This is a genomic window from Almyronema sp. (genome assembly GCF_052168255.1).
Lineage (GTDB): Bacteria > Cyanobacteriota > Cyanobacteriia > Phormidesmidales > Phormidesmidaceae > Sphaerothrix > Sphaerothrix epifaneia.
Map to the genome: position 1 here is coordinate 57,377 of NZ_JBQLZL010000100.1, position 57,671 is coordinate 115,047.

The window sequence follows — 57,671 nt, forward strand, 5'->3', positions numbered from 1 at the left end:
TAAATAGGTTGGCTAGGCTCTGAAGGGTTGATAAGCAGACAATGGTAGATCCAGAAAATCGGCTCCTATATGGCATAGGGCTGTTTGTCTTACTATTGTTGATCTATCTGATTGTTAAAACGCTACTGCCTTGGTTGATAGTAGCCGGATTGAGCGTGGGAGTTTTTTGGACATGGCGACAGTGGCGATCGCAGATGCGGACGGAAGAAAGTCAGCTTAACCAAATTTTTTACGACCTGCTGCGCCAACATCAGGGGCGCATTAGCGCGTTGGACTTTGCCATGTCTGCTAACTTAAGTCCCCAAAAAGCTAAAGCCTATCTCAACATTCGCGCTAGAGAATTTTCGGCGCTATTTGAGCCGACAGACTATGGGGACGTCCTTTACCGCTTTTACAGCCTGACGATGCCACCACCCACCGTTTCCCAACCATCTACCCCGATTCAGGCAACGCCTATGTTTCTCGCCCCTGATCTGGAGTCGGCACTGTCGCCAGCCGCTTTGGCTGATCGCTTTAACCTTTCCGTTGAAGTCATTCAGCGGCGTAAGCAGGCTCCCGACTTTCTCGATTGGTCTAAGCTGCAAGATCCAGAAAGTATTGCTTGGCGCTACTCTAGCAGCGATCGCTGTTTTTACCCCGTTAAGGCTTTAGAGTAGGCTGTCTATGAGCAATTTAAAAAAGCCAACGATGGCAGATTCACCTCCAAGCGCTGGTGTAGCTGACCTTGATCAAATGCTAGAGCGCTTTGCCCGTTTCGGGGTTCACTTGGGCTTAGAGCGCATTCATCAGTTGCTCAGGCATTTAGGCCATCCTCAGAAGCAAGTGCCGATCATTCATGTGGCAGGCACTAACGGTAAAGGTTCGGTGTGTGCTTATCTCTCAGCCATCCTAACGCAGGCGGGCTACCGAGTTGGACGCTACACTTCGCCGCATTTGGTGAGCTGGTGTGAGCGTATTTGTATCAATGACCAGCCCATTGCAGCCGCAACCCTGCGATCGCGTTTAGAAACCGTCATTGCTGCTATTGATCCGAATGAATCTAGTCCAACCCAGTTTGAAGTATTTACAGCAGCAGCGTGGCTGCATTTTGCGGCAGAAGCGGTAGACATTGCTGTAATTGAAGTGGGTTTGGGAGGCCGCTTGGATGCAACTAATGTGTGCGATCGCCCGCTGGTTAGCGTTATTACACCCATCAGCAAAGAGCATTGGCAACGGCTAGGGCCAACCGTTGCTGACATTGCCAAAGAAAAAGCAGGCATTTTGAAAGCTAACTGTCCGGCTGTCATCGCCCCGCAGCCCGCAGCCGTTAAAGCCGTCATTCAACAGCGGCTAGAAAGCTTAAACTCTACCGCCCTCTGGCCCCAACCTTCTCAAAATCTAGGGGATGGTTTAGCCCGATACACAGCGGCTCAATACTCAATTGAGTATCCTTTAGTTTTGCTAGGACAGCATCAACTGATCAATTCAGCTTTGGCGATCGCAGCTTTAACCCTTCTTCAAGAACAAGGCTGGCAAATTTCCCCTGCTGCTATTCGCCAGGGAATGGCTCAAGTTCGCTGGCCCGGACGGCTCCAGTGGATCAACTGGATAGATCAAACAGGCAAAGGGCACAAATTACTCATCGATGGTGCTCACAATCCGGCAGCAGCTACTGCACTGCGGCAATATGTTGATCAAACTTTAGCCAAACAAAAGGCTGGCCAGGTTACTTGGGTAATGGGGATGCTGGCGACAAAGGATCATGCCGATATTTTTGCGGCGCTGCTGCGTTCGGGTGATCGCCTTTACTTGGTACCTGTTCCAGGTCACCTAACAGCAGATCCCCTAGAACTGGCCGAACTCGCTCAGTCTATCTGTCCCGGCTTATCGCTTTGCCAAACCTGTTTGGATGTGACTACCGCGCTTCAAGCTGCCACCGCTGTCTCAGGTTTCAACGTACTCTGTGGTTCTCTCTATCTGATTGGTGATTTTTTTGAGAAACAGAATGACGTACGCTTTTAGCCTGACTTGTGCTTGCCGAAGCCTTGCTAAGCAAGTTCGTCCTCAGCCTATTGTCTAGACCGCTGACTGTAAGCTGCCGAAATGAAAAGTCTCACCGTAGCCCGTTAATGAGCTTGAAGAGGCGATCGCTTTTGGTCAGAGTTTAGCTAGGCTAGCCGGAGACAGCGGAGGCAGGGCGTCAGCCCACAGAAGGATTTCAGCGCTTTCTGATAGGGTAATAAACAACCTTTCTTTGAATTCCTAACGATCATGCTTGAGTTTCTTACGCTTTCAGATCAGCTTCCTCCAGTTGCTCCCTACTCTCATGCCGTCAAAGCAGGTGACTTTTTGTTTGTTACTGGGCAGCTAGCCGAAGACCCGGAAACCGGAGAAGTGATCAAAAGTTCTATTGAAGAACAAACCCGACGTGTCATGGAAAATCTCAAGCTGGTTTTGGCCAAAGCAGAAACAGACTTTACCCAAGTGGTGATGGCTCGGATTTTTATTACTGATTTTCGTTACTACGAGGCTGTCAATCAAATTTATGCTGCTTACTTCACACCAGGTAGCTTTCCGGGACGTACAACGGTAGGCGTTTTGGGTTTAGCTGGCTTCGGGGATGTAGAAATTGATTTGATTGCTTACTGCGGCAAAGGGTAGTTGAGGCAAGTTTGAACCCCCTTGGGAAACGACCCCAAACCAGCTAGTGCCTAATCTTCTAAAGCGATTTCCTCTAAATCTTCTAAATTGTTGGTTGTGTCCGTTAGCTCTAGACACAGATCTTGAAGGGTCTGATTTTGGCTGCGGCGAGATTGACGACGGTACTTTTTAGCTTGTAGTTTAGGCTCTTCCTGAATCCCTGACTCTGTGGTTTTGAACTTAGTGGTGGATTCACTGTCAGATTGTTGTTCCAGGTAGGCTTGCTGGGCGATCGCCTCTTCAAGCATTGAGAGGTAATAGGGGTAGCGCTCCCAATCTCCTCGAACGATACAACCAGGTTCATCCCGATGTAGGCAATTGCTAAATTGACATTTTTTTTGCTGCAAGTACTGCTGAATTTCAGGAAAAAACTGGGATAGCTGTTCAGGATGACAGGTAATATCGGGTTGGTTAAACCCAGGGGTGTCTGCCACTAACCCGCCAGTCGGCAACTCAAAAAGTTCTACATGCCGGGTGGTGTGCCGACCTCGCCCTAACTTTCCAGAAACTTGACTAGTCCGTAGATCGAGCTGAGGCACAAGCTGATTAATCAAACTCGACTTACCCACCCCTGAAGGCCCAGAAATAATCGTGACTTTGTCTTGTAGCGGCACTTGCAGATCAGACAAAACCGTCCTAGCCTGAGCGCTGGTTAGAATTGGCCGATAGCCCCACGTTTGCAAACGATCGCTCCAGTTTTGTTGAATCTCAGTAGATACAAGGTCACATTTGTTTAAGCAAACACAAACCGCCATTCCAGTTGACTCAGCTTTTACCAAAAAGCGGCTGAGCTGGTAAGGCTCAGGTTCAGGTTCGGCTAAAGCAAAAACCAACAAAATCTGATTGGCATTAGCAACGGGAGGACGATCTAAAAACGTCTGTCGGGTTGCAATTGCTGCGATCGCCCCACGTCCCCCTTCCCAATCAGGCTCTTCAATACGAACGCGATCGCCGACAATTACCCGTTGCCCCATCTTCTTTAGGCGTGCTCGTCGAGTGCATAAGAGCTGAGTAATGCCCGCAACTGGGGAACCGTCAGTAACAACAGCAGAATCAAGCTTGACAAAATAAAAATTAGCTTGAACAGCTAACACAGTCCCCCAAAGCTGGTCTTTAGCTTGGTGAAAAGCAGTTAATTCCAAGCTCTGCTTGCATGGTTCCACAGATTTAAGGCTTGCGCACTTGGACGACAAAATAGTCATCCTGTGGATGCAACTGTTCAACCTGATAGCCTTCCATAATCAGGCTGTCGGGGACTTGTTCAATTGGTTCGCCTGCATCTAGCCAAACTTCTAGTAGCGAACCTGAGGCCATACGCTCTAGCTTTAGCTTCGTTCGCACAAAGTTCAGGGGGCAAGGGGTACCTCGCAAATCAAGCTGAGCTTCAGGCTGCTGAGCAGGCTGTTGAGTTGCTGATCTGGGCTGATTCATCCGCGAAATAAGCCCCCCAAAAAGCCTTCAATGCCGCCTTTGCCAATGCGATCGCCTCTTACCTCTACTAGCTTTTCTAAGAGTTCGCGTTCTTCCGTCTTGAGCTTTGTCGGAATTTCTATCAGCACCGTTAGAAGATGATCGCCTCGGCTCACGGGATTCCCCAATCGAGGAACGCCATGCTTCTCTAAGGTCAAAACTGTATTGGGCTGAGTACCAGCCGGAATCTGCACCTCTACCGGGCCATCAACCGTATCAACATCTAACCGACAACCTAAAATAGCTTGCAAATAGCTAATCTTTAGATCTGAGAGTATGTTAATACCGTCTCGCTTAAATTCAGCATGCTCGTTAACGAACAAGTAAACGTAGAGATCACCGGGCGGGCCATTACGACGTCCGGCATCCCCTTCCCCCGAAACCCGTAGGCGCGTACCATTATCAACCCCAGCAGGTACAGTAATCTTAAGCTTCTTAGCTTCCTGCTTTTGGCCACTACCGCCACAGACTTCGCATTTCTCTTCAACCATCTCACCCGTGCCATTGCAAGTTGGGCAAGTAGACACTTGGGTAAAACTGCCAAATGGCGTGCGAGTAGCTCGTCTGACTTGGCCTGCACCGTTACAGGTAGAACAGGTGCGTGGACGAGTACCGGGTCTAGCTCCAGACCCACTACAGTTTGAGCAGGTTTCAAGGTGGCTAATCTTGATTTCTTTTTCACCACCAAAAATGGCTTCTTCAAAGTCAAGCTTGAGATCTAAGCGAAGATCGTCACCACGCACTGGCCCGCGCCGCCGTGTACCCTGTCCCGCTCCTCCCGCAAAACCGCTAAAAAAGCTTTCAAAGATATCGGCAAAGCCGCCCATATCGGAAAAATCTTGAAAGCCAGCAGCACCCGCACCGCTAACGCCTGCTTCACCAAAGCGATCGTAACGGGCCCGCGTTTCAGGCTCAGAAAGCACTTCATAGGCGCGGTTGATTTCCTTGAAGCGCTCTTCAGCCCCTTCCTCTTTATTAACGTCAGGGTGATACTTGCGAGCTAAACGCCGATAGGCGCGCTTCAGCTCATCTTGATCCGCACTCCTTGAGACACCGAGGATTTCATAGTAATCACGAGCCATAAAGCGCTGCTGGAGATGTTAAACTTGGACACTTTAAACATTCTAAAGACAGATGATAGTCTATGACTACTGCGTCTGATCATCAGAATTACTCAATCGGCTCATAATCGGCGGCTACCGTTGGCTGATCGTCAAACTCAAGGTTATCCATATCGGCGATCGCGGTGTCCTGTTCAAACTCAGGCGAACCTACAGTTTCGTCAATATTCCCGTGGCTGACTTCTGGGTAAGTTCCTTCCTCGAAATCGTCAGTTTGCTGATATAGGGTGGCTCCGATCGTAAATAGAGTTTGCTGCAAAGCGTCTAATCTTAGCTTAAACTCATCGGGCGTAATGGAGCGATCGCTCATCGCAGCCCTCAATTCAGCCGCTTTTTCGACCGCTTCCGCTTTTACCTCTTCAGCAATAATGTCAGCATTATCGCGCAGCGTTGCCTCATAGCTATAAAACAGATTGTCAGCTCGGTTCTTCAGCTCAGCCAGCAGCTTCCTTTGAGTATCTTCGTCTGCAAATAACTCTGCCTCTCGCCGCATCCGTTCGACTTCGTCAGAATTCAACCCCCCTGTGCTAGTAATGCGGATACTTTGTTCTCGCCCGGTGCCTTTATCTCTAGCAGATACTTGCAGAATTCCATCAGCATCAATTTCGAAAGAAACTTCGATTTGAGGGACACCTCTAGGCGCGGGCGGAATGCCAGTTAACTGAAACTTACCTAAACTCTTATTGTCCTTGGCCATAGCCCGTTCCCCTTGGAGAACGTGAACTTCTACCGAAGTTTGGCCATCAGTTGCTGTAGAGAAAACTTGGGTCTTGCTAGTCGGAATGGTGGTATTTCTTTCAATAACTTTTGTGAAAACCTCACCCAGGGTTTCAATCCCCAATGACAGTGGCGTCACATCCAGCAAGAGCAGATCTTTAACCTCACCCCCCAAAACGCCAGCCTGAATCGCTGCACCCAAAGCTACCGCTTCGTCTGGGTTAACAGAGCGATCAGGAGCCTTACCATTGAAGTAACGACCGATGGCCTCCTGGACAGCCGGAATACGGGTAGAACCTCCAACCAAAATAATGCGATCAATTTCGTCTGGTGATAGCCCTGAATCCTTAATGGCTTGTGTAACAGGTTCTAACGTAGCTTCTACCAAAGAACGGGCAAGTTCTTCAAATTGAGAACGTGACAACTCCATTTCAAGGTGTTTTGGCCCAGAATCATCCGCCGTGATAAAGGGTAAGTTTATCGGGGTTGTCATCATGTTAGATAACTCAATTTTGGCCTTTTCAGCAGCTTCCCGTAGTCGCTGCAAAGCCATCCGATCGGCAGATAGATCGATCCCCTCTTGCTCCCGAAAATTCTTGATCATCCAAGTAACGATGCAGTCATCGAAATCGTCGCCGCCTAGGTGGTTGTTTCCCGAAGTGGCTTTAACTTCAAATACACCGTCCCCTAGCTGCAGAATAGAAACATCAAACGTGCCGCCGCCTAAATCAAAGACGAGAACTGTCTGATCTTGATCCTGTTTGTCTAAACCATAGGAGAGAGAGGCCGCCGTGGGTTCATTAATGATCCTCAAAACTTCTAAACCCGAAATCGTACCAGCATCCTTAGTTGCCTGACGTTGCGCATCAGTAAAATAAGCAGGTACGGTAATAACGGCCTGTGTTACTTCTTCACCCAAGTAAGCTTCTGCATCTTGCTTGAGCTTTTGCAAAATCATTGCTGAAACTTCTTGAGGGGTGTAGTTCTTGCCTCGGATGGTGACATCAACAGTACTATCGCGCCCCTTAGCACAAACATAGGGGACACGGGAGCGCTCTTCTTCTGTATCATCCCAACGACGGCCAATAAAGCGTTTAATACTGTAGACCGTATTTTCTGCGTTTGTGACGGCTTGACGCTTTGCCAACTGACCAACTAACCGCTCTCCGGCCTTACCGAAACCAACAATACTAGGCGTTGTCCGCCCCCCTTCCGTGTTGGTGATCACAGTCGGCTTGCCGCCTTCTAACACGGCAACGCAGCTGTTAGTTGTACCTAGGTCGATGCCAATTACTTTTCCCATAGCTTGTGGCTAATTTGCTGTGAAAGACAGGTGGAGGTGCTGCTAATCAAACTTAGCTCATACACCAGGGAAAGGAAGAATAGTTTGCGAAAAACAAGTCCATCTATACAATTGCCTTTTAAATCTAAAGTCTTGATTACGCTAGACGTCAGAAACTGACAGCGCTGAGATTGAGCTTTATCTTAATCAGACGGTAAGATCGACCCTTTTTCTGCAACAGACTCGCACCCACAAATGATTGCCAATATTAATCAGCTTCTTCACTTGAATTTTCTCCCGAGGGTATCACGCCCTCAGCGGGTGCAGCAACTTTCACCATGGCATGGCGTAAAACGCGATCGCCTAAAAGATACCCTCTAACGAGTTCTTCCATAACAGTATCTTCAGGATATTCTGCACTGGGTTCTCGCATGACTGCCTCATGCAGGTTGGGATCAAACGCTTGACCCTCTGCCCGCATAGGCGAAACCCCCACTCGCTTTAAGCAGTCAACCAGTTGTTTATAAACACTTTGGTAGCTTTTGTGAATAGACATTTCCTGATCGGTTTGAGGCTTGATCTGAGATCTCGCCCGCTCAAAGTTATCTACGACAGGTAGCAACTCACTGATAGCTGAGCATTTTATTTGAACTTCGGCTTCTTCCCGCTGTTTGCTGGTGCGCTTACGAAAATTTTCGAAATCGGCAGCAATCCGCATATATTGGCTCGTTCTGTCTTCCACTTGTGCTTTGAGAGCTACAATTTGGCGCTCTAAATCGGCAACCCGTTCAGGTGTCTCATTTTGTGACTCAGGCTCTGTTACTGCCTGCTCACTACCCGGTGCTGCTGCTGTCTCGCCTTCAGCAGCGGTCTGAAAATTCTCTTCAAAGTCAATTTCCACAGCAGCATCCGCTTCAGTTAGCTCTTCAAAATCAGAAGTGCCTGAAGTAGCCTCTGGTGAGTTGTCCATTTGATTAGCTTCGTCAACCATTACACTTGCGACCCGATTTCAACAAAAACCTAGATTATTGACCTACTAAGGTTCACTGTAGAGGATTCAACCCGATCAAAATCTATCATGGGGTTGGGTTTAGACCTTATCCCCTGACAGCCTAATAATTTAATATTACGTCCTGAAGCTAGATACGGGAGGGTTTGAGTGTACTTAGTAGCACTTGAGTCAGCCAAATATGACAGCTCACTACTGGCCAATGCCACCTTAGCGCTTTATCAAGGAAGAGACACAAATTTTGTTGAAGCTTCTAGGGAGAGGCTATCATCTTTGAAATGGGAGATGTCGATGTCCCTTGAACTGCCTGCATTCGCATTCACTGACTGCTTGTTCGCGTCCTGTAATTCTGTCTCACCTTACGGGCATACTGTGTTAACGATCTTTCTCCATCAGCTATGACTAACTCTTCTTCACAGCGGCGTGCGCTCGTTCTGCAACGAAGTTTTTCTCCCTTCAGCAACAAGCTGGTTCAAGCAGGTTATGTAGACGGTGAGCAAATGCAGCAGGCTCTGGCAGAAAGTCGTAAGTCAGGGCGAGCGCTTACCGACATTCTCGAGTCTATGACCGGGCAGCAGCTTTCCCCAGAGCTACTGCGCCAGTACAAGAAGCAACAACTGTTTGAGCTAAAGATTCTATATGGGGTCGAGTCGTTAGACCCTGAGCTTAGCAGCGTTTCTAGCACGCAAGTAAGTCAGCTTATCCATGAGTTGATTCCGGTAGATATCTGTCGGCGGCATCGCTTAATTCCTCTATCAACCGAAGAAGATGAACCACCAACTGTTTTGGTGGCAATGGTTGATCCGGAAAATTTAGAGGCTCAAGACGATCTCAATCGTATCCTGCGCCCCAAAGGCTTTCGTCTACGCCGCCGAGTGATCACAGTCGATGACTTTCAGCGACTACTGAATTCTTTTTTGGATGAGCAAGTCGCCTTAGAGAAGAAGAAAGACTTCGAAAAGTCAGTTGATGTTAGATCTGATTTAGAAGATCTTGACTTGGGCGATTTGCAAGATGCGCCCGATGAAGAAGCTGATTTGAGTGTTGCTCTAGAAGATGCAGGGGCAGCGCCTGTTATTGCTTTGGTCAACAAAATTTTGGTCAAAGCTTTGCAAGAAGAGGTTTCAGACATCCATATTGAACCTCAAGAAGATTTTCTAAGGATTCGCTTTCGTAAGGATGGCGTTCTGCGGCCCGCTTTTCCGCAAAACTTTCCCAAAAAGATCGTTCCAGCGGTTACAGCTCGCTTCAAAATTATTGCTGAGCTAGATATTGCAGAACGGCGCGTACCTCAAGATGGACGTATCCGGCGTATTTTCCAGAACCGTAAGGTAGATTTTCGCGTTAGTACGTTACCGAGTCGCTATGGCGAAAAAGTAGTTCTGCGGATCTTAGATAATGCTTCGACTCAGCTTGGCTTAGATAAGCTGATTACCGATGCAGATACGCTGAAGACCGTTCAGGAAATGGCAGCTCGTCCCTATGGTCTGATTTTAGTTACGGGGCCTACAGGTTCGGGTAAGACCACAACGCTCTATTCTATGTTGTCAGAGCGCAATGATCCGGGCGTCAATATTAGTACGGCTGAAGACCCGATTGAGTATACGCTGCCTGGGATTACGCAGGTACAAGTATTACGCGAGAAAGGCATGGTTTTTGCCTCTATCCTCCGAGCTTTTCTGCGGCAAGATCCAGACGTTATTCTGGTAGGAGAAACTCGCGATCCAGAAACAGCTAAGACTGCTATTGAAGCAGCTTTGACAGGTCACCTGGTACTAACAACGCTACATACCAATGACGCTGCAGGTGCGATCGCCCGTTTAGATGAAATGGGCGTTGAACCTTTTCAGATATCCAGTTCCTTAATTGGGGTTTTGGCTCAACGATTGATGCGCCGGGTGTGTTCCGAATGTCGCATCGCCTACAATCCTGGGCAAGAAGAACTTGCTCGGTTTGGTTTGACCTCCTCTGGAGATATGGATATCACTTTTTACAAGGCTAAGACCCTAACTCCTGAAAGTTTAGAAGCGGAGCGATCAGCTGGTACGCTTTGCTCTATCTGTCAAGGAAGTGGATACAAGGGCCGAGTCGGGGTCTACGAAGTGATGCGCATTACCGAAAATCTACAGGCACTTATTTCTGAAGGTGCTCCTACCGAGCGCATTAAAGAAAGTGCGGTTGAAGAAGGTATGCAAACGCTGTTAGCCTATAGTCTTAATCTTGTGCGGGAAGGGCATACCACCTTAGAGGAAGTCGAGCGGGTGACCTTCACTGATACGGGATTAGAAGCAGAACTCAAGGCAAGGCGTAAGACTTCACTAACCTGTAGTAGCTGTGGTGCGGGTCTAAAACAAGAGTGGTTAGACTGTCCCTATTGCTTAACACCCCGTTTCCATAGCTGATGTGTGGCAGCCTTGAAGCATCGCTCCGGCTTAAATCTTACATTTTCGTTGTCCAGTCAATAGTTTGATAGCAGCATAACGGTTACTATCGCAACCAATAGGCCCAGTCAATTCGTTACTGAAAGAATATTTGAGGTAGACCTATGGAACTGATGATCGAAGACTTAATGGAAGAAGTAGTTGAGAGAGGCGGATCTGACCTACACCTCTCGGCAGGTCTACCTCCTTACATCCGCATCAGTGGTCATCTAACGCCCACCGAGCATCCGCCGATGTCGTCAGAGCAATGTCAGCGGCTCATTTTCAGCATGCTCAACAATACGCAGCGTAAACAGCTAGAGCAAACCTGGGAATTAGATTGTTCGTATGGTGTCAAGGGATTGGCTCGATTTCGAGTCAATGTTTACAAAGATCGTGGCACTTATGCAGCCTGTTTACGAGCTTTGAGTTCCAAAATTCCCAGCATGGATCTTTTGGGTTTGCCTAATATTGTGCGAGAACTCTCGGAAAAGCCAAGAGGATTGATCTTGGTGACGGGGCCAACTGGATCAGGCAAATCAACCACCCTGGCGTCAATGATTAACAACATTAATTTGACGCGGGCAGAACATATTCTGACCATTGAAGATCCGATTGAGTTTGTGTATGAACCGATTAAAAGTCTCATCCACCAGCGGCAAATTGGAGAAGACACCAAAAGTTTTGCCAATGCGTTGAGAGCTGCTTTACGAGAAGATCCCGACGTGATTCTAGTCGGTGAAATGCGAGACTTAGAAACGATTTCTCTGGCTATCTCTGCCGCTGAAACTGGACACTTAGTTTTTGGTACGCTGCATACCAGTTCCGCTGCTCAAACCGTAGACCGTATGGTAGACGTTTTCCCCCCTGAACAACAGCAGCAAGTTCGTGTGCAGCTTTCTAACTCGTTGGTAGCTGTATTAAGTCAAACGCTGGTAGCCAAACAAAACCCTAAGCCCGGAGAGTTTGGTCGGATGATGGCTCAGGAAATTATGATCGCAACACCCGCGATCGCCAACTTAATTCGTGAAGGCAAAACAGCTCAAATTTATAGCGCCATCCAAACAGGCGGTAAGGTAGGCATGCAAACCCTGGAAAAGGTTTTGGCTGATCTTTACAAAGCAGGTTCTATATCCTTCGAATCTGCAATGGCCAAGTCTTCACGAACTGATGAGCTACAACGACTAATTGGCAGTGCCCCTACAACAACAGCAAGTACAACAGCGAAACAAGGCGCGTATGCGCGTCGCTAGTTAAACGAAGGGGATTAGCAGGTTTGAGTAAAATTGTTGAATAAACATTAGAGTGACAGAGTAGACACTAGCAGCTAGCAGACTTTTAGTTCACAGCGTTACGTTTCAACTCTGTCTCTTTTATTTTGCTCAAACAGACTAGCAAGGGTCGTTGTCACAGATTATGTACGCCATAGAAGTTTAAAAAAAATTGTGATAGGTTGACAGAACAAATTCGCTGTCAATTGACAGGGTGCTAATCTAGAGTCGCTTCGGGCCATGCTGCCTTTGGAGCAAAAGTTGTCCACAACAGCTTACGGAATTTTCAATTGCTATGCCTACCTACGTTGCTACGGGTCGTGATGCTGCTGGACGCGATCGGCGCGAAAAAGTAGCTGCAGGAACGCCAAACGAAGCTCGGAATTTACTCAAAGAACGGGGTCTCTTCATCCAAGAAATTCGAGAAGAGCGAGGCATTAATATAGATTTTGAGAGTTTAAAGACTTCACTCACTAGCGTTAGCGTTAAGGACAAAGCTATTTTTTCGCGACAGTTTGCAGCCTTGGTTAATGCTGGGGTTGCCCTAGTCAGAGGACTCGGCGTACTCGCAGAAGAATGCCCCAACCCCAAACTCAAAAAGTCACTGCAGGAAATTAACGCTGATGTGCAACAAGGGACAAGTTTGTCCGATGCCATGCGAAAGCATCCCCAGTGTTTTGATGACCTGTATGTTGCGCTAGTACAAGCTGGGGAAGTAGGTGGGGTACTCGATGAAGTACTCAATCGTTTAGCCAAACTGCTAGAAGACCTGAATCGATTGCAGAACCAGATTAAGTCTGCAATGGCTTATCCAGTAACAGTGGGTATTTTGGCAGTTGTGATTTTCGTCGCAATGACGGTTTTTTTGCTGCCCACATTTGCTGACATTTTTGCGCAGTTTGATGCCGAGCTGCCAATGTTTACGCAGGTTATGTTAGGCATCAGTGGTTTCTTGAGAACGCCTCTTTACGATTTCCTGTTAATTGCTGGCATTGTAGCTGCTGTTTTTATCTATCGGCAGTATTACAAAACGCCTGTGGGCCGAGAGACAATGGATCGTTTCTTCCTGAAAATGCCGTTGTTTGGTGACTTAGTTCAAAAAACTGCAACAGCTCGGTTTTGCCGAACTTTTGGTTCTCTCTCTCGCTCAGGTGTGCCAATTCTAACGGCGCTAGAAATTGTTCGAGACACGGCTGGAAATCGCGTTATTTCTAATGCAATTGACGAAGCGCGGCAAGAGATTCAAACTGGTGGCATGATCAGTTTGGCGCTGCAAAAACATCAAGTCTTTCCGGTTATGGCAATCCAAATGATCTCTATTGGAGAAGAAACAGGAGAGCTGGATCAAATGTTGATGAAGGTAGCTGACTTTTACGAAGATGAAGTTGAGCAAGCCGTTAAAGCCCTGACCAGCGTGATGGAACCGATCATGATTATTGTGTTAGGAGGCATGGTTGGCTCGATTTTGATTTCTATGTATTTGCCTATGTTCAAGATTATGGAAGTGGTGCAGTAGTTGCAAGGGGTGAAGTCAAGCAGACTAACTGGCTCCAAAAATCTTTAGAGAGCAGGTTAGCTTTGAAGTCTGGCGATCATCGCGCTTATGCCCTTGCCAGCCCCCAGTGGCGAAAGCAGTTAGCCCAAGCGGGAGTTACAGCCCTTGCCTGCTCAGCCAAAAGACGTTTGGAAAAGACGACAAAAGTAGTAGGCTCCTAGTCCGTAGCTATTAATTGGCTACGGACTCTTGGTAAAAGTTGCTAAATGTTTTTGAGACAACTTATTGTAGAACTTCTTCTAGCTGGTGCTGATTCCATAGAGATTGATAAAGTCCTGGCCGAGCAATCAAATCATCGTGGCTACCGCTTTGGACAATGCGGCCTTGATCCATCACCAGGATACGATTAGCCGTCGCAGCCGCAGACATTTGATGGGAGATAAAGATAACTGTTTTGCGTTGAGTTCCCTGCGCCAGGTTTTTTAGAATGGCAGTCGCTGTCTGATTGTCTACACTCGAGAGGGCATCGTCTAGTACTAAGATGGGTGCATCTGTCAGTAAAGCCCGAGCCAAAGCTGTTCGTTGGCGCTGCCCACCCGATAGGGTAATACCGCGTTCTCCGACAATTGTGTCGTACTGCTGAGGAAAGTTGACGATTTCGTCGTCCATTTGAGCTTGTTTGGCAGTATGCTGCACTTCGATCGCTTCTGCCAAAGGCTCACCGTAGCGAATATTATTTTTGATGGTGGTACTAAAGAGAAAGCTATCTTGAGGAACAAAGGCGATCGCTTTTCTTAAGTCAGCCAAAGCAATTTGAGTAATATCGTAGCCGTCTAGAAAGAGCTGCCCCGGCTGAATATCCAATAACCGAGGAATTGCGTTGGCTAAGGTTGATTTGCCCGAACCAATTGAGCCAACGATGGCAACCGTTTCTCCCGGCTGAATGTGGAAGTTTACAGCCTGTAAAGCGGCTTGCGTACTTCCTGGAAAGCTATAGGTAAGATTGTGGGCAACGATTTCGCCTGTGAGCGTGGGCAGATCCAAAGCAACAGACTGAGCCGCATTTTTGATTTTTGGCTTGGCATTCAGGATAGCTTCAACTCGGTCGATGCTAACCTCTCCCCTTTGATAGGCGGTAATGGTAAAACCGAGCAAAGCGGTGGGAAAAACTAAACGCTCAACATAAAGAATTAAGGCGACAAAATCACCAACGGTCAAAGCTCCACTGGCGATCGCTCCCGCTCCTGCAGCCAAAATCACCAATAGACTAATACTGGCTAAGCCCCCTAACAAGGGAAACAGGGTGTTGCGAGTTCTAGCTAGCGTTAAGTTGGCTTCTAACAGGCGTTGATTGAATTGGGCAAAAGCCTGACGTTCATTATTTTCCTGAGCATAAATTTTGATCAGGGCGATACCACTCATATCCTCTTGAATCATTTCACTCAGGTTAGAGATTTCTTGCTGAACCTGAAGTTGTTGATTGCGTAGCCGATCGCTAAAAAGCTGCACGAGTATCAGCATAATCGGGTAAACGATTAAGGCCATAACCGTCAGCCGTCCGTTGATAGTGAGCATCACCGGTAAGGTTAGCACGTAGGCAAAGAGTGTGTTGGCCAAGCTTAAAACAGCAAAGCCGACAAGACGCCGAATATTATCTACATCGCTAGTCGCTCGGCTGATCAGGTCACCAGCCGTATTGATAGAAAAATAAGCTGGCTCTAGCGTTAAGAGATGCTCAAAAATCTGCTGTTTGAGGTCAAACTCAACTTGCCGACCTACGCCGAAAATGAGGATGCGAGAACCCATGCGGATGAACCACATGACGGAGGCAAGCAGTAAAATCAGCAAGACGTAATAGAGGACTCGGTCATAGCTGAAAGTAACCTGTAGTTCGTCAATACCATCCCGAATCAGCAGAGGTATCCAGACGCCGACTACGTTAACAATCAGCAAAGCTCCGATGCCAACCGCAGTTCTTTGCCAATGAGGACGGAGGTATGTCCCAAGTTTTTGTAGTTGCGATCGCGCCATTGAACTAAACATAGAAGGAAAGCAGAGCGATCGCTCTGCCTCCTCATCCTAGACGAATTTAGCTTCAAGCGACCCTGATGGCATACTTCTAAATCTCTACCAGTTCTCCCCAACTGACATCAAAAGGCGGTAACCAATTGCGCAAGAAATAGTAAATTGAAGACAAAAATTCTTCCCAATAACGCGTTGTCAGCCTCAGGGCTTCTACACTAGGGATAATATCCTGCAACCGAGCCGCTAAGTCACCATTGCGCCCTTCACTAGAAATGTAAAAGTCCGTAGGACGCGCAACCACCTGTAAGCCTATTTTTTCAAAAGTTAAGCCTACCCGCCGCATCGTCAATGCAGGTGAGACGACCATAACGCGATTGTCTTGTGGCCTAGGGTCGTTGTCGGCATTAAATAGCTCTTGATCTTGCAAAAAGTCTCTAACGGCTTCTGCGCTGGCACGAACATTGCTGCCAGTATCTTCAATGCGAATCAGATCGGGTGGAATTCCGTTATTGGTGAGCAATTGCCGAATGGCCTGGTCTTTTTCTGCCCTTTCGTCACCATTACCGGAACGCGAACCAGCCGTCACAATAAAGAACGGCAGGTTACCTCGGTTGCGCAGGTCGCGATATAGCTCAGTTCCATAAATCAATCGAGGTACTAAGCCGACGTTAAAAGACCGTTCATTGTCCAGTTGACTAGGAAAGTCACCCGCTTGGTTAACCGTATCGGCGCTGTCTCCCAAAACGACGATGGCAATAACATCGCTGAGATTAGCGACTTCAGGAATATCAGCCGGACAAACATCTTCACAAAGCGTACGGCGATCTCGGAAAGCTTCTTGCACCGACTGTTCGGCTTGCCCTACCAGGAACCGAGCAACCAAGGGCATGCTCGCAATCAGTAAAATGGTTAGCGCTAAGGCAACTTGGTTACCATTGACTTTTTTGACGCCTTGGCTGACCGCAACGGCTAATAGGGTGATAGCTGCTCCCAAAGGCTTAAGTGGAAACGAAATAATATTCCAGATGACGGAAACGGTAGGGTCATCTGTTTCTACAAAAGATAAAACTAAGAGTGCTAAGAAAATTAGTCCCCCAAACCAGGTGAGATAGTTTCTAGGGATAAATTTCAGTAGAACGTACCAGATGATCAGGCCGACGGCTGCCCACAGCAAAATTCGAGTTAGCAGTACTAGCAACATTCCCTGTCTTCCTCTATCAGCCTTCGGTTTAGGAGGTCTGCGGTTTGTTGTAGCATGAGACTGCCCCAAAATGATCAAAAATTGCTAAGTATTTTGTGGGTTTCGGTAAAAACGCGAAGAAGCCGACGAATTCGTCGGCTTCTTCGCGTTTTCAAAGAGCTGCTTTTCAGACTAGATCAGTTTTAGGTTTGGATACTCAGCTACCAATTCATCGGTGGTTAAAGTTTCACCTGAGGCTTGGGGCGTCCACAAAACTTCAACAGCTAAGAGTTGTTCACGAGAGACAGCCCCTAATTGATTCAGCGCTTGGCGTAAATCCTGAGTGCTGCTGACCTTGGGTAAAGCAAGACTGCCTTGTACACCCACTAGTAGGGTCGCTACGATATATTCACCAGGTGCCTCAGGCAGCTTATTCGGGTCTTCTTGCCCCGGCAAGGCTGAACGAGGGGTAGCTTGTTTGAGTTGGTTGTTGACGTTTGAGAGCGTTTCTTCGGTGAATTTACTGCGTTCTGCTAAAGCAAAGCGATTGAACTCTTGTTCAGCAGAGAGCAAACGGGTTTGCTTATTGTCAGTAGCTGCATAAACCCAGTACTCAGGATGCCGTAAGAGGGAAAGCGTAGCCTCCTGTAAAACCTGAGTGAGTCCTGCGCTTGATCCGGTGTCAGCGGTTTCAGCCATTCGGTTGAGGTCAGCCTGTAGTTCACGAGCATCAGCGAGTAACCCTACTTGAATGCGGGCTACCGAAACAGCCGGATTGCTGGCTTCTTCATAGCTAGACGATTCGCTGGCGTTACGGAAACTGCGAACTAGAAAGTTAGCGATCGCGACAAATAGCAAAATGGTAAAGAGACCTCCGAAGCCCCCACCAATGCCAAAAATAGGAAACAGAAAAGGGAAGCCAAAGCCTCCTCCTGGATAGTACCCCCCGCCTGAAGGCCCACGATAGGTACGACTTGGTGGAGCATAGGGACGGCTCGGTGCTCTAAAACTGCCGCCGCCAATACGGCCACCGCCTCTAGCGGCCAGAGCGCCGCCAGCCTGACCCAACACCAAGGTGGCAATTAGGCTCAGAACCAGCAGAGACTTCAAAAATGGCTTTACAAACTTCATCAGTTTGGGCATAACGGACTACCTTTAATCAGACTTGCAAACAAGTAGCTTTTTTAAACTCAGGATGGAGCTAATTTCAACAGGCGATTGATTACTTACAATGTATCGTTTCTTGAAGCCTTGCTCGCCTTAGCTGCTGCACAATTTTAGGCGGATTCCCGCCCACAAGAGCCAGTGAAACCGGCTAACCTCCTCCAACGATGGTAACAATTTCCAGGCGATCGCCGTTTTGCATTTCAGTGGTTGACCAAAACTGGCGGTGCAAAATTTCACCATTGTATTCAACCGCTACTAATTTTGGATTTAACCCTAGCTGCGCTAACAAGGTAGGAAGACAAGTTTCAGGCGGACAGTATTTCTCTTCGCCGTTCACTTGCAGTTGAACAGGCTGGTTTTGAGCAGAATCGATCATGAGCTACACGGTTGCTTGCGGTAGGGTTTTAAGCGTTTGGCGATGATGCAACTGGGCCACAAAATATTGGGTCATCAAAGTTGGTTGCTCAGCGACCATAATTGCTCTAACGACGGCGACTCGTTCGGCTCCAGCGTCAAGGACTTCGTTGAGGTTATCGGCATTGATACCGCCAATGGCAAACCAAGGTACGCTAGCATGGGCAGCCGCATGTCTGACGTAGTCTAGGCCAGTAGCGGCTTTGTCTGGTTTCGTTGGGGTGGCATACACTGGGCCGACGCCAATGTAATCGGCTCCCTCTGCGATCGCCCGTTGCATTTCGTCGGGGTTAGTGGTTGAGCAACCAATGATACGATGAGTGCCCAAGATCTGTCTTGCAAAGGCGATAGGGAGATCTTTTTGGCCTAGATGCACACCATCCGCCTCTGCCGCTAGTGCCAAATCGACCCGATCGTTGATGATAAACAAAGCACCATATCGGTGGCAAAGATTTTTGAGTTGCTTAGCTATCTGTAGGCGATCGCTATCTCCCAGCGTTTTTTCGCGGTATTGCACGATAGCCATTCCCCCTTGCAAAGAGGCTTCTACGGTTTCTAAAAGTCGTTCATCAGGGGAGGTTACCAAATAAGATTGCGCCTGCTGTAGCCGTTGCCAGCGCTGATAACCAGCCAGGTGACTTTCCAGCGTATAAACCTGATAGCGCATTTCTTTACAGTCCTGCCCCATCTGAGAATTAATTAATTTGCCATATTCTTCTAACACTCTGAGGGCTTCTTGCGTGCGTCCAAAGTTGACCTGTAAGACTTGCTGTATGCTGGTGCGAGTCTCTTCTTGAGGGTGGCTCAGACGCGTCCCCGGATCGGCTGGCGTGTTGCGAGCCGCACGAATTTCGTCAGTATGCCAGGTGGCTAGGCGCTGACGCAGGTCTTTAATTTGCTGGGTAGCATCCGCCTGATTCAGGCCAAAACGACACCACTCCTCAATAATTCTGAGTCCTTCGCGCGCCCGATCGAGGTTGGCATCTAGAATGCGATAAATGGCTGCTTGGTTTTTAGCAATCTTGCTGTTTGTCTCGCTTTTGTCCGAAGAAGGATCCATCGTTTGGTTTGCTCCCAGCCTCAAGCGGCTGCTCTTATCCTATCAGTCAGGATAGGGTACACAATCCCTCAACGGTGCGGTTTTCTCCTCTTTTGAACCCAGGCTTCAAAACGGGGATAACATCGCCAGCATAGACATTTTTAGTTAACTTCTTTAACGTTTAGTGCATAGTTGGAGAGATCTGAGATATTAATTTGTCGAAATCCCGACGCGACTAGACAACCGCTAGCATGATGGCTATACCGCAAAGACTTTTGACTCGACTGCTTCTGTTGGGCCTCACGTGGGGACTTCTCCAGCCGCAAACCGCTGCGCAAACCGTTGGCTTAACCGCTCAGGCAAGCCCTCTTCCTGGGCAAGCCAATTTTCAGCCCGCCTCAGCCCAGGTGTCTCGCTATCAGGTGCTGCACGTGAATCCAACGGCTGGAAGCGATCGCCAGGGAACAGGGGCCCAGAGGCAACCCCTGCAAACAATCACTTATGCGCTACAGGTGGCTCAGCCCAATACGATCATTTTGCTAGCGCCAGGGCTATACAGTCAGGCGTCAGGGGAGACGTTTCCGCTGCGACTTAAGCCTGGGGTCACTATTCAAGGCGCGCCCGCTTCGGCTGGTCACACAGCAGTCATTCAAGGCGGGGGGGAATTTGTCAGTCCGGTTTTATCGCTACAAAACGTGGCCATTGTAGCTGCCGATCGCGCGGGGCTAGCCCATGTCACCGTGACCAATCCTAATGCTCAAGGCCACGGGCTTTGGATTGAAAGCGGCAGTCCAGTGATTTTAGAAAATGTTTTCGCGGGTAGTGGTCATTCGGGCATTTTTCTCGCAGGTACTGGCGCGCCTGTCATTCGCGGTAATTATTTTTATCGCAACGCGATCGCAGGCTTGGTAATCTACGGCGAAAGTCAGGCTGAAATCCATAACAATCGCTTCGAGCAGACAGGCGCGGGCATTACAGTTTCACAAAACGCTACACCGCGCATTATCGGTAACCAAATTATCCGCAACCGAGAAGGAATGGTTTTGCTGGCAGGTGCCCGACCCATTTTGCAAAATAACGATATTTCGCAGAATCGTCGCAATGGTTTGGTAGAGTTCGGAGACTCAGCCACCCTAGCAACCGCTCGCTATGCTGGCCCGGTTGAGCCAGTTGCGGCTGTCTCATCTGCCGTTAGCCCTAGTACAGCGGCAGCAAACCCTGATACTGCGACCAGGGCGATCGCAGCGACTACACCCACCAGTCCACCGACTACCTCAGCAGCGCGATCGCCCTCTCGCTTGGAGGCTAGCGCCAACCTGGAGGCTAGACCTTATCAAAACGTTATCTCTATTACCGCTAATCGCCCTCAGCCAGACAACTCGGCTGCTGCCAACGCTGCCAGCGCTGTTGATTCACCTAGCCCCACCACCGTAGACGCAACCGCTGCTCTGTCGGCTGACAGCCCCAATTCAGCCGACCCGGTAGCTACACCAAACGCAGACTCTAGCACGCCTACAGCGATCGCCCCAGCCGCAAGTTTACCCGCGCTACCGACAGTAGCCCTAGCTGCCGCTACTACCGCTCGTACCCCTCCTGAGCAATTGCCAGCGTCAGTAGCGGCAGACCCTTCGCCCGCTACGGTGTCTGCATCAACGCTAGACCTGGCAGTGGCGCCTCCTTTACCTTCGCCTCCCGCGATCGCGAACTTGTCGGCAGAGGCACCTGCCAATGCACCAGAGCCAGCCGCTAGCAATCCCGCCAGCGAGATTCTAGCCACACCCAGCCCTGCCACAGATCCGGCTGCAGAAAGCATTGAAATTAGGGTAACACCCGCTCAACTGCCAGCAGCGGCTAGCCTTACAGAAGAATTAGCCGCACCTCTCCCAGAAGCCGCGATCGCTGCAACGGGTGCGGTTGAACCAGGCATTGAAATTGCTGTTATTCCAGCGTCTAACGAACTGACAGAAATTCCAGTCACTGCTGAGTCGCAGCCAGATTGGGAACGGATTTTTGCCCGCCTTGATCACAAAGATGCTGATACGCAGTCGGCTGAAATAGCATCTCCAACGCCCGCCGATTCTGCGAACTTGCTGGTGCCTCCAGCCGCTACTCAGCCTGATGTGGTTGAATTAACGGTGATTCCCGCTGCCGCAGAACCCGAACCGCTGCCAGCTAGCCCGCCAACGCTGCCAACCGATTTGGCTCGTTTACCCGCCGTGCCTAATAGCGATTTGTTGCTGGTTCCTGGCCCTGATATTCCAATTGGCAGCGGCGGCGGTGTACCTTATGTTTTTGTATCCGCAGATCCGGGCAGCAATGCTGCTGGGCCACCGCCGCCGCCTTCTAGAGCGACAGCACTAGGCTTGTACTATCGGGTAATTGTTGAAGCGGCTGATGAAGCGACCCAAGCCCAAGTGCGATCGCTGGTACCTGACGCTTTTCGGATTCGTTATCGCGACCAAGTCATGATGCAAGCAGGCGCATTCGAAGACCAGGCAATGGCTGATGATATTGTGCAGATGCTAGCTAACAGCGGCCTGAGGGCTTGGGTAGAAAATTTGCAGTAAGCTCAAAAAATTAACGCTAAGTCTAGCTGGCGCAGATCGAGATAGTGTAGCCATGCTTTCTGCCCATCCCAGGTGGCTAAACTCACCTCGTGGGCAGAAAGTGACAGTAGAGCGGTAGGCGGGTTAGGGCATTGAACAGCCCCAATCAGCTCGACTTCTCGATCCCAAAACAGCAGTTGCCCCTGTTGATCAGCAATGAGATAACCCCAGTCAGTGGCGATCGCTACCTTCGGCGCGATCGCCACTCGTTTCCGCAAAACTCGAAATGGTTTAAGTTCAATAATCAGAAAAGTCGGCGGATCTGAATATTCAAAAGCAATCAACCGATAGGGAACCAACGTTCGTTTCACCTGCTGTAGCCGGGTTCGCAATCGAAGCTGGCCCAAATAGGTACCCTTGCGAGTGTACAGGTGAAAATAAGTCGAGGCTTGAGCTGCACTATCCGCAATCAGCGCAAAGTGATGGTTATCTAAGGGAACAAGCGCGATAATGCGCTCAATCTCATGGGTTAGCTCTCGTTGCGCCGGGACAGCTTTAGGCGCTACTGACACAGTTTGAGCAATGAGCAGTCTACCTCGCCCCTGTTGGGCTGTAGCAGGAGTAGCTGCGGCAAACCATCTTCCTGACTGGGCGAAGGCACCATAGCAAGGTTGAGCAAAGCTAGCGATCGCCCGTGGCTGCAAAGACTGATCGAACCCTTGAAACTGATCTAACCAGTAGATTTGCTGCCGAGTCACAATGCCAAGTCCTCGACTTGTCGGCTCAATTGCCTGGACTTCATCTGGTAACGTCATCATTTCGCTGGCCAGATGCGTTGGCTCAGCCGCTGCTGGCAATCGATGGGGCTGTAGCCCTAAAGTTCCACCGCTAAGTATCCAGCCTTTAGGATCTCGGTGCGGCGTAGGCTCAGGCCAAAACGCTAGGCTAGTAGAGCGTTGCGGCAAAGCAGCCGTATTGGTAGCTGCAAAAGGCGCAGGCAATAGCCCATTAAGTCGATACTGCTGAGAACCTGCCGCGATCGCGCTCAAAATAGCTTCTTGCATATCAGCAGCCCCTTGAAACCGCCGCATGGGGAGCTTTTGTAAAGCCTTAGCCAAAATCTGCTGCAAAGCCAGCGGTAAATCAGTTGGGATATGAGGCGGCTGGTTGAGATGGGCTTTCATCAACTCCACAGGCGTTCCAGAAAACGGACGGCAGCCTACCAGCAGCTCGTATAAGATAATGCCCACTGAATAGAGATCTGAAGCTTTAGAGTATTGGTTATAGAATCGCTCAGGAGCCATATAGGCAGGCGAACCCGTATTACTCCATCCAACCACTAGCTCCTGATTGAGACGGGCAATGCCAAAATCAGAAATGAGCGCTTGCCAACTACCAGGCGTGATGCGCAACAGAATATTTTCTGGTTTGATATCGCAGTGAATAATCCCTTGCTGGTGAGCCTGCTCTAGCCCCGACAAAATATCTAGCATGAGCTGCAAGGCTTCTACTTGAGATAGCTGCTTGGCTGATTCAACCAGCGTTCTGAGGGTTCCCCCTTCGCAATAGTCTAGGACTAACTGTCGTCCGGTGCGCGTATGCACTAAGGCATGGCAGGCAGCGATATTGGGGTGCTTGAGGCTCAGTAAAAACCTGAGTTCGCGTAAAAACTTATGGGTCGGCAAGCGATCGCGATTCAGGTTTTTGAGGGCTACTAAGTGCCCAGTGCGGCGATGGACAGCGCAATATACCTGCCCGAACTGGCCTTGGCCGACCAACCCTAGCAGACGATACTGAGAGCGTTTGGGCAAGCTGTCCACTAGCAGCTTCAGGACTGTTGACTCAGCGCAGACATAATTTCAGTGTAAGACTTTCCGGCAGCTACCATGGCAGCGGCTGGCTTGAGACGATGTTCTAGCCCCAAGACGAAGTAGTTGCAATCAGCCCCCAAAGATTCACAGGTCAGTTGCATGCAGGCCAGTTCTCGACCCGTCAATTGGCTAAAAAAGGCTTGTAGAATACCCGCTTCTAAATAACAAACAGGTTCCTGGGTGGACGGAGCCAGCTTGACATAAGGTGAGCCTAAAATCTGAATACCCAAAAACCCCTGAGTTCGATAAGCCGGGTCAAGATTGATGCCGCCCCAACCATGAGTGCGCCAGCACTGCTGTAGCGCTTGCAAAAATTCTGCCATCGTCAAATTAGCGAGCGGCTTTTTATAAAAGTCACTCAGCTCACCACCAAATCGAGCATAAAAGTTCTTACCCCACCAGCGACCACAGTTAAAAAGCACCAGCTTGGCAGCTTGTCCAGTTTCCTGCTCTAGCCCTGCGTAAATGCCTTTGATCAAGGTTTCCGGAAGCGCCAGCAAGCGATCGCCTCGGCGATTTTCTAGCAGACCAAATTCGAGTGTGCCTCGCACATAAACGTCACTAGCAAAATAATTACCGGACAACTGATTGTCAGCTATCAAATCAGCGACAGAAATCATGATAATAGGCGGAACTTGCTCCGCTTAAAAACAGTATTTAAAAAAGGAAAAAGACTAGACTTTAGCCGTTTTAGCGATCGCTTGAGGTAGATTAGAAGACTGGCTCAAAAGCATTTGACTGGCTTTCAAGGCTGGCTCTAGCAGACTGAGTTGTTGAGCGGTAAACTGACGCCCAAGCTGCTGTTTGAGTACCTGATAAAGATCTTGATCAATTTTTGTTGTTTCATGGGCAAGCTGTACTGCTGACAGCCAATCTTGCAGCCGCTGCCTAATAAAACTGGCATCGCTCAGCAACATTGCCATCGCGCAGTAGCGTAAAATCAATAGCCCATGTAGCGTACTTTGCTCTAGCTGCTCTGCCGAAATCTGAGGCTGCTGAGCCTGAAAATTATTGATCGCCTGCTGCATGAGTTTGGTTTCATTATCTCGCAACAAACGATAGACTTTAATCCGCTCTGGCAGTGACCCTACATACTGGCTAAGGCTGCTCAGTTCTTTAGCATTGAGGTAGCGTCTTTCGGGTTCATCAAATAGAGCTGCAAGCTGCTGGTTCATACTGCACTCCGTAACAAGTGATAAAAGGAAAGGGGCAAATCCTGAATCAAAGACCTAGGCTGCTAGGTCAGCCAACCTAATCCTGAAAGCTTTAAAACAAATCAGAAAAAGCATCTAACGTTAATTCTTCAGCCTCTGAAACTTCTGGCTGAACGGCTGTTGCAACAGCAGCGGGAGCTGCCACTTCTGAAATGCCTTCCCAAGGAAAAGTACCCCAAAAATGACTCACTGAATGACTCCAAAAATGGGTCGCCTGATGTACTTGAGTGACCGCAGAACTGGGCGGCGCGAACGGCTCTCCCTCCCAGGCGCAGGCTTCAAAAAAGTGGCGCACCGATTGCTGCAGCCAGTTCGATTTGATGGCTTGCGCTTGATCTTGGTGAGCGAATCCGTTTAGGCTCATGCCCGTTCTTCTCCTGAACGCAAGCGTTTCTCAATATCGCGCGCGCTTGCACCTTCTGTCATCCAAAAAGCGGCGGCATCAATACGTTCTTTGCCCCCCAGCAAAAACTTGCAGTAAGTTTCGCCCATTGAGTAGCACTGAATTTCGATACAGTTAAGCTGTTTACGCACCATTTCGGTAAAAAAGCCTGCAAACAGCCCTGCATACAGATGGCAAACGGGTTTGCCCACATCGCCCAAGGTGCGAGCTACCGCTGAGTCAAATAGATTAATAAACATAAATCCCTGTTGACGGTCAGCCATGTCAACTTCCCAGCGACCCCAACCTTGTGCTGTAAAGGGCCACCACCAGGTTTCTAGCAAAAACATAAGGTTAGCTTGGCGGGTACTCATGCCAAATTCGCGCTCAAACCACTTATTAAAAAAGAGCGAATCTTGCTTACCCCATTCCAAACCTATCGCGTACATGATGGCGGAAGAGGCTTCACCAACTTCTTCTTCTAACCCTTCTTGTAGGCCGATGATAAAGTCTTCGCTGGTTAAAACATTGCGGCTACCGTTCCAATCAGTGACAGTTCCTGCTCCAGCGTCAAATTGAAAGAAGTCTGCAAGGCTATAGTGATTGTGTTTTTTGGGACTTCTTTGGGCCAGCGGTTGCACTCTATTGTCAGCTGCAATAACCATAGTTTTTAAGCTACCAGGTTTACGAAAAGCGGTGAGGGTTGTAGAAAGCCGAAGATCAAAGCTGAGCTTGTAGGAGCGATCGCAGACTATCAATGAGCGATCGCACTCTTCCTTAAATTCTAAGGTTAGACTCCCCAAAAATTGGAGATCACTAACTCCGTTGTCGGGAATCCAAACAGCATAGTGACGAACCAGCACCGACGAACTAATGCCTGACCTTTGACCTTTCAACGCTTTAGTTTAAGCCTTGACCACCAGGGTCTAACCTATAAAATTTTGTCAGCATTGGCGATGTTGAGTTTAGCGGCTGCTATTCCATTCATTAGCCGCATCGGTCACGGCTTGATCAACGCTTTTTTGCTCTAGCATAGCTGCCTGCAAGTTGTTGTAAATGATCTTTTGCAGGGTTTTAATATCTGCCATTGCAGGAATAAGAACTTCGGCACGCTCCATTTGGCTAGCGCTGACCACTTTGGCTTGATCGACTGCTGTAGCCTCGGTCGGTAACTCAGTAAAGTAGCTATCTTTTAAGGCAGCTACGGTTGAGGGCAAAACATTAGCGGCTTTCGCAAACGCAAGTTGATTAGCATCGTTGGTAACGTATAGCGCAAACGCTAAGGCGGCTTCTGGCTGGTCTGTAGCGCGCGGAATGACTAAATTCATCACAGCCACATTTTGCTTGCCAGATGCGCCCGTAATCTGGGGAGCGCTGGCTGTCACTTCAGCAATATCTGGAGCATTTGTGGCAATAGACGTTAAAAATTCGCCACCAGCAGCGAGAATAGCCGTTTCTCCAGCCTGATAAAGCTCAATACCGCGACGATGCCCCTGAGTTAAGACTTCTCTAGGGAGCAGCCCTTGCTGGTAGAGATCGCTCCAGTACTGGAAAACGGCTCGGCCTTCGGGCGTATCAAAAGCGGCTTGGCCTTGTTCATCGACTAAGGGCACGCCCATCTGAATAAAAGATTGCAGCACATCAGCCGCATCTTCTGGAACAAACGTCACGAAAAAGGCGTATTTACCCGTGGATTCTTTGATTGCGCGGGCAACCTCTGCTAATTCTGTGTAGGTGCTGGGGGGCTGGCGGATGCCTGCTTGCTCAAATAGCGCTTGGTTGTAGAGAGTGATACGAGTTGTTAAGTACCAGGGAATGCCGAAGCTGGCGTCTTCCAGCGTGCTGGCTTGCCAAATTTTGGGCAAATATTTTTGTCTATCCGCTGCCGCAATGCGATCATCTAGCGGTAGCCAAGCGTTTTTACTCGCTAGTTGAGAGGCAAAGTCGGGATTAAGGTTGACGACATCGGGGGCAGTCCCTGCTGAAACAGCCGTCAAGATTTTACGCTGCATATCCGCCCAAGGCACATCTACCCAGCGAATGCTGATTTCAGGATTTTCAGCTTCGAAGTCAGCAATCAGTTCGTTGAAATAATCAGTAAACTCAGGTTGAAGCTGCATTGTCCAGAATTCAACTTCAGCTCTGTTGCTGGGGTTTGAGCTAGTCGTTTGCTCAGAAGGACTAGAACTACAGCTGATTAGCCAGCCAAGTAATAGCCCCAAAACTGCCAGGAGGCCAAAGCGAGTCCAACGTTTTAGTCGAGTAGTAACCATTTGGGGGAATCAGCAGTGTTCTCAATAGATTACCGACGATCGCCGCTTTAAACACATCAATCTCTAAAAATTAGTCTCAGCGCTTAATTTAGCCCAATACATAGGGGCAGAAGCAGCCAATATTAGCCTCCCTATCTAGAGCAAGATTTGTACCTGTTGGGCACAAGCAGTCGCTCGCTCTCTAGCTTGAGCAACCGTTTTACCTAGGGCTAAAGCTACGCCCATTCGTCGATTTTGATGGCAGCGCGGTTTGCCAAAAAGCCGGAGCCGACTGGTAGGAATTTCTAGCGCTTGAGCGACACCAGCGAATTGAGGATTTTCGCTGCTGCCAGGAGCCAGGATGACAGCAGAGGCTCCTGGCTGTAGGAGCTGAATCTCACCAATAGGTAAGCCAGCGATCGCCCGCACATGCAGTTCAAATTCAGACATATTTTGACTCACCATTGTCACCATGCCAGTATCGTGGGGTCGGGGGCTAACTTCGCTAAAATAAACCGTCTGCGGCTGTTGCGGCTCACCAGCAATAAATAGTTCAACCCCAAAGAGACCCCAACCACCTAGAGCGTTGGTGATTTTTTCAGCGATCGCCTGAGATTGCGCCAAAGTCTCAGGATGCAGCGGGCAGGGTTGCCAAGATTCTTGATAGTCTCCGCCGACCTGACGATGGCCAATCGGCGGGCAGAAGTAAGTACCCTCTTTGGCTTGAACAGTCAGTAAAGTAATTTCAGTTTCAAACTCAATAAAGCCTTCAACGATCACCCGCTGGGCTTTGCCGCGTCCGCCACTGCAAGCATAGTCCCAAGCCGCTGCCATATCAGCTTCGCTATAGAGCGTGCTTTGCCCTTTGCCCGACGAACTCATTACTGGCTTAACTACACAGGGGAAGCCAAGCGCCGCGATCGCCTGCTGGTATTCGTCAAAGGTCGCAGCAAATCGATAAGGCGAAGTTTTTAGCCCCAATTCTTCGGCAGCAAGACGACGAATACCTTCTCGGTTCATGGTCAGGCGAGTGGCCTGAGCCGTAGGAATCACTCGCCAACCTTCTAGCTCTAAGGCTAGTAACGTATCGGTGGCGATCGCTTCAATTTCCGGCACGATTAGATTTGGCTTGACTGTCTCAACCAGCCAGCGTACTTTTGAGCCATCGAGCATATCAATGACATAAGCCTGGTGCGCCACCTGCATAGCAGGTGCGTTGGCATAGGCATCTGCGGCAATAACTTGCAAACCTAAGCGCGTAGCTTCAATCGCCACTTCTCGGCCTAATTCACCCGCTCCTAGCAGCAACAGCCGCTGGGCAGCATCTGAAAACGGCGCTCCCCATTTTTCCAGCAGTTTAGGAGAGAAATCTTTACTCATCTAGCCTCTGATACCCCAAAAATGAACTTTTTTGCAAAAAACCATGCTCAATTCTCTCAATTGTGTGTACCATCGCTGGTAAAAATTCATCGACTTTTCGTCAGGGTGTCAGTGGGTGGCTGAAGGGGAACTTGCCGATAAGGTGTCGTTAGGGTTGAGGCCGTACCAATAGCGTTACGTAACTGTTGATTTTTCTTAAGCTTTGTTTCTTCTGAGTAGGAGTAGCCAATCTGACCTAAATTGTGTACCATGCGTTAGCACAATTTCCGAAAACTCACAATTCACCTTGGGTAATTCGCTATTTTTCTTCACTTTCAAGCCGCTTTAGACTTTCACTCATTGCGATAGCAGAACAGCCGTGGACACTCTCAAATCTCTATTCTCGAGAAAATCGCGGGGCGTTGGTGTCGAACTAACACCAGAGCGCGTTAACATTGCGCGTTTGCGTAAGCAGGGGCAAAAAATCCGATTAGAAACGTTGGCTTCAGTAGAGGTTCCCGAAGGTGCCTTTGAAGAAGGCGAAATTCGAGACGCTGCCTCTGTGGCTGAAGCCATTCAGGCCGCTCTCTTGGAAAGTAAGTTAAAAGTCAAACGAGCAACCTCTGCAATTCCAGGGCGGGCGGTGACTCGAGTGATTCCTGTGCCAGCCGAATTAGACGATCAAGAACTCCGGGAAATGGTGCTAAACCAAGAGGCTAGCCTTTATCTGCCTTTCCCGCGCGAAGAAGCCGATGTGGACTACCAAAAGCTAGGCTTTTTCGTCGATGAAGATGGGATTGAGAAAGTTAGAGTTTTGCTAGTCGCCATTCGTCGCGAAATTACCGATAGCTACGTCGAAACGTTTCAGCAAGCTGGGCTGGCGCTCAATGTTCTAGAAACCAGTAGCTTTGCCCTCATTCGCACTATTCGCGAACAACTCAGACAATTTACCCCCCAAGAAGCGGCTGCGATTGTTGACATTGAGTTTGAGAGTACAGAAATTTCGATCGTGGTCGATGGCATTCCCCACTTTTCCCGCACCGTTCCAATTGGGACTTATCAAATCCAAAGTGCTTTGAGTCGGGCAATGAATCTACCGCCTTCTCGCAATACGGATTTGTTGCAGGGAATGACCGTTCCGGCGATTCCGATGGATAGTGTTGGAGCTCCTCAGGTGGGCGGTACTAACCCAGGAACAGCAGCAATGCTGAGAGTTTTAGGAGAACTCGCCGATGAACTACGGCGATCGCTTGACTTCTATCTCAACCAGGAAGAAGACATGGAGGTGGCTCAGCTTTTGTTAGCTGGCCCTGGTGGCTCAATCGGTCAGCTAGATGAATTCTTCTCGCAGCGCCTGAGCTTACCCGCCAGTCAAATTGATCCGATTTCAGCGTTGTCATTGGAAGTAGAAGACGAGGTGCCAATGACCCAGCGCCCTGGATTAGCAACGGTTCTCGGCTTAGGGTTGAGGGAGGCATAACTCATGTATGGCATTGATATTAATTTTCTCAACGACCGCGAAGTCAGACCAAGTGAGGTGCAAACGCGATCGCCGCAGGCAGCTACTCCTGTAGGCGATCGCCGCCCTCTCTATATTGGTCTAGCCGTTGCGGTTGTTGCCCTAGCAGGGGTCGGTGGCTACTGGCTAGCGCTCCAGCATCAGATCCGCCAGATGCAGGCCAGAGAAGCAGAGCTAGATGCGCAAATCAGCGAACTGCAAAGTCAGGTGCAAGAGGTCAACAATATTCAATCGCAAATTGGAATTGTTGAAGCTGAAAATCAGGCAATTGTCTCGCTGATGAACGAGATTGTTCCTTGGTCTGCTTTGCTGCGAGAACTACAAACTCGTGTACCAGAGCGTATTCAAATTGAGACTCTAAACCAAACAGGAGGCGTAGCGCCCCCCAATCAGCCAGAGGCAACGCCGCCACCTGCAGGCGGGATTGAAATTCAAGGACAAGCCTGTTCCTTTGACGACATCAATGATTTTGTCTTGTTGTTGCAGCGATCTGGCCTGCTAGATGGGGAAACAGTACAGCTAACAGGGGCGACGCTTCAAGACGATCCGCTGCCGATAGAAGATGGTCGCTGTCCAGGTAGTCCAACCAACCAAAGAGAAAGCTTAGTTGACTATACCGTGCGGGCTAATATTACTTCCCTGCCAGCGCTTGAATTGATTGAGGAGTTTAACCGCAATGGCACCGTTGGGTTAGTCAGCCGCCTCAATGCCGTACGAGATACAGGAGTCATCGAGCCATGACAGTGAGTGAAGATTTTATCCCAGCAGAAAATGATCAAGAGCTAGAGGGTGGCCCTAGTTATCCGGTGGCCTTTGGCATTGAGTTGACCCCTCGAATTCAAGGGATTTTAGTCGCCGCCTTGGGAATTGTGGGCGCTTTTGTCCTGTTTAACTATTTAGTGAAACCGGTTCAAGAAACCAAACAAGCTCTGCAAACCACCATTGCCGATAAAGAAGCCCAACTGCAGCAACAACAGGCTAGCGTTGAGCAGCTTGAAGAACTGAGAGCGTCTCTCAATCAGGTTATTCAGCAGCGAGTTGAGCTTTACGGTTTACTCGGCGATCCGGCAAGCCTAGATACGTTACTGTTAGACACCAACCGACTGGTCAAAGACAGCAACAGTAATCTCAACGCCATTATCGAAGATAACCTCAGAGCGCTCTATGTCCCTAACGTTTTGCAGCAGTTTGGATTTAATCAAGGGCAAATTCAACAGTTGCTCAACGAAATTTTGAACAGTCCTGGTTTGCGGTCTTGGTATGAGGCTGAGCTATATCAGTTCGACCCATCGCAGGCGGTCATTGTTCAAGACGAGTCTTTAGGGCCAGAGCTAGTCGGTAAGCTTGAGCGGCAAACGATCAACGTGGGCATTCAAGGGCTTTATGGTCAAACTCAGGCTGTTATTCGTAACTTAGAGCGCTTAGAGCCGCTGGTCTTGATTCGCAACTTACAGCAGGAAATTGCGCCTTTAGGCCCCGATTTGTCTGAGGAGGACGTTCAAGGTTTATTCCGACCGCTCAATACGACCTTCACACTTGAGGTACTGGTACCTGTCGGCGATCCCACAGAAGTACCACCCCCTGCCCTACCGGAAGAAGGGGAATCGGAAGAAGGGGAACCGGAAGAAGGTTAGAAACTTTCAACCGCTCTGTCGCTGTCTGCTCGTTTTTGATGCCGCTTGATTTTGGCCGATGATTGCTATTTTTAATGAAGGAGTGAACTGTGAAACGCCACTTTGGACTCGCAAGCCTGTTCCTTAGCAGCGCCGCTGTTGCGATCGCAACTCAGCCCGCTTACGCTGCCGCTACGATTATTACTAAGGTTGAAATCAATTCAACCGCTGAAGGGTTAGCTTTGGTGATGGAAACTGAGGCGGGCAATGAACCGCGTATTTTCACCATCAACCAAGGCAGTGAATTTCGCGCCGACCTAGTCAACACGCAGCTACGTCTACCTGAGGGCGATCGCTTCTTTGAAAACAATCCCGCCCCAGGCGTCGCTTCGGTTGATATCACACCCCTAGATGCCAACAGTGTTCGGGTTACGATTACAGGCACTGGCACAGCCCCTATCGGAGAAGTGCGGCAAGCTCCAGGCGATCGCCTAGTAATTAGTCTGGCTACAGATCCGGCTGCAGCCGCCCAGCAGCCTGTGGTTATCCCCACCGAGATTGAAACAGTGCCGGGGTCTGTAGCGCAAGCGCCAGCAGAAACCGAACCAGCGATCGAGACAGAGGTTGAAGCAACGCCTCAACCGACCCAAACTGAGCAACGTCCGGATGTTTTAGTGCCTAATCCAGCCGTGACGATTGATGGCATCGTAGTGCCGGGGCCATCCATTCAAGTGGCACCGCCGTTTTTGCCCAGAGCTGTGGCGCCGCCCGTCGGTGATATTGCCATCTCAACTATCAATGCAACCCCACCGTCTGTTGATCTAGGAACGGCTGAGCGGGTACCCAGGTTGGTATTGCGTAATGCCCCCACTCGCGATGTTTTGTCTTTGCTGGCTCGGGCGGCTGGTCTTAACCTGGCTTTTACGGCTGAAGGCGACGGCCCTCGGATTTCACTCGATATTGAAGACGAACCCGTACAAAACGTCTTCAATTATGTATTGCGTCTGAGTGGTTTAGACGCTAACCGCGTAGGTCGTACCATTTTTGCGGGGCCTGATCTACCAACCGGGGCACGAGACATCATCAGCCGCACTTATCGGGTAAACCAAGTATCCGCAGATGCAGCAGCGGCCTTTTTAGCCACGATGGGCGCAGAAACCACCCAGACGGTTACTACTGAAGAAATCGAGGTTGTCCAAATTGATTCAGGCGTTGAAGGGGCACCCCCCGTTTCTCGATCTATCTCTCGGACTCAAACCAATATTCAAGAGCTAACCTACACGCCAACTGATGCGGCTCCGGTTCTGCAAGGCTTACAAGCGATCGCAGATAGTCGGCTTAACTCTGTTACGTTGATTGGTGAGCCGAGGTTAGTGGATCTAGCCGCCCGCTTCCTGGTGCAGCTTGATTTGCGTCGCCGCCAGGTTGCCGTCAACGTTAAGGTTGTCGATATTAATCTTTCGGCCACTGATGAGTTTGGCGTCAGCTTCTCCTATGGGTTAGACGATACTAACTTTGTCAACTCTGGTGGGTTTGGCATTATTAACTTTGGCAATAGCTCGCCTAACAGTGTTGGCACACCGCCTTCCATTGGCAGTGTCTTACCAGTGAATCCAACTGGTTTGTTTAACGTTGTCAACCAGTTTTTAGTTCAGCTGCAAGCTCAAGTAACAAATGGCAATGCCAAAGTGCTAACCGATCCAACCTTGGTGGTTCAAGAAGGGCAAAATGCCTCAGTGAACCTGACCCAAGAGGTTGTAACTGAGATTGAACAAGATACTCAAATTGATGACAATGGCAATGCCATCACGACAACCACTATCACCAAAGAACCCGTCGGGTTGGTATTAGGGCTAGAAGTCAACCGAATTGATGACAACGGCTTTATTACGATTAACGTCAGCCCTAACATCACATCCATTGCTTCTTTTGCTCAGTTTCCGGGTTTACAAGGAGCAGGGAGTCAGTTTGCCCTCATTCAAGAACGGGAGCTTTCCTCAGGCAGTGTACGGATGCGCGACGGCCAGACCTTGGTGCTGACGGGTATTATTCAAGAACAAGAACGCACCAATATCCGAAAGGTACCTATTTTGGGCGACCTACCTATCATTGGGGCTTTGTTTAGATCCACCAGTCGCCAGAATACTCGAGCTGAAGTAGTCATTATGGTGACCCCGCAGATCTTAGATGACTCGGATCAGTCGGTTTATGGCTATAGCTATACCCCTAGCGAAGAAGTTCAAGAACTAATAGAGCGCTCTCAGGTAGAAGGGCCTTAGGCCAGCCGCTAGCTGAGGCTGCGAATCACTCACTCAATCACTCTTTCACAGAAAGGCTGAGGCGACTGAAAAGCGTCATTCTCAGCCTTTTTTCTTGCGTAATGTTGCGTTTTGTAAGCAGAAACGGCTTTTCTTCTTAAAAAACCCCGAAATCCATATAAATTCAAGCTTTCATCGATCCATATTGGCTAAGTACCTTTTAGAATAGGGCAGTGAAATTCTCCGGTTTTCAGGGGTTTCAGCGATTTAAATTGAGGATCCTTTCCGGAAACTTTGTTTAAAGGCTCCCTGGCGGAGAGGCCGTACTCAGAACTTGTATACTCCATGAGGAGCAGAACGATATGAATAAAGGTGAACTCGTTGATAAAGTGGCAGAGAAAGCCTCTGTGACTAAAAAGCAGGCCGATGCTGTCATCACTGCTACGATCGAATCCATAATGGAAGCTGTCGCTGAGGGCGATAAGGTAACTTTGGTGGGCTTTGGCTCTTTTGAACCAAGAGAGCGCAAAGAACGCGAAGGACGTAATCCTAAGACCGGCGACACAATGGTGATTCCAGCAACGGTAGTGCCTGCCTTCTCCGCTGGAAAACTCTTTAAAGAAAAGGTTGCACCCGACTAATCTAATAGCGTTGTCAAGCGACTTTAAAATTCGACCTGTTCATGGGGGAAATTTAGCTTGGGCAGCTTCGCTGGCTGGCTGTTCCCCCGACCAGCTTTTAGACTTTTCAGCCAGTATCAATCCATTGGGGCCACCCCAATCAGCGATCGCGGCGATTATGGCTCACCTCCACGATTTACGCCATTACCCGGATCCTGACTATTTACAACTGCGATCGCGTTTAGCTCAACACCATGCCATTGCGGCTGATTGGGTTTTGCCTGGTAATGGGGCGGCAGAGCTACTCACCTGGGCCAGCCGGGACTGTACCTGCTTAGAAGCTGTTTACCTGCTGACTCCCGCCTTTGGTGACTATCGGCGATCGCTCCGGGCAGAGTCAATTCACCTGGTAGAGTGTCCACTAGCCTTGGATTGTCCCCCGGAGGTTGCTTGCGAAGCGGCGCTTAGCGCTGCCCTCAAGCAAGGAGGGCCATCCCCGCAGCGTTGCGCTTTACTCTTAAATAATCCCCATAATCCAACGGGTTGGCTATTGAGGCAAACAGCCTTGCTTCCCTATTTAGAGCAATTCGCCTTGGTGATTGTCGATGAAGCTTTCATGGATTTTTTGCCCCCTGCTCAACAGCAAAGCTTGATAGCTCAGGTGGCTCAGTATCCCAACCTGATTATTTTGCGATCGCTGACTAAGTTTTATAGCTTACCGGGGTTACGAATTGGCTATGCAATTTCTCAGCCAGAACGTCTACAGCGCTGGCAGCAGTGGCGCGATCCTTGGCCAGTGAATGTGCTGGCAGCAGCAGCAACGCTAGCCGTTTTAGACGATTGCGAATTTCAACATAAAACCTGGCAGTGGCTCACCCAAGCGCGATCGCAGCTACTCTACGATCTGGCACAGCAGCCTCTATTGCAACCAATCGCCGGACAGGCAAATTTTTTGTTAGTAGCCTGCGATCGCTCAGTGACAGCGCTACAGCAGCAACTCTTACAGCAGGATCGAATTTTAATTCGCGATTGCCTCAGCTTTAAGGAACTAGGCGATCGCTATTTTCGCATTGCTGTGCGCACGCCTGCTGAAAACAAACGCTTAGTCTCTGCCTGCTCAGCCCGCTTAGAAGTACTGTAGTGGCAACAACCTCGCGCCAAACTTCACCCCTGATTTATCAGAAGCCAGCAACAAATTAATTTTTTCAGCTTACAAGCTGCGTCAGTTTATAAAAACCCGCAACCCGGGCTTAATGAAATCAGGCTCCGTTTGCATAAATGGCGTCAAGCCCTTAGCAAATCGATCAACCATATTCGCAGTGGCGCGAACTTTGTTAGGCTGCAAATTGGGCAATCAAGCGGATTTTAGCTCCAGAACTGACGACTTCTGGTTTTCGCCGCCAGATGGTTGGCACAGCTAGAAGGGCGGCTTTTTAGCTCTCGAATCTAGCACCCTGAGCTGATTGGGAATTTTGCAGCCCTAGCAGCGACTTCTCATTCATATCTGCCGTAAAATCACAGATTTTCTGGAAACCTGAAACCCAGATAATGTTGTCAGCTATACCAGGGCTAAACCGTCATCTAGTGGGCTACCCAGACCTGATGAACAGCTCCTTCTCGCTGATTAAATACACGCTCTACCGAAGCATGAGTTGGTTATGATTTCGATTTATATCCTGACGTATAACGAAGAACTTGATATCGCAGCCTGTATTGAATCAGCCTCGCTTTCTGATGATGTCATTGTGGTTGATTCGTTTAGCAGCGATCGCACCGTTGAAATTGCCGCCCAGTATCCCGTCAGGGTAGTCCAACATGCCTTTGAAAGCCACGGCAAGCAACGCACCTGGATGTTAGAGCACGTCCCTGCTCGCTATCAATGGGTTTACCTACTAGAAGCGGACGAGCGTATGACGCCAGCTCTCTTTGAAGAATGCCTGACGACTATTCGCAATGGCAACCACGTAGGCTACTATGTGGCCGAGCGGGTGATGTTCATGGGACATTGGATTCGCCATAGCACTCAGTATCCTCGCTATCAGCTACGTCTGCTGCAGCGAGGCAAAGTTTGGTTTACTGACTATGGCCATACCGAGCGGGAAGTTTGCCAGGGCAGCACGGGCTTTCTGAAAGAAACCTATCCGCATTACACCTGCGGTAAAGGGCTGAGCCGCTGGATTGAAAAGCACAACCGTTATTCAACCGATGAAGCGAAAGAAACCCTGCAACAAATAGAAAGTGGTCATGTTGCTTGGCACTTAATTTTATTTGGTCGCACTGAGGTAGAGCGCAGACGAGCGCTCAAAGATTTGTCTGTACGGGTACCGTTTAGACCGCTGATTCGCTGGTTTTACATGTATTTTGGTCTGCGAGGCTTTTTAGACGGGCAAGCAGGGTTTGCCTGGTGTACGTTACAGGCTTTTTATGAATATTTGATTGTGCTGAAGACTCGCGAAATGCAGGAACAGCATCAGGGGCAGTCACCCCATCTAGCCGACACCCCAGGTTCACTATCCCAACTCCAGGCAAAAACGGTTCAATCTCAGCAGCAGCTAGAGTCGCCTAAGGTCTGAGGTTGCTTGTAACCAAGCTCAAGCTCTAGAGAAAGGTTGGTATAGCTGTAGTCCTTAGGTTTGAGATATTTAAGGTGCCAAAGCCTTTTTCAGAAAGCCCGTACTGCCTTTAGATATAAAGCCTATGGTTCGCGATCTTCTGTACAAACCCACCGCCAAAAAGGATGACTAGCCCCTTGCTGGCGAATTTTGAACAACAGGTTCTCTAAACGCTTGCGTTCACCAGCAGAAAGACCGACAAACAAGTGGCGGCTTTGGCTAATCAAAAGCCCAACCGTCAGCCCGATGCAAAGCCCCAAACCAACCGCTGGCAAAGGGTTATAGGCTAATCCATAGCGCACCTGAGTCCAGGTAAAGTAATCGAACAAACGTTCAATCTCGAACCGCAGAAGCCATAGGCTAGCCGTACCCACTGTCAGCCAAAGACCGCCACAAACAGACCACCAGGTATACATCACAACCTGACTCAGGCGCTCTAGTTGGCAATCGAAATGATCAGAATTACTCACGAGCTGCTAGATAGCATCTTCGGGTAAGTCAACGGGTTCTTCGGCTCCTGCGATCGCTAATCCAGAACGCTCCCGCCACCAGGCTAGCAACGTGCTAGCAACGAAAATACTGGAATAAGCACCCGCGACGAAGCCAATGATCAAAGCCAGCGCGAAAAACTTTAAGGTTTCGCCCCCAAAAAGAAAAATAGCAGTCAATGTCAGAACGGTTGTAAGCGTGGTATTGATTGAACGGGCTAGGGTTTGATTGACCGAATCATCCACGATTTCATCAATATGACGTTGCGGATTGTATTTGATTGTTTCGCGAATGCGATCGTAAATCACAACAGTGTCGTTGACTGAGAACCCGACAATTGTTAGCAGAGCCACCACAAACAGGCTATCGACTTCAATCCCCAATACCAGCCCTAAAATAGCAAAAATGCCTAAGGTTATCAGTACATCGTGTAGCAAGGCCACGATTGAGAAAACAGCGTAGTCAAACTGAAAGCGTAGGCTAAGGTAAGCAGTGATGCCCGCAAAGGCAACTAACAGCGCCAGCAAACCCGCCGCAAATAGCTGACGGCCAATTACAGGGCCAACTACATCGATCTGAGTCGATTCAGGATCAAGCTGCCCCAAGGCCGCTTCTAGAGACTGCTGTAGACGGGTGCGGGCTTCGACATCTAATGTTGAAGTCCTAATTGAAACGGCTTGCCGATTTTCCCCAAGTACCTGCAGGCTGCTATTTTCTAAGCCTTGCTCCGTCAAGACATCACGAACAGTGCCTAAATCTATGGGTTCAGTACAGTTATCTGGGGCGGCTTCACAGTCACGCTCTAGCTGCAGGCGAGTACCCCCCACAAAATCTAGCCCCGGACGCAAAGGGGCGCCAAACTGACTCCATGAGATCGCCATGGCGATCAACCCGGCTAGAATAAAAGCGCCCGAAATAGACCACCAGAGCGATCGCTGCTTGATTACGTTAAGTTTCATGACTGAGACGGAGCCTGAGGGTTACGTGTGTTGGTAAGCCCAGGGCAAAACAGTTCAGGCTTACGAAACCGAGAAAATCCAAGAACAAACAGAAGTAGCGTGCGGCTACAGGTTAAAGCAGTGAACATGCTAATGGCAACGCCAATAGCCAAAGTCAGGGCAAAACCTTTCACCAAACCAGCCCCGAACCAAAACAGAGCAGCGCAAGCAATGAGCGTAGTGACATTGCTGTCTAGAATGCTAGAGAAAGCTCGGTAAAAACCTGATTCCACAGAGCGATAGGGCGTTTTGCCTGCCCGCAACTCTTCGCGAGTACGCTCAAAAATCAACACATTGGCATCTACCGCCATGCCAATGCTGAGGATAAAGCCGGCAATTCCGGGCAGCGTTAAAGTGACGCCAAAAATATTAAAAGCGGCCCAGGTTAGCAGGGCATAAACCAGCAAGGCAATATCTGCCAGAACACCCGGCAGGCGATAATAGACCGCCATGAAAATCAAAACCAAAATCAAGCCTGCGATCCCGGCGTACAAACTGCGCTCAATGCTGTCTCTGCCTAAAGTCGCCCCTACTGTTCTATTTTCAACCACCTCTACTGGAACCGGCAAAGCCCCGCCTCGTAGCTGAATAGCCAGATCTTGAGCGCCTTGGGCATCGAAGTTGCCAGAAATCACCGCACTTCCCCCGGTAATGCCCGTTTCGGCGTACTGAACATCTACGGTGGGAGCACTGATAAGGTCATCATCGAGCAAAATACCGATACTGCGTCCGGTTCCGGCAATTTGCTGGGTTAAATTCGCAAACAGGTCAGCCCCTTCTCGATCAAACTGAATCACCACTTCCCAGCTATTACCTGCGCCAATAGGACGGGCAAAGGCATCGGTGAGTTTGTCACCTGTCAACCCAGTTGAGGCAAATAAAGCAGTGATGGCCTGATAGCTGCGTTCGAGAGCTGCCTGATTTTCAGCGATCGCTGCGGCATCGCCACTAGCTTCCAAAACCGATTGTTGCACCAGCCGCTCCTGCAAAACCTGTTGCTCTGCCTGCAACTGGCCTTCAGTTCCGGATTTTTGGGTGGCAAATTCTAGTTGAGCTGTGCCCCCCAAAACCCGCTCCGCTTGCTCTGGATCACTCACCCCCGGCAACTGAACAAGCAACTGGTCTTCACCGACCGTTTGCACAACTGCTTCAGAAACCCCTAAGCCATTGACTCGGTTTTCTATGACACGCTGCACCGCTTCTAAATCTTCAGCGGTAATTTCAGGCACCTGCTCGGTTGGCTGTACCATCAGCGTTAGCTGTGACCCCCCGCGCAAATCTAAGCCCAAGCGAGTAGGCACCTCCACAATAACGACAATGGCTGCAATCGTCAGGGCTAAAATAACCGCAAGCAGTAATCGTTGACGTGCCATAGAGTTTTAAACCTGCAGTGCCATCATTTTTTCAACCGCCTCTACAATCTGTTTCGGCTGTACGATTGTGAGGCTCTCTAGTTTACCGTTATAGGGTGTGGGAATGTCTTGCGAAGACAAACGCAAGACTGGCGCATCGAGTTCATCAAAAAAGCGATCGTTGATTGAAGCAATAATTTCGGCAGCGACGCCAGCCGTACGCATGCATTCTTCGACTACGATCACGCGGTGGGTTTTGCGAATAGAAGCGCCGATCGTTTCAAAATCCAGGGGCTTTAAGGAAATTAAATCAATCACCTCTGGATCAAACCCCTCTTTCTCTAAAGTTTTGACGGCCTGCATAACGTGGTGACGCATGCGCGAGTAGGTCAAAACAGTAACGTCTTTACCCGATCGCACAATTTCAGCCCGATCTAACGGCACCAAGTATTCGTGATTTGGCAAGTCTTCTTTGAGGTTGTAGAGCAAAACATGCTCAAAAAATAAAACTGGATTGTCGTCGCGGATGGCCGACTTTAGCAGCCCTTTAGCATTGTAAGGCGTGGAGCAAGCTACGATTTTCAAACCGGGTACTGCCTGAAAATAAGCTTCTAAACGTTGTGAGTGCTCAGCCCCCAACTGTCGCCCTACCCCGCCTGGTCCACGAATAACCATCGGAATTTTGTAGTTGCCGCCAGAGGTATAACGCAGCATCCCCGCGTTGTTGGCAATTTGATTGAAGGCGAGTAGCAAAAAACCCATGTTCATGCCTTCAATAATGGGTCGTAGCCCAGTCATAGCGGCTCCAACCGCCATACCTGTAAAGCTATTTTCAGCGATCGGCGTGTCGAGAACGCGCAGATCTCCGTACTTCTTATAGAGATCCTTCGTTACTTTGTAAGAACCTCCATAGTGGCCGACATCTTCACCTAGGACAAACACGGTATCGTCCCGACCCATTTCTTCGTCAATTGCTTCCCGTAGCGCGTTAAAGAGAAAAGTTTCTGCCATTGGTTTTGAAGTGTCTAGTCAATGTAGCTGTTGTGAGCGGACGCAAAGATTGCAAACTTTGGAGAATAGTTCAGCGCTAAGAGGGTTCAGAGGGTAATCATTCAGCGGCGGCAAATTGCCAGCCCTTTACTATCATCTAAATAGACCCAAGAGATCTCAGCGCTTCTCATTCACAAAATGACTTATTCTTCTGCAAAAACGTAGCGATAGAGTTCGTCGGCATTCGGATCAGGACTTTCTTCGGCAAATTCGACCGCTTCGTCAATTTGGTCTTGGATTTTTTGCTTAATGGCCTGCAATTCTTGCTCGTCAGCCAGATTTTGCTCTAGAAGATAAGCTTCAAATTTGTTGAGCGGATCACGCGCTTGCCAAGCCTGTTTTTCTTCTTTGCTACGCAGTTCATCGGGGTCAGCCAGAGAATGGCCTCGAAAACGATAAGTTAAGCATTCAATCAGGGTTGGCCCTTCTCCGGCTCTAGCGCGAGCTACCGCTGTTTGCGCCGCCGCATGAACCGCCAAAACATCCATGCCGTCAACTTCAACCCCTGGCATGCCAAATACGCTGGCCTTACGATAAATCTCGGGCTGAGAGGTTGCTCGTTCATGAGCCATGCCAATGGCCCACTTGTTGTTTTCCACCACAAAGAGAATTGGCAGCTTCCACAGCGCCGCCATGTTCAAGCATTCAAAAAACTGGCCGTTGTTGGTGGTGCCATCCCCAAAAAAGCAGGCTGTTACCTGATCCGCATCGGCTTGGCCTAGAGCATCTCGCCGATACTTGCTTTGAAAAGCGGCTCCTAAGGCTACCGGGATGCCTTCCCCAATAAAGGCAAAACCGCCTAAAAGATGATGTTCGGCGGAGAAAAGGTGCATGGAGCCACCGCGCCCACGGCTGCAACCAGTTTCTTTGCCAAAAAGTTCAGCCATAACGTTGCGGGCAGGAACGCCAGCACTGAGGGCATGGACGTGGTCGCGGTAAGTGCTACAGACATAATCGTCTGGGCGCAGCGATTTGATGACGCCGGTTGAAACCGCTTCTTGTCCGTTGTAGAGATGGACAAAACCGAACATTTTGCCGCGATAGTACATTTCGGCGCAACGGTCTTCGAAATAACGCCCGAGCACCATGTCTTCAAATAGCGTCAACCCCTCTTCACGAGAGAGCTGGGCTGAGGCAGCTTGAAACACCGGTAAAGTCCGTTCCTGAACCATGAATTTACAGTATCCTCTCAGCCTTAATCTAAATTTTTGAAAGTTATTCCCACGATAGCCTGACTTAGAAAGTTATGATGCCAATGATCCCATAGAAGATTTGATCAAACCCTTAAAACCAAAGCCTAGCCGAGGGCATCTGATGGCTCATTTCAGCCTTAGGCATGCCGCCGAGGTTATCGCCGTTTTTAACGTTACCCTCTTACGGCTTGCTAAGGCAATCATCTCGACTTAATTTCAATTGGTATCTGCTAAAGCTTTAGATCTGCGTGGATGTTGAACCTTTGGAAATAAACAGCGCTTATAACCGTCATCAGCGGACTCTCCGTAATTCATCAGCCGCATTTTACTAAACTTAATACTAGGATTAGGTCGAACTTATAAATAAGTTCGGACACATTATTAAAGTAAAAGGGGCGCTCTACTTTCAATAAGGGTTAGGCAGGCTATTATGATGGCATTTTCAATGCCAGGGCCAGCTCTAATGTTGAGGCTGTCTGTGTTCAATGACTCGATGTCGTCAAAGATCACGTTGCTATTGCTGCTGAGGATGTAGACCGTGCGAATTCCGCTTGATTATTATCGAATCTTGGGATTGCCGATTCAGGCAACAGAAGAACAGCTAAAGCAGGCTCACCGCGATCGCACCCTGCAACTTCCTCGGCGCGAATATTCAGCAGTGGCCATTGAAGCGCGTAAGCAGCTAATTGACGAAGCTTACGCTGTTTTGGGTGATGCTGATCAACGGCAAGAGTATGATACGCATTTTCTCAGCAAGTCTTATGCGTTAGAAGTTTCAGCCCCTGACCCTAATGTTGCTGAAGTTAGCGATACGGTTAACCCCGCTTTAGGTGAAGAGGCTTTGCGATCGCTGGCTTCTGAATCTAACAATAGTGATGCCTATACGCCCACTATTGAAATTAGTGACACTCAATTTTTAGGGGCGTTACTGATTTTGCTGGAGCTAGGAGAATACGAGTTAGTGATTCGCCTGGGGCGTCCTTATCTCAGCAGTGGCAGTAGCCGCTTGGAAGATGAACGCTTTGGCGATCGCAAGACCGCTCTATCCGATATTGTGTTATCGCTAGCCTTGGCGTGTTTAGAGCTAGGGCGTGAGCAGTGGCAACAACGGCAATATGAAAGCGCCGCAGAATCGTTAGAAACCGGGAATGAACTTCTGCTGCGAGAAGAGCTGTATCCGGCCACTCGCAACGAAATTCAGTCTGAGTTGTACAAGCTGCGCCCCTACCGCATTCTAGAGCTGGTGGCTCTACCGCTCAACCACAATCGAGAACGTCGTCAGGGAATTCAGCTCCTAAAAACGATGCTGCAAGATCGCGGCGGCATTGATGGCACCGAAGACGATCTCTCAGGTTTGACAATTGACGATTTTCTCCGCTTTATTCAACAGCTACGGGGCTATCTAACCTCGGCGGAGCAGCAAGAGATTTTTGAAACCGAAACCCGCCGTCCCTCTTCGGTCGCTACCTACCTAGCTATCTATGCATTGCTAGCCCGTGGCTTCGCCTATCATCAGCCAGCCCTGATTCGACGAGCCAAAAAAATGTTGATGCGCCTGGGCAACCGCCAAGATGTGCATTTAGAACAAGCCGTTTGTGCTTTGATGCTTGGCCAAACCGAAGAAGCCAGTCGGGCTTTAGAGCTAAGCCAAGAGTACGAACCGCTAGCCTTTATTCGTGAGCAATCTCAAGGCGCACCCGACCTACTGCCAGGGCTTTGTCTGTATGCCGAGCGGTGGCTAAAGCAAGAGGTTTTTCCCCATTTTCGAGATCTCACCCAGCAGCAAACTTCGCTCAAAGAATATTTTGCCAATGAGCATGTACAAGCTTATCTAGAAGCGATGCCGATTGAGGCAGAGGCTTTTCAAGCTCAAAACGGTTTGCAGACTTGGACGCATCCGGCTGGGGTGGCAGCTTCGTCAGCCGTACAGGCTGAACCAGCAGATTTAGTTGCAGTGTCAGCTGAGGTTGGGGCAGCCACGACGACTCGCTTTGGCCAAAGCCCGACAGTGACTGAGGCAAAAGCTGATAAGGCCGCTCCGGCGACGAGTATAGCTGAACAGATTGCTCAGCTTTCGCCAGAAGGGCGATTGCAGCCAGCGAAGCAGCCAGGGAGCGCCAATGGCGCAGTTAAAGCCCCCGTGCCCACACCTGGAGAGATGAATAGCCCGCCAGGGTTTACGACGCCAGTCGGCTCAACCAGTCGGCGATCGCAGCGGCAACGTTCTCTGCATTGGGGTCGTCTTGTCCTGGTTTTTCTGCTAGGGATTTTGGGCATGGGTGTTTTAGGTTTCGGCACGATGCAAGTCTTGGGCTGGATTGCAGGCTTGCTATCAGGGCCAAAGCTGCGGGGAGAACCGTTAGCCATTCAGCTAGAACAACCGCCGATTGAAATTCCTGATGCCGATGCGATCGCTCAGCAAGCTCCTAGCGTTCAGGAGGTCGCAGCGCAAGCGATCAATGACTGGCTAGCAGCCAAAAGAGCAGCTTTAGGCCCCAATCATCAAATTGAGCAGCTAGCTGGCGCTTTAAGCGAACCACTGCTGACTCAATGGCGACAGCGAGCTGTCGATGCTCAAAATAGCAATTGGCATTGGCAGTATGAGCATTCTGTTGAAGTTCAGTCTGTGACCCCCGAAGACCTCAACGCCAGTGAACTTTCGGTTGATGCTCAGGTAATAGAGCAAGGTAACCTGTACGAGCAGGGAGAACTCAACGCCAATTCTTCTTATAACGAAACCTTAGAAATGCGGTACGACCTGGTTTTAGAAGAAGGGGAATGGCGGGTTAAAGACATGACAAAGCGCAACTAAACGTGATTCCGTTCAGTTTTAGCATTGTGACTTCCCTATCCCTGCTATCATGACCAAATCTTAGGCTGGAGAACGGTTGTGGATTGGATCACGGTTATTCTAGAAGCCCTACCGAATTTGTTACGCGGGGCGTTAGTAACGCTACAGTTAACGGCATTTTCGGTCTTTTTGGGCTTAATAGGGGGCACGCTTTTAGGAATTGCGCGACTGTCACCCATCAAACCGCTGAGTTGGGCAGCGCGAGCTTATATTGAGTTTTTTCGCGGTACTCCCCTTTTGGTTCAAATTTTTTGGATCTATTTTGGCTTCCCTAGCTTAATTCAAGGACTGGGATTCACCTTTACTTTCAATCGGCTAGCAGCGGCAGTGCTAGCTTTGAGCTTAAATTCATCCGCTTACCTGGCAGAAATTGTTAGAGCTGGCATTCAGTCAATTGAATTAGGTCAGCGAGAAGCTTCTGAATCGCTAGGGCTAGATCCCATTCAGACACTGCGCTACATCATTTTTCCCCAGGCTTTTCGGCGGATGATTCCACCCTTTGGCAATGAGTTTATTACCCTGCTGAAAGACACAAGTTTGGTGGCTGTCATTGGTTATGAAGAGCTTTTCCGGCGGGGACAGCTGATTTACTCACGCAATTACCAGGCTTTTCAAATTTTGACGGCAGTTGCTCTGGTGTATTTGGTACTCAACCTTTTGTCTTCGCAGTTTTTTAGCTGGTTGGAGCGCCGTATGGATCCGGCTCAGCGATCGGTAGCAGCTCAGCGTTCAATTCAGTCTGAAGCAGTGCAATAGGCGTTTTAGAACCCTACTTGCAGCCTCTAAAAATACCGGGGTTTGGTGGATTAAACCCCGGTGGGTTTATAGAGACACAGAAGCCTTGTTTAAGGGCAAATATTTTTAGGTTCCAGCGCAGGGGTCAGCCGCACAGGGGTCGGCAGCGCAGGGATTAGCCGCACACGGATCAGCCGATTTAGCCGCGCACGGATCAGCCGCTGCACACGGATCAGCGGCACAGGGATCGGTAGCCGCACAGGGATCGGCTTGCTCAGGGGTGTCGCTGCTATTAGTCGGTGTTGCAGACTGAGAACCACAGCCCGTTGCCACCAGGCTAACGCTTAAAATGGACGCGATCGCCAAGGCAGATAGATAGTTAACGCGCATATTGTTTAATTTCCGTAGGTATAAAGTAGCGTGTGGCCGTCATTGGGTCAGGCGATGGGTAAGCCTACGCCTCGGAGGAACGGTTCTATCTTCTTGAGCAATCCTGAGACTGGGCTGAGAAAATCTTAGATAAAAGATTAAATCCTAATCCATAACCAGCCGAAAGCCAAAAAGGATGTGTCGAGAGTTAGCCAGACGGTTATGGCGGTAGGCGGCTCGGCAAAAACCAGGCAAATCATCCCAGGAGCAGCCTTTCAAGATTACTTGCTGGCGATCGCTTGAGAGGCTGGTAAATTCAAACACGTTGCCAGCCATATCATCTATGCCATAAAGACTACGGCTAAGCGGATACTGCCCCACAGGACTGGTATGCAACTTACCCACGCCCGACCAGTTGGTAGCAGTGGGCTGCCAGTCATTCCCCCAAGGGAAATAGCGCCCTCCTTCACCGCGAGCAGCTTTTTCCCACTCTAGGGCAGTTGGCAAACGGTATGGATGGCCGTCTTGATCACTTTTCCAGTTTGCATAGGCGATCGCATCATCGTAGGCTACCAGCACTACCGGATGCTGGTCTTCGCCGACAGGCGGGTTCGTTCCTTGCCAGAGGTAGGGCTGTACTTCCTGGTAAGGATGCACTAAAAACCCTTGTGCTTGATAGTCGGCGGCTGAAATTCCGGGCGAAGGGTATCCGGTAGCTTTTACAAATCTCTGGTAGTCAGCGTTAGTTACAAGCTGCTGACTCATGCAAAAGGCAGGCTGTTCAATGGTTTGACGCTCAGGTTCTCGATCAAACCAGCCGCTTTGGCGTAAACGCTGTTCCGCAGTAGATTGGGCGGTTGGGTGGGCAGCGATCGCCGCTGCTGAGATTTGATAGGCATAATCGCGCTCAGCAAGGTCGCTACCTGAGATGAAGCGTCCTGCAGGCACAAAGACAAAGCCAGGTTGGGCTTCACAGCGATCGCGAGAAATATCGCCAAGCTCCAAAGGAGCCAAACAACTCAGCAAAAAGCTAGCTGAAATCAGGGCTACCAAACCCCAAGGACTCATGCTCCGCTTCAATAGTTTGCGGCCAAACTGCATAAAGCGCCAATATGCTGAATAATTCCGTTAATTTACTAATGCCGGAGCGGTCATGCAGGGAATTAGATAGAGACGTGTGTTCCCTATAGATTTTGTTTTGCTAACACTGCTTGGGTATAGCCCGGTTTATCAGCCAGGAACCTGCTAGGTTTCTGGCTTAACCTTTGATTTTGTTACTCCAGTTTAAGCAAACGCTCAGGTTCGCTGCTTACGATGGCTAATAAAGTCAGTCAGCAGTTGATAATGGAAAATCGCACTTGGATTGCCCTGGAAGATGGACGCTGTGAGCTTTTAGAGCCATTGCCTTGGGAGCAGCCCCCATCTATCTATCGCCTTTATCGATTTTTAACTGAGTTAGAAGATATTTTGGCAACCATTGCCGACGATTACGACAGACTGCGAGCGATCGCGCCGCGCGTTCAAAAGCTGCTCCTCAGCTCTTACTGGCTACAGATGGAATATACAGCACCTTCAGAACAAGGATGGGGAGTCCACTTCCTTTACCGCGAACACCAGTTTCCCCTCACCGTCCAAATGGTGACGTGGGCACCGGGGCAACGCTCAACCATTCACAATCATGCTACCTGGGGCATTGTAGCCATGATAGGGGGGCAAGAGAAAAATACGCTGTGGCGACGGCACGCTGACAAACAACATGCTCACCGAATTCAAAAAACGGAAGAAAAAACGCTGCAACCTGGCGACATTATGGCGTTTATGCCGGGAGCTATTCACTGTATTGAACCGATTGGCGAAGAGATGACAGTCTCTTTCAACCTTTACGGCATTACCGACTACGCCCAGCGATATCAGTTTGATCCGGCCAACCACACTGCCAAAAAGTTTTGAGGCAATCAACCTCAGAGCCTACGCATCGATAGACTTTGTGGTATCGGCAGGCCAAAATGCCAACCTCAAACCATCAGGCATCAAGTACAGCCGTTTGGTTCAGCCGCGATCGCCAAGAAACTGCCCCTCAAACCACACCCGCCTAGAAAACATAGGCTGTTGCGCTTAAGGGGCAGAAAAGTAATTAGATTCAGTCTCTAGCCCAGGGTTTGATCAACGGCTCGATCAATTTCGTCTTTGATATTTTCTTTTTCGTGTCTAGCAGCCGCTTCTACTTGCTTGGCTTTACCTTCGGCTTGATCTTTAGGATCACCCGTAAACTCACCAACGGCTTCTTGAACTTTGCCTTCAACGTTTTTGAGGGTAGCGTCTACTCTTTCTTCAATGCCCATGTTGATCTCCTTACTTGAGGGAAAGCTATCAGTGGATACGACATCTATCTTATGGATAAGATTTGGCTTGCACCTCTGCTGAGAGTAGGAAATCTAGGCACTCACCCGTTAAGCCGTGATTAAGGGGGTCGATCGCGCTTTGAAGTCTGCTTTGGTTAGTGCGGCCACTGCGGCATCTGGATCTTTAACGCGAAACTGAGCGCCTAAACGCACAAACTGTCGCTGCTGGTTAGCGCCAATGATGGCAACGACTGGGACTTTAGCTTCTTGCTCATCTCCCTGCTGTTGCAGAATGGTTCGTAGCCGATGCTGGTAGGTAATATCAGCAGCAATTTGTGGCTCAAGCTCAACCATCACCAGCCGCACAGTTTCGATGGGTTCGGCGTCTTCAATAATAAGCTGATTGCGATCGTCGCGCCTATCTACCTTGCCCCAAATCATTAATCGAGCATCGGCTTCTATGTAGCGGCCAATGCGTTCGAAAGCACGCGGAAAAACGACACCCTCGGCCTGCCCAGTCAAATCTTCAACCTGCACAATCGCCATGCGATCGCCTTTTTTCGTGACCACAGGTTTAACGCTTGAGAGCATGACAATAGCGCTAATGGTCACTTTCTCTGGCTGATCGGGTAGTTCTGACAAGCTAATGGGAGCTAAAACTCTAGCCGATCGCTGCACAGACTTTAGCGGATGGTCTGAGATATAAAAACCCAGTAGCTCTTTTTCTAAACGCAGCTTTTCTTGAGGGTCAAAGTCGGCAACCGTAGGAGCTTTGGGAGCCAGCTCAAAGCCGCCGCTAGGCGTACTGACGTCGTTGCTGTGGCTGCTGCCCAGCATATCAAACAGGCTACCTTGCCCAATGGCTCTATCTTTAGCCCGACCTTGTGCCCATTCAAGCACGAAATCCAGATCGTGCATCAGTTGGTTACGATTAGGCTCCATAAGATCGAAAGCACCGCACTGAATCAACGCTTCCAAGGCTCGGCGGTTGACCGTGCGCAAATCCACGCGATCGCAAAGATCAGCCAACGACTGAAACACCCCATCCTCAGCCCGAGTTTCTAAAATGCATTCGATCGCCCCTTGCCCAACGTTGCGCACCGCAGACAAGCCAAACAAAATGCTGCGATGTTCAGGCGTAAAGTCGATGCCCGAACGATTAACATTCGGCGGCAACACTTCGATTCCCATGCTGATGCAGTTGGCAATGTGCATTTGCACTTTGTCTTGATCGCCGCTGTTGGCCGTCAGCAGCGCTGCCATGTACTCAACCGGATAGTTAGCCTTAAGATAAGCGGTTTGATAAGTAACAAACCCATAAGCCATTGAGTGAGATTTGTTAAAGCAGTTGGAAGCGACTTGCCCATTAGCCAGCAAAAAGTTGTGGTCTTTTGCAACCCCAATGTCAAAAACAGGCTGTATACCTAAAGATTTTCGGCTAACAACTTTGACCACTTTTCAACTCCGTTCATCAACTTCAAATGGTGAGACTTTACGCGATCGCCAGTGCCGGAACTGTTATCTGCTTCAAATCTAGCCCCTGCTCAAAAATATCGTTGATGGATCGCATTTCTCCCTGCACCGTCATCAACTTGTGGTCTGGCGTCGCTCGAATAACCGCCCCATTTTCTAGCGCATACTCAAAAACTTCTTGATCACCGCGATCGTGCCACTGAGCAATCGGCTGGGTATAGACAAAGCCGTACTGATCAACACTATAGACACTGCATTTAAGACGCTGTTCTACAATCTTGCCAATGGCTAGCGGCCCATATTCTACCGTGAGAATTTGAGTATCGTAGCTGAGGCAATATTGAGCAAAATTCACCATTTGCTCCCACAGTTCCTCAACCACTTTCTTCGGCACACCATTGTCCATGGCACCCTTAATAAAAATGTCGCGATGCTTATCCATTTCGGACTGCTTTTTCTTACCCATTGCTCGCCGTAGCAAATCGGCTTGCCCCAGAGAGTAGCCCGCCATATCCTGAGCTATTCGCATAATTTGTTCTTGAAAAACCATGATGCCGTAGGTTTCATTCAAAATCGGCTGCAGAATTTCATGGTCATACTGAATTTTTTCTCGCCCGTGTTTGCGGTTAATAAATTTAGGAATCAGTCCCGCATCGAGGGGACCCGGTCGATAAAGAGCCAGTACAGAGGAGATATCTTCTAGTCCTGATGGCTTGAGATCGCGCACAATTTGCCGCATTCCGGAAGACTCTAGCTGAAAGATGCCTCCTAAATCGCCGCTTTCCAGCAGCTTATAGGTTTTAGGGTCATCTTGAGGCAAGTGGTCAAGATCGATAGGGGTACCGTGGTGATGCTGAACCAAGTCCACGGTTTTTTGGATCATAGTGAGGTTTTTCAAGCCCAAAAAGTCCATCTTTAGCAGACCCAGGGCTTCAACATCCTCCATGTAGTACTGGGTGATTACCTGACCGTCGTTATTGCGCTGTAGCGGCACAATTTCGTCAAGCGGATCTTTTGAAATCACTACGCCAGCCGCATGCATGCCAAAGGTTTTGTTGGTACCTTCAATGCGAATCGCCATATCAACCCAGTGGCGCACCTGAGGGTCGTTTTCGTACTTCTCTTTAAATTCTGGGGCGGGCGTCTCTGCCGAGATCATCACCTTTAGCTTGGCAGGCTTGCCCCGCGCTACCGGAATCAGCTTGGCCATTCGGTCGGAGTCGCCATAGGGAATATTTAGCACCCGCGCTACATCTTTGAGTACGGCTTTAGAGGTTAGGCGGTTGAAGGTAATAATCTGGGCGACCCGCTCTTCCCCATAGCGACGGGTAACATACTTAATCACTTCGTCGCGCCGCTCAATGCAAAAGTCAGTATCAATATCCGGCATTGACTTGCGCTCAGGGTTGAGGAAACGCTCAAACAGCAAGCCGTGGTGGACTGGATCAATATTGGTAATGCCCATTGCATAGGCAACAAGCGATCCGGCAGCGCTTCCCCGTCCTGGCCCAACGGGGATGCCATGGTCACGAGCAAATTTGATGTAGTCCCATACCACCAAAAAATAAGTGGCAAAGCCCATCTGGATCATCATCTGAATTTCGTATTCCAGGCGATCGCGATAGACCTGCTCAACTTCGGTGTATTGCTTGCAGTTGAAGCGTTGGGCAAGTCCTTCCCTGGCAACAACAGCCATGTAGGTTTCGCCTGTGTGCCCTTCTGGCACCGGAAAGTCGGGGATGCGAGGCTGCCCCAAAATTCCGGTATATTCTTCAACTTTATCGGCGACTTCTAAGGTGTTGGCGATCGCTTCTGCAATCACCTCATCGCCAAGATGATCTCGAAACAAGAGCCGCATTTCAGCCGCAGACTTGAGATATTCGGTACCGCTGTAGCGCAGTCGTTTATCTTCGGTAATAAGCTTGCCAGTTTGAATGCATAGCAGCGCGTCATGGGCTTCGACATCGTTGCAGGAAATGTAGTGAGAGTCGTTGGTGCAGATAATTTTGATATTCAGCTCACGGGCGATCTTGACAACTTCTACATTGACAATGCGGTCTTCTGGGGAGCCGTGATCTTGAATTTCGAGATAGTAGTCTTCGCCAAAGAGATCTTTGTACCACTGAGCCACGCGCCGCGCCACGTCAGGACGCCCCTGCATAATCGCCTGAGGCACCTCACCACCTAAGCAAGCACTCGTTACGATGAGTCCTTCGTGGTACTGCTCTAGTAAATCTTTGTTGATGCAGGGGCGCGAGAAGATGCCTTTGCCCTGTACGCCCTGGAGGTGAGAAATAGTAGTCAGCTTGACCAGGTTTTTATAACCCTGCGTATTTTTAGCAAGTACAACCTGGTGGTAGCGGGGGCGACGCTGCTGCTGCGCAATATCGCCATTAATAACGTACATCTCATTACCAATAATCGGCTTGATGCCTCTGCCCTGACAAACCTTAATCAGCTCGATCGCGCCATACATAACGCCGTGATCAGTCAAGGCGATCGCAGGCATGCCTAGCTCTGCGGCGCGGTCTACCAGTGCAGGGAGCTGACTGGCCCCATCCAAAAGACTGTAATCGCTGTGAATGTGGAGGCCGACAAAGGACATAGCTGACTACCTACGTATTCCCTTAGTACAAAGTTACTGCCAATCTCGCCATTTTTCTAGCCGAGAGTGAAGCTTAACTGCTCTTCAGGTTAACGGATTTAACACGCTATATCTAGGCTTTGATGTAATTCGTTAACGCCAAATATGGACTACTGCGCCGTTGTTTGCCCTAGCACCGCGATCAAAGCATTCATGGTTCATCCATCGCCTGAACGCCAAAGTCGCGGTGACTACGCCTTCAAGGTTGAACCCTTTGCCAAGGCTCAACCGCACAAATACAGCGACCTCCGATAGCCAAACCGACAAAGCCTGACAGCAATGGCTAGCGCCGCTTTTGACCTGCACGTCTGTTTTGTAAAAGCTGTTAGGTTGGTTGAGCAGGTGGGTACCTTTTTAAAGATAAGACAGGGTCGGTTGAATAGCTTTAGCTCAGGGGACTACGACCACCGTTCCAAAAAACGAGATGCTGTTTAAGAATAGACTCCAAAGGCTATGATTGCTGTTCTGTCGCTACGGCACCTTTCAGACAGACGATACAGAAGCTGCTTCGTAGATTTCAGGAGACGCTAAGATCTGTGGCACGACCCCCTATCGTTAAAGCAACTGATCCTTCTGAACTTTGGGTAACGGCTGAGAAAACCTGTCAGTTTCCCCTATTGCTGGGTGAACAATACTGCCTACTGTATTTGGAATGGGCTTTTCAGCAGATAAAGGCTGATATTTCCCAGGCGTCTTTACAAACCCTGGCTCATTTAATTGTTCAGGCGATGACCGGGCCAAGCCGTTGCTTTCATGGTTTAGAGCATTGCTTTGATGTCGCCCAGACGGGAGATGCAATCGAGGTTCTGGCGGCTCTGTTTCACGATGTCGTGTATGTTCAAATTGATGACGGTATCAGCCCTGAGTTTGAGCACCTCTTAGCCCCTTTTATCCAAACGCTACGAGGGCGTTTAGTGGTTCAAGAAACTGAACAAAGTTTAGGCGATCGCAGCTTTGCCCTAGTAACCTCTATTTTTGACGTGCAGCCGGGACAGCACTTAGCACTTGAGCAAAACGAATTTCTCAGTGCTTTGGTTGCGGCAAAACAACTTGAGTCCATCCTAAGCTGGGCGCAGCTAGCCGAAGTCATTGCCTGTATCGAAGCGACGATTCCGTTTCGTCCCCCCACGCCATCGGGGCTGCACCCCAGCGAAGAACTATACCGTAAACTATCGCTTGCCAATGCCCGCTTTCGGTTAGGGTTGAGCGAATCAGATTTGAGTCGGGCGGTGCAGCGAGCAGTGCGGGTTGCCAATCGAGATGTCGAAAACTTTTCTGATCTACAAGCGGCTGATTTTCTCAGCAACACCTGGAACCTGCTACCAGAAGCCAATCCCTGTTTGAGAGATCGAGAGAACTACACCATACAGCAGTATCGTCATGCCCTCGAAAAGACGACAAGCTTTATGTACTATCTCAACGCTTCTTTAATATTTCGCCAGTTTCAGGGAGAGCCAAACACGGCTGACTATTGCGATTTACTCCAGCGGGCAAACAAAAACCTTGTGGTCGCGCGTCTCTATCTCAATACCAAACTATTGGCGATCGCCATTTTAGAAGCACTGTGTCAGCGGCTAGATACGATGATTCCGCTAGGCCGACTGGGTCAGGTGGGGTTTTCAGAAATTGCCAATCGAGTCATGCGCCAGCAGGCTTTACTCGCTGCTGGCGAACCCTACAAGCCTCGCAATGACATTGAACAAGAAGTCTGGGAGCTTTTGGAAGTAGGACGTGCTCAAGAGTCCAGCTTTGATATTAAAAATTCGCCGCTGGCTGCTTTTTTGCTCAAACATTTAGGGATGGATCAGGTAGTGGCTTTGGTCGATCGAGCCAAAGCCTTTTTCCAGGACAAAATAACGGCTGAAGCCTTTCTAGCTGAGTGTGATTTGTGGATGGTTGAGCTGGTACAGGCAATTCTTTCGCAAGCGGTCAAGGTCGATGCCAAAGAAGGCTAGTCTATGCCTCAAATTTAGCCGGAGCTAAGATTGCAAAGGGCAGCTCACTTTGGGTTTGACCTCAGGTGGGATCAGCCTGAGGATAGCTACGGCTGCTATTAGAGCAGGCTGACCAAAACCTGATCGCCTTCAATTTTGGCTTCATAAGTGCCTAACGGCTCGGTCGCTGGCCCGGTGGCAACGCTGCCGTCGGCGTTAAATGTAGAACCGTGACAGGGGCAGGTAAATAGAGTTTCAGCCGCGGCCCACTCAACTGTGCAACCCTGGTGGGTACATAGGGTATTGACCGCCAAGATTCCAGACGCGTCAGCCGGATCACGAATGACGGCTACTGGCCCTGCCACAAAGCCTTTATCGCTAATTGCGCCTGCTTCGTCTAGCTCGCTCACCGTGCCGACGACGGCAAAGCCATCTTCGCGGCGGGCAGCGTCAGCAGCTTCTGGCGCGGTTTCTGTAGCGGCGGACGTGTCGGGGTTAGGGGCAGCATCGTCGCTGCTGTCGGGCGTGCAGGCGGCGATCGCTACAGGTACCGAAGTGGCCAAAAATCCCACACCCACCCAGTTGATAAATTCCCGTCGTTTCATAGCGTTTCTGTTGTCTTTAATAGCGATTGGTCACCATAGGGGCAAACTTTGAGCGCAGTTTTGCCGTTGGCTGGCTAGTGGCTAGCCAGTTGCGGATTCCCTCTTGTGGCTTTGCATGAGCGATGATCATTGGTTAGAGGCGATCGCCGCTGACGATACCGGATGAGACTTGAGCCAGCCATAATGACGAGTCGCGGCGATCGCCACAAAGAGCAAGTCGAGTCCGACCACGCCTGCCACCAGTAATTCAGATCCGCCCGTGCCAAAGCCGTAGCTGTGCAAGCCTGTCCCCAAAACAAAATTTACGCCATACCAAGCCATCAGCACTGCATTGAAGGCTACGACGCTGGCAACCGTAATGCCAAAGTTGCCAATCCACCCCACTAGCCGCCCATGTAACGGAGCCAAATAGCAGAGCAAAGCAATCAGCGCCCAAGTTTCTTTCGGATCCCAGCCCCAGAAGCGACCCCAAGAAAAATGCGCCCAAATGCCGCCCAAAATAATGCCTGCCGTCAACAGCAGCACACCGACTTGCAGCACCCGGTAATTGAGCTGAGCCAGGGTTTGAATCCGCTTTTTGGCTTCGGGGGTAAAGAGATAATTCCCCAAGGTGACATGACCCAGCCCTAAGGCTAAGGCAAAGCTGGCATAACTTAAAGCGATCGTAGGCACATGAATGCTCAGCCAAAAGTTATCGCGCAGCACGGGTACCAGCGGCGCAATGCTGGGATCGAGTACCGCAGGCAAGCTATCTGCCAGAATCAGGCACAGCACCGATAGCGGCGCAGCAGCTAAAAGGTAATAGCGGGCACGGGTACTCAGCTCAAAAGCCAACGCCAGCGCCGCAATGCCAAAGCCGACCCAGACCACCGACTCATACATATTGGTCACCGGGGGGCGTCCAGCAATTTGCATCCGCAGCCAGAAGCCGTAGCTTTGCACCGCGATGCCAGTTGTAAACAGGCCGATCGCCCCCCAATACAAATCTTGCTTGAGCCACAGCGTCAGCAGCATGACCGTAAAGGCGATCGCGTAGAGCTGCCAAGCCTTGGCAAAGGGATGAAAGTGATTAAAGTGAACCTCTCGCTGCAAAACCGCCTTAATCGGATAAACATCCGGGCTGAGGTGAGCTAAGTTTTGGTGCAAGGTTTGGGCTAGCTGACCGACCGCCGCCAAATGATTTGACCCGGTTAAGAACGCTTGCTTGAGGCCAATAAACTCAGCCAGCAACGGTGCGACTTGCTCAGGGGCATAGAGCGTCTGCGCTGAGGAGAGGCCAACCCAGGTGCCCTTTGCCGCCTCAGGGTGGGGCACTAAGGGGAGACGCTCATCACCTACAGTTTGTAGCATCAGCGTCAGGCGATCTTCTAGCATTAGGGCTTCGCGTTCAGTCCGGGAGAGATCCTCATCCTTCAATTCTTTTTGATGAGCCTGCTGAGCCAGCTTGACCAGACTGGCATTGCTGACGAGTTGCTTGAAGCTAAAATACTTTTGCGCTGGATCAACCCCGATTTGCTGCTTAAGCGGTCGATAGCTAAACAGAACAAAGGGTTCTTCGTTCCAATTGCGATCGTTAAACCACAGCCCCAGATAAGTTGAGAAGTAGTCAGCAATTTCGCCATTGGGCTGGCGATACTCAGTAGAGCCGTGAATTTGAGCGATCGCTTCTTTCGCTACAGTGTCTAAGGGCTTTTTGCGACCGTCTAACTGCACCGCTAGGGTTTGCAGCGGCTCTAAGGGATCAGGCTGAAACTGGCTTAGGGGAAAGAGCAAAATCATAGCTCCCAGCCAGCAGCCAATTAAAAACTTAAGTGCTTTCGTCATTTGATGCGGTTGCATTTGTAATCGGCAGTAGGAGATTAGCAAGCGGTTGGGGGAATGGTATCTATGCCCCTATAACGGGCGCGCCTAGGACAGAGCCGTTGAGGGCATATCGGGCGTTGTTTCAGAATTGGCTGGCTGAGCTGAGCCAGTCTTGGCCGCCGCCTGCCGTAACCGTTTTGTCACCGCAGGGCCATAAAACATTGTGCCAATGCCCGTTACTACCAGCAGCGAACCGAGCCAAGTGAGTGCCGTTACCCACCAAGGCTCTCGCTTCACC

At 49.6% G+C, this 57,671-nt stretch carries 47 protein-coding genes and 1 pseudogene (1 of these 48 cut by a window edge); 18 read left to right on the forward strand and 30 right to left on the reverse strand.

Annotated elements, in window-relative coordinates; genetic code table 11:
• Nucleotides 1-41: 41 nt before the first annotated feature.
• From ACTS3T_RS20980 to ACTS3T_RS20990, 3 genes are all read left to right on the forward strand, one after another.
• A complete protein-coding gene (locus ACTS3T_RS20980) occupies nucleotides 42-656 on the forward strand; it encodes a hypothetical protein (protein ID WP_462935598.1) in 615 nt (204 codons plus the stop codon).
• 31 nt (nucleotides 657-687) lie between these two features.
• A complete protein-coding gene (locus tag ACTS3T_RS20985; protein WP_462935599.1) occupies nucleotides 688-2,001 on the forward strand; it encodes a bifunctional folylpolyglutamate synthase/dihydrofolate synthase in 1,314 nt (437 codons plus the stop codon).
• A gap of 249 nt (nucleotides 2,002-2,250) precedes the next feature.
• The gene (locus ACTS3T_RS20990) at nucleotides 2,251-2,640 is read left to right on the forward strand and encodes a RidA family protein (RefSeq protein ID WP_462935600.1); all 390 of its coding nucleotides are present in this window, start codon (nucleotides 2,251-2,253) and stop codon (nucleotides 2,638-2,640) included.
• Between the two features lie 50 nt (nucleotides 2,641-2,690).
• Here ACTS3T_RS20990 and rsgA read toward each other — a convergent pair whose 3' ends face one another.
• The 5 genes from rsgA to grpE all read right to left on the reverse strand — a co-directional run bounded on the left by rsgA (nucleotide 2,691) and on the right by grpE (nucleotide 8,260).
• A complete protein-coding gene (gene rsgA / locus ACTS3T_RS20995) occupies nucleotides 2,691-3,821 on the reverse strand; it encodes a small ribosomal subunit biogenesis GTPase RsgA (protein WP_462935601.1) in 1,131 nt (376 codons plus the stop codon).
• Between the two features lie 25 nt (nucleotides 3,822-3,846).
• Nucleotides 3,847-4,110, reverse strand: coding sequence for a sulfurtransferase TusA family protein (locus ACTS3T_RS21000; RefSeq protein WP_462935602.1), 264 nt, complete (start codon nucleotides 4,108-4,110; stop codon nucleotides 3,847-3,849).
• Nucleotides 4,107-5,231, reverse strand: coding sequence for a molecular chaperone DnaJ (gene dnaJ, locus ACTS3T_RS21005; RefSeq protein ID WP_462935603.1), 1,125 nt, complete (start codon nucleotides 5,229-5,231; stop codon nucleotides 4,107-4,109). Before dnaJ ends, ACTS3T_RS21000 begins: the two co-directional genes overlap by 4 nt.
• 88 nt (nucleotides 5,232-5,319) lie before the next feature.
• Nucleotides 5,320-7,290, reverse strand: a complete 1,971-nt coding sequence (gene dnaK, locus ACTS3T_RS21010; RefSeq protein WP_462935604.1) for a molecular chaperone DnaK — start codon at nucleotides 7,288-7,290, stop codon at nucleotides 5,320-5,322.
• 247 nt (nucleotides 7,291-7,537) lie between these two features.
• A complete protein-coding gene (grpE, locus tag ACTS3T_RS21015; protein WP_462935605.1) occupies nucleotides 7,538-8,260 on the reverse strand; it encodes a nucleotide exchange factor GrpE in 723 nt (240 codons plus the stop codon).
• Between the two features lie 416 nt (nucleotides 8,261-8,676).
• On the opposite strand from grpE, the gene ACTS3T_RS21020 reads away from it, so the two are divergent.
• The 3 genes from ACTS3T_RS21020 (at nucleotide 8,677) to ACTS3T_RS21030 (ending at nucleotide 13,485) form a co-directional block, all read left to right on the forward strand.
• On the forward strand, nucleotides 8,677-10,680 hold the full coding sequence (locus tag ACTS3T_RS21020; protein WP_462935606.1) for a GspE/PulE family protein: 2,004 nt from the start codon (nucleotides 8,677-8,679) through the stop codon (nucleotides 10,678-10,680).
• Nucleotides 10,681-10,823: 143 nt separating this feature from the next.
• Nucleotides 10,824-11,951, forward strand: a complete 1,128-nt coding sequence (locus tag ACTS3T_RS21025; protein WP_462935607.1) for a type IV pilus twitching motility protein PilT — start codon at nucleotides 10,824-10,826, stop codon at nucleotides 11,949-11,951.
• 313 nt (nucleotides 11,952-12,264) lie between these two features.
• Complete coding sequence (locus tag ACTS3T_RS21030; RefSeq protein ID WP_462935608.1) at nucleotides 12,265-13,485, forward strand: type II secretion system F family protein; 1,221 nt, start codon at nucleotides 12,265-12,267, stop codon at nucleotides 13,483-13,485.
• Between the two features lie 261 nt (nucleotides 13,486-13,746).
• Here the strand turns inward: ACTS3T_RS21030 and ACTS3T_RS21035 are convergent, their stop codons facing one another.
• The 5 genes from ACTS3T_RS21035 to ACTS3T_RS21055 form a co-directional block, all read right to left on the reverse strand.
• Complete coding sequence (locus ACTS3T_RS21035; RefSeq protein ID WP_462935658.1) at nucleotides 13,747-15,495, reverse strand: ABC transporter ATP-binding protein; 1,749 nt, start codon at nucleotides 15,493-15,495, stop codon at nucleotides 13,747-13,749.
• An 88-nt stretch (nucleotides 15,496-15,583) separates the two neighbouring features.
• On the reverse strand, nucleotides 15,584-16,690 hold the full coding sequence (locus tag ACTS3T_RS21040) for a YdcF family protein (RefSeq protein WP_462935609.1): 1,107 nt from the start codon (nucleotides 16,688-16,690) through the stop codon (nucleotides 15,584-15,586).
• Nucleotides 16,691-16,861: 171 nt separating this feature from the next.
• Nucleotides 16,862-17,812, reverse strand: a complete 951-nt coding sequence (locus ACTS3T_RS21045) for a DUF1517 domain-containing protein (RefSeq protein ID WP_462935610.1) — start codon at nucleotides 17,810-17,812, stop codon at nucleotides 16,862-16,864.
• A gap of 172 nt (nucleotides 17,813-17,984) precedes the next feature.
• Nucleotides 17,985-18,212: a sulfur carrier protein ThiS gene (gene thiS / locus ACTS3T_RS21050; protein WP_462935611.1), complete on the reverse strand. Its 228-nt coding sequence runs from the start codon at nucleotides 18,210-18,212 to the stop codon at nucleotides 17,985-17,987.
• Between the two features lie 3 nt (nucleotides 18,213-18,215).
• Nucleotides 18,216-19,310 carry a thiamine phosphate synthase gene (locus tag ACTS3T_RS21055; protein ID WP_462935612.1) on the reverse strand — a complete coding sequence of 365 codons (1,095 nt, stop codon included), beginning with the start codon at nucleotides 19,308-19,310 and terminating at the stop codon, nucleotides 18,216-18,218.
• A 254-nt stretch (nucleotides 19,311-19,564) separates the two neighbouring features.
• Between ACTS3T_RS21055 and ACTS3T_RS21060 the strand changes: the two genes are divergently transcribed.
• A complete protein-coding gene (locus tag ACTS3T_RS21060) occupies nucleotides 19,565-21,856 on the forward strand; it encodes a DUF1565 domain-containing protein (protein ID WP_462935613.1) in 2,292 nt (763 codons plus the stop codon).
• A gap of 2 nt (nucleotides 21,857-21,858) precedes the next feature.
• On the opposite strand, the gene ACTS3T_RS21065 is transcribed toward ACTS3T_RS21060, so the two are convergent.
• From ACTS3T_RS21065 to purT, 7 genes are all read right to left on the reverse strand, one after another.
• A complete protein-coding gene (locus ACTS3T_RS21065; RefSeq protein ID WP_462935614.1) occupies nucleotides 21,859-23,655 on the reverse strand; it encodes a serine/threonine-protein kinase in 1,797 nt (598 codons plus the stop codon).
• An 8-nt stretch (nucleotides 23,656-23,663) separates the two neighbouring features.
• A complete protein-coding gene (locus tag ACTS3T_RS21070; protein WP_462935615.1) occupies nucleotides 23,664-24,326 on the reverse strand; it encodes a V4R domain-containing protein in 663 nt (220 codons plus the stop codon).
• Nucleotides 24,327-24,380: 54 nt separating this feature from the next.
• Nucleotides 24,381-24,881 carry a globin family protein gene (locus tag ACTS3T_RS21075; RefSeq protein ID WP_462935616.1) on the reverse strand — a complete coding sequence of 167 codons (501 nt, stop codon included), beginning with the start codon at nucleotides 24,879-24,881 and terminating at the stop codon, nucleotides 24,381-24,383.
• A gap of 91 nt (nucleotides 24,882-24,972) precedes the next feature.
• Nucleotides 24,973-25,284: a hypothetical protein gene (locus ACTS3T_RS21080; protein WP_462935617.1), complete on the reverse strand. Its 312-nt coding sequence runs from the start codon at nucleotides 25,282-25,284 to the stop codon at nucleotides 24,973-24,975.
• Nucleotides 25,281-25,967: a V4R domain-containing protein gene (locus tag ACTS3T_RS21085; protein WP_462935618.1), complete on the reverse strand. Its 687-nt coding sequence runs from the start codon at nucleotides 25,965-25,967 to the stop codon at nucleotides 25,281-25,283. Before ACTS3T_RS21085 ends, ACTS3T_RS21080 begins: the two co-directional genes overlap by 4 nt.
• Before the next feature lie 300 nt (nucleotides 25,968-26,267).
• Entirely contained in the window at nucleotides 26,268-27,575 is a 1,308-nt protein-coding gene (locus ACTS3T_RS21090; RefSeq protein WP_462935619.1) for an ABC transporter substrate-binding protein, read from the reverse strand.
• Between the two features lie 135 nt (nucleotides 27,576-27,710).
• The gene (gene purT / locus ACTS3T_RS21095) at nucleotides 27,711-28,934 is read right to left on the reverse strand and encodes a formate-dependent phosphoribosylglycinamide formyltransferase (protein WP_462935620.1); all 1,224 of its coding nucleotides are present in this window, start codon (nucleotides 28,932-28,934) and stop codon (nucleotides 27,711-27,713) included.
• A gap of 358 nt (nucleotides 28,935-29,292) precedes the next feature.
• On the opposite strand from purT, the gene pilM reads away from it, so the two are divergent.
• From pilM to ACTS3T_RS21130, 7 genes are all read left to right on the forward strand, one after another.
• Complete coding sequence (gene pilM / locus ACTS3T_RS21100) at nucleotides 29,293-30,393, forward strand: type IV pilus assembly protein PilM (RefSeq protein WP_462935621.1); 1,101 nt, start codon at nucleotides 29,293-29,295, stop codon at nucleotides 30,391-30,393.
• Nucleotides 30,394-30,396: 3 nt separating this feature from the next.
• Nucleotides 30,397-31,173, forward strand: coding sequence for a PilN domain-containing protein (locus tag ACTS3T_RS21105; protein WP_462935622.1), 777 nt, complete (start codon nucleotides 30,397-30,399; stop codon nucleotides 31,171-31,173).
• A complete protein-coding gene (locus ACTS3T_RS21110) occupies nucleotides 31,170-32,066 on the forward strand; it encodes a hypothetical protein (protein ID WP_462935623.1) in 897 nt (298 codons plus the stop codon). Before ACTS3T_RS21105 ends, ACTS3T_RS21110 begins: the two co-directional genes overlap by 4 nt.
• Nucleotides 32,067-32,155: 89 nt before the next feature.
• Complete coding sequence (locus ACTS3T_RS21115; RefSeq protein WP_462935624.1) at nucleotides 32,156-34,324, forward strand: AMIN domain-containing protein; 2,169 nt, start codon at nucleotides 32,156-32,158, stop codon at nucleotides 34,322-34,324.
• A 341-nt stretch (nucleotides 34,325-34,665) separates the two neighbouring features.
• Nucleotides 34,666-34,944 (forward strand): HU family DNA-binding protein, encoded by a 279-nt coding sequence (locus tag ACTS3T_RS21120; protein WP_462935625.1) that lies wholly within the window; start codon nucleotides 34,666-34,668, stop codon nucleotides 34,942-34,944.
• A 10-nt stretch (nucleotides 34,945-34,954) separates the two neighbouring features.
• Nucleotides 34,955-36,064 (forward strand): threonine-phosphate decarboxylase CobD, encoded by a 1,110-nt coding sequence (gene cobD / locus ACTS3T_RS21125; RefSeq protein WP_462935626.1) that lies wholly within the window; start codon nucleotides 34,955-34,957, stop codon nucleotides 36,062-36,064.
• A 517-nt stretch (nucleotides 36,065-36,581) separates the two neighbouring features.
• Entirely contained in the window at nucleotides 36,582-37,496 is a 915-nt protein-coding gene (locus tag ACTS3T_RS21130; RefSeq protein WP_462935627.1) for a glycosyltransferase family 2 protein, read from the forward strand.
• 122 nt (nucleotides 37,497-37,618) lie between these two features.
• Here the strand turns inward: ACTS3T_RS21130 and ACTS3T_RS21135 are convergent, their stop codons facing one another.
• The 5 genes from ACTS3T_RS21135 to pdhA all read right to left on the reverse strand — a co-directional run bounded on the left by ACTS3T_RS21135 (nucleotide 37,619) and on the right by pdhA (nucleotide 42,596).
• Nucleotides 37,619-38,005, reverse strand: a complete 387-nt coding sequence (locus ACTS3T_RS21135; RefSeq protein WP_462935628.1) for a hypothetical protein — start codon at nucleotides 38,003-38,005, stop codon at nucleotides 37,619-37,621.
• 6 nt (nucleotides 38,006-38,011) lie between these two features.
• Nucleotides 38,012-38,983: a protein translocase subunit SecF gene (gene secF, locus ACTS3T_RS21140; RefSeq protein ID WP_462935629.1), complete on the reverse strand. Its 972-nt coding sequence runs from the start codon at nucleotides 38,981-38,983 to the stop codon at nucleotides 38,012-38,014.
• Complete coding sequence (gene secD, locus ACTS3T_RS21145; RefSeq protein WP_462935630.1) at nucleotides 38,980-40,395, reverse strand: protein translocase subunit SecD; 1,416 nt, start codon at nucleotides 40,393-40,395, stop codon at nucleotides 38,980-38,982. The genes secF and secD overlap by 4 nt, the downstream gene beginning before the upstream one ends.
• Nucleotides 40,396-40,401: 6 nt before the next feature.
• The gene (locus tag ACTS3T_RS21150) at nucleotides 40,402-41,385 is read right to left on the reverse strand and encodes a pyruvate dehydrogenase complex E1 component subunit beta (RefSeq protein ID WP_462935631.1); all 984 of its coding nucleotides are present in this window, start codon (nucleotides 41,383-41,385) and stop codon (nucleotides 40,402-40,404) included.
• Between the two features lie 182 nt (nucleotides 41,386-41,567).
• Nucleotides 41,568-42,596, reverse strand: a complete 1,029-nt coding sequence (gene pdhA / locus ACTS3T_RS21155; RefSeq protein ID WP_462935632.1) for a pyruvate dehydrogenase (acetyl-transferring) E1 component subunit alpha — start codon at nucleotides 42,594-42,596, stop codon at nucleotides 41,568-41,570.
• A gap of 559 nt (nucleotides 42,597-43,155) precedes the next feature.
• On the opposite strand from pdhA, the gene ACTS3T_RS21160 reads away from it, so the two are divergent.
• Nucleotides 43,156-45,429: an IMS domain-containing protein gene (locus ACTS3T_RS21160; protein ID WP_462935633.1), complete on the forward strand. Its 2,274-nt coding sequence runs from the start codon at nucleotides 43,156-43,158 to the stop codon at nucleotides 45,427-45,429.
• A gap of 90 nt (nucleotides 45,430-45,519) precedes the next feature.
• A pseudogene (locus ACTS3T_RS21165) lies at nucleotides 45,520-46,224 on the forward strand (amino acid ABC transporter permease); the annotation flags it as partial.
• Between the two features lie 105 nt (nucleotides 46,225-46,329).
• Here ACTS3T_RS21165 and ACTS3T_RS21170 read toward each other — a convergent pair.
• Entirely contained in the window at nucleotides 46,330-46,593 is a 264-nt protein-coding gene (locus ACTS3T_RS21170; protein ID WP_462935634.1) for a hypothetical protein, read from the reverse strand.
• A 144-nt stretch (nucleotides 46,594-46,737) separates the two neighbouring features.
• Entirely contained in the window at nucleotides 46,738-47,640 is a 903-nt protein-coding gene (locus ACTS3T_RS21175; RefSeq protein ID WP_462935635.1) for a formylglycine-generating enzyme family protein, read from the reverse strand.
• 276 nt (nucleotides 47,641-47,916) lie between these two features.
• Between ACTS3T_RS21175 and ACTS3T_RS21180 the strand changes: the two genes are divergently transcribed.
• Complete coding sequence (locus tag ACTS3T_RS21180; RefSeq protein ID WP_462935636.1) at nucleotides 47,917-48,522, forward strand: cysteine dioxygenase family protein; 606 nt, start codon at nucleotides 47,917-47,919, stop codon at nucleotides 48,520-48,522.
• A gap of 197 nt (nucleotides 48,523-48,719) precedes the next feature.
• Here ACTS3T_RS21180 and ACTS3T_RS21185 read toward each other — a convergent pair whose 3' ends face one another.
• The 3 genes from ACTS3T_RS21185 to ACTS3T_RS21195 all read right to left on the reverse strand — a co-directional run bounded on the left by ACTS3T_RS21185 (nucleotide 48,720) and on the right by ACTS3T_RS21195 (nucleotide 52,992).
• A complete protein-coding gene (locus ACTS3T_RS21185) occupies nucleotides 48,720-48,914 on the reverse strand; it encodes a CsbD family protein (RefSeq protein WP_462935637.1) in 195 nt (64 codons plus the stop codon).
• Between the two features lie 108 nt (nucleotides 48,915-49,022).
• On the reverse strand, nucleotides 49,023-50,369 hold the full coding sequence (locus ACTS3T_RS21190) for a helix-hairpin-helix domain-containing protein (RefSeq protein WP_462935638.1): 1,347 nt from the start codon (nucleotides 50,367-50,369) through the stop codon (nucleotides 49,023-49,025).
• A gap of 37 nt (nucleotides 50,370-50,406) precedes the next feature.
• Nucleotides 50,407-52,992 carry a DNA polymerase III subunit alpha gene (locus tag ACTS3T_RS21195; protein ID WP_462935639.1) on the reverse strand — a complete coding sequence of 862 codons (2,586 nt, stop codon included), beginning with the start codon at nucleotides 52,990-52,992 and terminating at the stop codon, nucleotides 50,407-50,409.
• A gap of 575 nt (nucleotides 52,993-53,567) precedes the next feature.
• On the opposite strand from ACTS3T_RS21195, the gene ACTS3T_RS21200 reads away from it, so the two are divergent.
• Complete coding sequence (locus ACTS3T_RS21200; protein ID WP_462935640.1) at nucleotides 53,568-54,986, forward strand: hypothetical protein; 1,419 nt, start codon at nucleotides 53,568-53,570, stop codon at nucleotides 54,984-54,986.
• 98 nt (nucleotides 54,987-55,084) lie between these two features.
• Here ACTS3T_RS21200 and ACTS3T_RS21205 read toward each other — a convergent pair whose 3' ends face one another.
• The 3 genes from ACTS3T_RS21205 to ACTS3T_RS21215 form a co-directional block, all read right to left on the reverse strand.
• The gene (locus ACTS3T_RS21205; protein ID WP_462935641.1) at nucleotides 55,085-55,570 is read right to left on the reverse strand and encodes a QcrA and Rieske domain-containing protein; all 486 of its coding nucleotides are present in this window, start codon (nucleotides 55,568-55,570) and stop codon (nucleotides 55,085-55,087) included.
• A gap of 126 nt (nucleotides 55,571-55,696) precedes the next feature.
• Entirely contained in the window at nucleotides 55,697-57,394 is a 1,698-nt protein-coding gene (locus tag ACTS3T_RS21210) for a cytochrome c biogenesis protein (protein ID WP_462935642.1), read from the reverse strand.
• Nucleotides 57,395-57,478: 84 nt separating this feature from the next.
• Nucleotides 57,479-57,671, reverse strand: the final stretch of a protein-coding gene (locus tag ACTS3T_RS21215; RefSeq protein WP_462935643.1) for a cytochrome c biogenesis ResB family protein. It continues 1,589 nt past the right edge of the window; only the last 193 of its 1,782 coding nucleotides appear in the window; its start codon lies off the right edge, out of view; it ends in the stop codon at nucleotides 57,479-57,481.

What these genes read in the sequence shown, in the direction of transcription:
- ACTS3T_RS20980 (WP_462935598.1), top strand. Translation starts at nt 42, where the DNA reads ATGGTAGATCCAGAAAATCGGCTCCTATATGGCATAGGGCTGTTTGTC.
- ACTS3T_RS20985 (WP_462935599.1), top strand. Translation starts at nt 688, where the DNA reads ATGGCAGATTCACCTCCAAGCGCTGGTGTAGCTGACCTTGATCAAATG.
- ACTS3T_RS20990 (WP_462935600.1), top strand. Translation starts at nt 2,251, where the DNA reads ATGCTTGAGTTTCTTACGCTTTCAGATCAGCTTCCTCCAGTTGCTCCC.
- ACTS3T_RS21000 (WP_462935602.1), bottom strand. Translation starts at nt 4,110, where the DNA reads ATGAATCAGCCCAGATCAGCAACTCAACAGCCTGCTCAGCAGCCTGAA.
- dnaJ (WP_462935603.1), bottom strand. Translation starts at nt 5,231, where the DNA reads ATGGCTCGTGATTACTATGAAATCCTCGGTGTCTCAAGGAGTGCGGAT.
- dnaK (WP_462935604.1), bottom strand. Translation starts at nt 7,290, where the DNA reads ATGGGAAAAGTAATTGGCATCGACCTAGGTACAACTAACAGCTGCGTT.
- grpE (WP_462935605.1), bottom strand. Translation starts at nt 8,260, where the DNA reads ATGGTTGACGAAGCTAATCAAATGGACAACTCACCAGAGGCTACTTCA.
- ACTS3T_RS21020 (WP_462935606.1), top strand. Translation starts at nt 8,677, where the DNA reads ATGACTAACTCTTCTTCACAGCGGCGTGCGCTCGTTCTGCAACGAAGT.
- ACTS3T_RS21025 (WP_462935607.1), top strand. Translation starts at nt 10,824, where the DNA reads ATGGAACTGATGATCGAAGACTTAATGGAAGAAGTAGTTGAGAGAGGC.
- ACTS3T_RS21030 (WP_462935608.1), top strand. Translation starts at nt 12,265, where the DNA reads ATGCCTACCTACGTTGCTACGGGTCGTGATGCTGCTGGACGCGATCGG.
- ACTS3T_RS21035 (WP_462935658.1), bottom strand. Translation starts at nt 15,495, where the DNA reads ATGGCGCGATCGCAACTACAAAAACTTGGGACATACCTCCGTCCTCAT.
- ACTS3T_RS21040 (WP_462935609.1), bottom strand. Translation starts at nt 16,690, where the DNA reads ATGTTGCTAGTACTGCTAACTCGAATTTTGCTGTGGGCAGCCGTCGGC.
- ACTS3T_RS21045 (WP_462935610.1), bottom strand. Translation starts at nt 17,812, where the DNA reads ATGCCCAAACTGATGAAGTTTGTAAAGCCATTTTTGAAGTCTCTGCTG.
- thiS (WP_462935611.1), bottom strand. Translation starts at nt 18,212, where the DNA reads ATGATCGATTCTGCTCAAAACCAGCCTGTTCAACTGCAAGTGAACGGC.
- ACTS3T_RS21055 (WP_462935612.1), bottom strand. Translation starts at nt 19,310, where the DNA reads ATGGATCCTTCTTCGGACAAAAGCGAGACAAACAGCAAGATTGCTAAA.
- ACTS3T_RS21070 (WP_462935615.1), bottom strand. Translation starts at nt 24,326, where the DNA reads ATGATTTCTGTCGCTGATTTGATAGCTGACAATCAGTTGTCCGGTAAT.
- ACTS3T_RS21075 (WP_462935616.1), bottom strand. Translation starts at nt 24,881, where the DNA reads ATGAACCAGCAGCTTGCAGCTCTATTTGATGAACCCGAAAGACGCTAC.
- ACTS3T_RS21080 (WP_462935617.1), bottom strand. Translation starts at nt 25,284, where the DNA reads ATGAGCCTAAACGGATTCGCTCACCAAGATCAAGCGCAAGCCATCAAA.
- ACTS3T_RS21085 (WP_462935618.1), bottom strand. Translation starts at nt 25,967, where the DNA reads ATGGTTATTGCAGCTGACAATAGAGTGCAACCGCTGGCCCAAAGAAGT.
- ACTS3T_RS21090 (WP_462935619.1), bottom strand. Translation starts at nt 27,575, where the DNA reads ATGGTTACTACTCGACTAAAACGTTGGACTCGCTTTGGCCTCCTGGCA.
- purT (WP_462935620.1), bottom strand. Translation starts at nt 28,934, where the DNA reads ATGAGTAAAGATTTCTCTCCTAAACTGCTGGAAAAATGGGGAGCGCCG.
- ACTS3T_RS21105 (WP_462935622.1), top strand. Translation starts at nt 30,397, where the DNA reads ATGTATGGCATTGATATTAATTTTCTCAACGACCGCGAAGTCAGACCA.
- ACTS3T_RS21110 (WP_462935623.1), top strand. Translation starts at nt 31,170, where the DNA reads ATGACAGTGAGTGAAGATTTTATCCCAGCAGAAAATGATCAAGAGCTA.
- ACTS3T_RS21120 (WP_462935625.1), top strand. Translation starts at nt 34,666, where the DNA reads ATGAATAAAGGTGAACTCGTTGATAAAGTGGCAGAGAAAGCCTCTGTG.
- ACTS3T_RS21130 (WP_462935627.1), top strand. Translation starts at nt 36,582, where the DNA reads ATGATTTCGATTTATATCCTGACGTATAACGAAGAACTTGATATCGCA.
- secF (WP_462935629.1), bottom strand. Translation starts at nt 38,983, where the DNA reads ATGAAACTTAACGTAATCAAGCAGCGATCGCTCTGGTGGTCTATTTCG.
- secD (WP_462935630.1), bottom strand. Translation starts at nt 40,395, where the DNA reads ATGGCACGTCAACGATTACTGCTTGCGGTTATTTTAGCCCTGACGATT.
- ACTS3T_RS21150 (WP_462935631.1), bottom strand. Translation starts at nt 41,385, where the DNA reads ATGGCAGAAACTTTTCTCTTTAACGCGCTACGGGAAGCAATTGACGAA.
- pdhA (WP_462935632.1), bottom strand. Translation starts at nt 42,596, where the DNA reads ATGGTTCAGGAACGGACTTTACCGGTGTTTCAAGCTGCCTCAGCCCAG.
- ACTS3T_RS21170 (WP_462935634.1), bottom strand. Translation starts at nt 46,593, where the DNA reads ATGCGCGTTAACTATCTATCTGCCTTGGCGATCGCGTCCATTTTAAGC.
- ACTS3T_RS21175 (WP_462935635.1), bottom strand. Translation starts at nt 47,640, where the DNA reads ATGAGTCCTTGGGGTTTGGTAGCCCTGATTTCAGCTAGCTTTTTGCTG.
- ACTS3T_RS21180 (WP_462935636.1), top strand. Translation starts at nt 47,917, where the DNA reads ATGGAAAATCGCACTTGGATTGCCCTGGAAGATGGACGCTGTGAGCTT.
- ACTS3T_RS21185 (WP_462935637.1), bottom strand. Translation starts at nt 48,914, where the DNA reads ATGGGCATTGAAGAAAGAGTAGACGCTACCCTCAAAAACGTTGAAGGC.
- ACTS3T_RS21195 (WP_462935639.1), bottom strand. Translation starts at nt 52,992, where the DNA reads ATGTCCTTTGTCGGCCTCCACATTCACAGCGATTACAGTCTTTTGGAT.
- ACTS3T_RS21205 (WP_462935641.1), bottom strand. Translation starts at nt 55,570, where the DNA reads ATGAAACGACGGGAATTTATCAACTGGGTGGGTGTGGGATTTTTGGCC.
- ACTS3T_RS21210 (WP_462935642.1), bottom strand. Translation starts at nt 57,394, where the DNA reads ATGACGAAAGCACTTAAGTTTTTAATTGGCTGCTGGCTGGGAGCTATG.